We start from the raw sequence: 55,769 nt of genomic DNA on the forward strand, positions 1-55,769 counted from the left end.
GCCGCATTCCGTCTTATGCCTGTCGGGTCTGAACAGGCCCGCTCCGCTTTTCTATTGTCCAGCTGCACGGGCCAAACCCTCGGGGTCATAAGCCGGCCTGCTTTGCGGGTCAGGACCCGCGCCGCATTCCGTCTTATGCCTGTCGGGTCTGAACAGGCCCGCTCCGCTTTTCTATCAGTGCCTTTGAGTCAGCATCTTCTTCCGTGTATAGAACTCGATGCCGTCTTTGCCGTTGGCGTGGAGGTCGCCGTAGAAGGACTTCTTGTAGCCCGAGAACGGGAAGAAGGCCATCGGTGCCGGTACGCCGAGGTTGACGCCGAGCATGCCGGCATCGATGTCGTCGCGGAATTCGCGGATTGCCGATGCGCTGTCGGTGTACAGGCATGCACCGTTTGCAAAGTCCGAGGCGTTCGCGAATTCAATCGCTTCCGAGAGGGTGTCAACACGGACGACCGACAGGACCGGTGCAAAGATCTCGTCTTTCCAGATCTTCATTTCCTGTGTGACTTCGTCAAAGATCGTCGGGCCGACAAAGTAGCCGCCTTCGGAGCTCGACTTGTCGTTGCGGCCGTCGCGAACGAGTTTCGCGCCTTCTTCAACGCCTGATTCGATGTAGCCGATTGTGCGGTCCTTATGGGCCGGGCGGATGACCGGGCCTAGGAATACATCGTCTTCAAGACCGTTGCCGATCGTGATGTCGTCTGCCGCTTTTTTCAGCCGGTCGACGAGTTCGTCCGCCACGTCACCAACCGCAACGACGACTGCGGCAGCCATGCAGCGCTCGCCCGCGGATCCGAACGCTGCGCCCGTGATGTTCTTGACCGCATTGTCGAGGTCCGCATCCGGCATGACGATCGAGTGGTTTTTCGCGCCTGCCAGCGCCTGGACGCGCTTACCATGTGCCGTGCCCGTCTTGTAGACATATTCCGCCACCGGCTGGGAGCCGACGAAAGAAATGGCCGGAACGTCTTTATGCTCGAGAAGGCCGTTGACGACGTCATGTGCGCCATGGACGATGTTGAATACCCCGTCAGGAAGGCCTGCTTCTTTAAGAAGGTCTGCCAGGCGATTTGCCAGGAGCGGCGTGCGCTCGGACGGCTTCAGGACAAACGTGTTTCCTGCGACGATGGCGAGCGGGAACATCCATGCAGGTACCATCATCGGGAAGTTGAACGGCGTGATGCCGCCGATGACGCCGATCGGATAGCGGTACATGCCGGACTCGATGTTTTTCGAGATGTCCGGAAGCTGCTGGCCCATCATGAGTGACGGCGCGCCTGCGGCGAACTCGACGCATTCGATGCCGCGGAGCACTTCGCCGTGCGCTTCAGTGAAGCTTTTGCCGTTCTCGATCGTGACGAGACGCGCAAGCTCATCCCAGTTTTCGACGAGCAGCTGCTGGAATTTGAACATGACCCGTGCACGCTGTGGTACCGGTGTCTTTTTCCAGGTTTTGAATGCCTCTTTCGCCACGGCAACTGCTTTGTCGAGATCTTCCTTAGTGGAAATCGGGACTTCGGCGATGATTTCACCTGTTGCCGGATTTGGGACTTCTTCATATTTTTTTGTGGTCGATTTGACCCATTGTCCACCGATATAGTTTGAAAGCGTTTGCGTTTTTACAGCTGCTGTTTCCATTGATAACTCCTCCTCATGGTTAAATGGTCATCTTGACGGTCTGACTTGTTCACTTCATAATCTACTGTACAAACTATCAGAATGTTTGTCATTTTACAATGTGTCAAATAGAGAGGCTTTGGGATTTAACGAAAGGGTGGCTGAATGTGAAGAACATCGAGCTGACTGTCCGGGACATACTGGAACGGGAGTCTTTCCGGAAAGCCCAACTGGCCGCAGGTGCCTCCGGCCTTTCCCGGAAGATCCGCTGGTCGCATATTCTTGAAGTCCGTGAATTTGAATCTCTGATCAACGGCGGTGAACTGATCCTGACGACAGGCATCAGTATGGCACTGGACCTGGAGACGCAGCTTTCCTATATCCGGAAGCTTAATGAACTGGGGGCATCCGCACTGTGCATCGAACTGTCTGATCCTTCGAGACAGATTGCCCCGGATGTGCTGGAGCTCGCGGACAAGCTTGGCTTTCCGATCATCGTATTCAAAGAAGTGATCCGGTTCGTCGACATTACGCATGACCTCCATACAGCGTTGATCAACCGGCATCATAAGATGATTTCAGAACTGGACCGGCTGTCCGGGCGATTCATCGAACTGTCCCTTACATCTAATGGCATCCTGAAGATTCTCCAGGAGCTCCATTCCTACTTCCGGCGCGAGGCCATCTTCATTACAGACCGGCCGGCCCCTTACTTTTATCCGTCGGAGGCCAAAGAAAGCGAAGCCCTGCTGCGGGCCCGCCTCGATGCTGATGGCGGATTGGAGGACACCGGGCGCTATGTGGAAATTGCGGCCAGGCGGTATGCGAGCGTACCGGTACGGGGACCAGGCCAGATATGGGGGCGGCTCTTCCTCGGCATGGACGAGCCGCTCCGGGAGGATTTCTATTTTCTGATCCTGGACCGTGCAAGTCTTGCTATTTCCCAGGTGCTCCTCCGCAACCGGACGGTCGAAGAACGCAAACAGAACCTGGAGGATAAAGTAGTCCGTAACCTCATTACCGATCGCCATGTGGACCCCGATACAATCCGCTCCGTCCTTCCCGCGCACAGCAGGAACATGTATTACCGGGCGTTCAGCATCCGCCTTGAGCCGAATGCGCCGTTCCCGTCACAGGACCTGCTTGAAGAAGAACTCGTCCACCGGGCACTGTTCATCAGGAGCCTGTTCCAGCGGCACGGGTTCTTCCCCGCTATTACATCAGGTGAAAATGAGATGACCGTCATCGCATTTTTCATCTCGGAAGAGCAGCAAAGCCGCAGCGACGACCGGTTCCGGCCGCTGATTCGTGACTTTCGGAACATGCCGCCGCAGTTTGAAAATAGCCGATTCGGCATCAGCAAGACTTATCAGGACCTCTCCGACATCCGGCGGGCTTACCGCGAAACCGAGGATGTCATCCAGCTTCAGAAGGAAGGCATCGCGGAGTCGGTGTTCTATGGAGGGCTCGGAATCCACCGCCTGCTGCTGCTATTGAAACGGAGCGGCGAGCTGGAGACGTATGTCGACGATTATCTTGGAACGCTGATTGAACATGACGCCCGCCATGAATGCCGCCTGTTCGAGACACTCGTCGTTTATCTGGAATGCGGCGGCGCCAAGAAAGAAGCGGCGGAACGCCTGTTCATCGTCCGCCAGACGCTTTATCACCGGCTCGGAAAACTTGAGGGCCTGCTCGGCCCCGATTTTATGGAGCCCGCCAACAGGCTCGCATTGGAAGTTGCTGTGCAGGCGTACCGGATGCTGGAACGGAACGAACCTGAAGAACAGTTGCCGGTACTTTGAGTGCCGAGTCAATTAATTTTGTCCGCCCTGGTTATCCGGGCGGGTTTTTACATTCCGTCACCCATTCCGAACGAGCATTTAACGTCTTGTCTATTCCTTTGGCCTTTTCGGTTCACTATGATAAGAGAAAGTCAGTATCTTCAAGCAATTCATGAAAGCGCTTCCTAAATTGCAGTCAGTGAGAAAGGGGATTTTTTAATGACCTTAGAAAATCAGACAGACCCCGGTTCCTCCGGGCAACCAGGCATGAAGTCAGACTTGAAAACACGCCACATCACGATGATCTCGATTGCAGGAGTGATCGGGGCGGGCCTCTTTATCGGGAGCGGCGCGGTCATCAACTCCGTCGGTCCGGGCGCCATTCTTTCCTATGCATTTGCCGGACTGATCGTCGTCCTGGTCATGAGGATGCTTGGCGAGATGGCCGCCGCGTACCCGACGAGCGGCTCGTTCTCGACCTACGCCAATGAGGCCATCGGGCAGTGGGCAGGATTCACGATCGGCTGGCTGTACTGGTTTTTCTGGGTCGTCGTCATCGCCATCGAGGCACTTGCCGGCGCGGCCATCATCCAGTATTGGATCCCGGACTTCCCGATCTGGCTCATGAGCCTCATCCTGACGGTGGCGCTGACTGCGACGAACCTGTTCTCCGTCAAGGCATTCGGTGAATTTGAATACTGGTTCTCCCTCATCAAAGTCGTTGCCATCACGATTTTCCTCGTACTGGGAGTTGCCGTCCTGTTCGGATGGTACCCGGGCATCGAGGCTCCGGGCACGGTCAACCTGATCGGTGAAGGCGGGTTTATGCCGTCCGGATTCGGCGCCATCATGCTCGGAATCACGGTCGTCATCTTCTCGTTCATGGGCACCGAAATCGTCGCCATCGCAGCCGGTGAATCAGAGAATCCTGTACGCTCCGTTCGAACCGCGACCAACAGCGTCGTCTGGCGAATCCTCATCTTCTATATCGGTTCGATTGCAGTCGTCGTGACGCTCCTGCCGTGGAACTCAGCAAACATCCTGGTCAGCCCGTTCGTTGCCGTACTAGACCATATCGGCATTCCGGCAGCCGCCCAGATCATGAACTTTGTCGTTCTGACTGCCGTGCTCAGCTGCCTTAACTCAGCACTCTACGCCAACTCCCGGATGCTGTTCGGAATGGCCAAAAAGGGAGATGCTCCAAAGTACTTCCTGAAGCTCAGCAAAAAAGGCGTCCCGGTGCGCGCGATCCTTTTCAGCACCGTATTCTCTTATGTCGCGTGCATCATGAACTTCATCTCGCCGGATAAGGTCTTCCTATTCCTGATCAACTCGTCCGGAGCGGTCGCCCTTCTTGTCTACCTGATCATCAGCGTCTCGCAGCTGCGAATGCGGAAGCGGCTCGAGCAGGAGCGCGGCCACCTGCCGGTCAAGATGTGGCTGTTCCCTTACCTGACATACGCGACAATCATCGCTGTCGCAGGCATCTACCTGGCGATGTTCTTTATCCCGTCCATGCAGATCCAGGTCATCCTGACCACCCTCGTCGCGCTGGGTGTCGTCGGCATCTACTTCGTGTTTTACCGGAAGAAGCAGGAAGCTGCAGGGCTTGGACAGGCTCCGGTTCATGTACAGCGCTCTCCTGAATAAAAAATGAGAAGCGCCCCTTCCGAAAATCGGAAGGGGCGCTTCCTATTGAATCGAAAATATCTCCGGTTCAGTCATGCCCCGCCTTTGCCCGCAAGGCTGAAGTCATACGCTTCCCGTTTCATCACCAGACTGAAGACAACGAAGGCGATAAGTGACAAGACCACCGGAAGAACGACCGGGTGCATGCCAAACAAATTCCCATTTATGGAACTCCACTGATAGATTGCGATATAGCTGACCATCCCGGTGGCCATCGAAGCGATGGCGCCGTATTTGTTGGCGTACTTCCAGTAGAGACCGAGGACGATCGGCCAGATAAATGCCGCTTCCAGACCGCCGAATGCAAACAGGTTCAGGAAAATCAGCAGATCCGGCGGGTCAAGCGCCAAGATAAAGACAATGACGCCGAGAAGCGCGGTGACACCGAAACTGATGCGCTTGACTGTTTTAATGCCGGCTTCCGGCCTGATGTAATTCAGATAAACATCTTTCACGACGGTCGATGAGACCAGGATCAACAAGGAGTCGACCGTCGACATGATCGCAGCCATCGGTGCTGCAAGCACGATGCCCGCCAGCCAGGCCGGCAGGACGTCCATTGCAATCAGCGGGATGACTTTGTCGCCGACGTCGATGCCCGGCAGGATTGGTCTTGCAAATACACCGATCAGGTGCATGTTGAGCATAATCACCCCTGTGACGACGGTACCGATGATCAACGCACGGTGCATAGAGCGGGAATTCTTGTAGGACATCGACCTGACGGCGATTTGCGGCAGGCCGACGACACCGACGCCGACCAGGATCCAGAACGAAGACACATAGGCCATTCCGAGATTGCCGTCCGCGCCGAACGGCGTGACCAAGTTCGGATTTTCCGACACCAGGTCTGCAATGATGTTCGGAATCCCCCCGCCTGCGATGATGACCCCGATCAGGAGGATAAGTGTGCCGAGGACCATGACTGCGCCTTGGACCGCATCCGTGACAGCAACGGCCCGAAACCCGCCGATCGTCACATAGACAAGGACCGAAACGGCGAAAATGAAGAGTGCCGTATTATAGCTGACTCCCGTGAGTGATTCGACAAGGCGGGCACCACCGATCCACTGGGCAGCCATTGCCGAAAACAAAAAGATGATGATGGCAGCGGCCGACAAGATGACGACGGGCGCGCTGTTGTATCGTGCCTTCAGGAAGTCGACAAGCGTCAGTGCGTCATAACGACGGGCGAGGATCGCGAACTTCTTACCGAGCACCATGAGGACAAAATATCCCGTGACGACCTGTGTCATCGCGAGCAGGACCCATCCGAAGCCCATCGTGTAGGCGGTACCCGGACCGCCGAGAAAGCTCGAGGCGCTGCCGTATGTCGCAACCATGGTCATCGCCAGGACGAACCCTCCGAGACCTCGTCCGCCGAGAAAGTAATCTTGGAGAAAATCGGCGTCGGCTACCTTTGCCCCCTTACGGCCCGACCAGATACCGATGAAAAAGATGATGACCAGGAAAATGAGGAGCGGAATAATCACTGCCCAATTCATTGCGCACCCTCCTCTTCCTCAAACGGAACTTCTGTAAAAAAGAAACGGACCACGATCACGACGAGTACCGCTACGACCACGAACCCGAGCACACAACTGTAGAAAAACCAGTCCGGAAGTCCCCAGATGTAGGTGTATTCCTCGACTGGCCTGGAACCAAGGCCATAGGCGAATCCAAACCACCAGATGAAGTTGAACAGCGCCAGTCCGACGCCGATCCATGCCTCTCGGTGGGCCACCCTGAAGCGGGGATCGCCAGTTTCCTTCTTAACCATCACGTTTTCCCCCTTGTCATGGCCTCATTCAAGGTCCATGCATTGTTGCCCCCATTGTACAATGCCTGGACTGCCAAGGAAACAGTTGTTTTCGTCAAATCAATGCTGATTCAAGCAAAAAAATACAAAGTATGATATAATCGTATATGGACAACCTGTCCGGAGGGCCGGCAATTTCGCCGCTCCCGTACTCATGCTTGGGATTTGACCCGGGCTTTTTCTTTTTTGCCAAGAAATTTCAAAGGGGTGGATAAGGATGGCTTTTCCTGCAAAGCAGAAAGATCAGTCGCCGTTTGTCGCAGCACGTAAAGTGGGCGAGGTGATTTCTTTCGTCCGTAACGATCATGAGGTGATCGGGAAGATTGATAAAATTCTCGAGAACTCGGTCATCGTGCAGATTACGAAAGATGACGCCGAAGCGATCGGCGTGCCTTCCGACCGCACCGTCGTGTCGCACAAGAACTATCACGTCTTTGAATAAGCTTACAGAAAAACAGCGCACGGCCCCTGCTTTGGGACCGCGCGCTGTTTTTGTTTTGGCCTGCCCGGCTGACTGCAGCGGTTCCGCCCTTCCCCTATCATCTTTTTGTCTATTGACTGAATTAACATTTGTCTGTATATTGTGTCAAAGAGCTATCCCCGGGGTTCCTGCCGCCCGGTTCAACCGAATACGTTTTCTTATCAAGAGAAGTGGAGGGGCTGGCCCGAAGAAGCTTCAGCAACCCGCCGGAATCCGGCAAGGTGCTAATTCCAGCGGACCGATTTGTGTCCGGAAGATAAGGAAGGACAAAAAGCGCATCAAGCCCTTCCTGTTTTTGCAGGAAGGCTTTTTTGTTTTTCCGGATTCCCGATGAAAGGAATGACCATTCATGAAACTGCTTGACCGATTAAAGTCCGACATCCTGGTGGCCGACGGCGCCATGGGCACGCTGCTGTATTCCTACGGCATCGATTATTGCTATGAGGAACTGAACGTGACGCGTCCGGACGCGGTCTCGAAAATTCACCGTGACTATGTGGAGGCCGGAGCGGATGTGATCCAGACCAATACTTACGGGGCCGGCCTGTTCAAGCTTGGACGCTATGGGCTCGAGGGCCAGATGGAGGCGATCAACCGGGCGGCGATCCGCCTGGCGAAGGATGCCGCTCCGGACGGACGATATGTCCTCGGCACGATCGGCGGGGTGCGGGGTGTTCAGAATAATGGGCCGGAACTCGGGGAGATTGTGGAATCCGCGGTTCGCCAGGCGGCGGTTCTTTTGGAGGGCGATCCGGACGGCCTGCTGCTGGAAACGTATTACGACCTTGACGAGCTGGCGGCCGTTGTCCGGCGGTTGCGCAAGCTGACGGAGCTGCCGATTGTCGCGCAAGTGTCCCTTCAAGAACCGGAAAATCTTCAAAACGGCACCAGCCTGAATGACGCGTTCCGGTTGTTGGAGTCGGAAGGAGCCGATGTCGTGGGCGTCAACTGCCGGCTTGGCCCGTTTCATACGATCCGGGCATTCGAGCAGGCGGAACTGCCGGAACGCGCCTTTTTGTCGGCCGCTCCGAATGCAAGCCTGCCCGCGCTCCGGGAAGGCCGGTTCGTGTATTCGTCAGGCGCCGACTACTTCGGGCGTTCTGCTGTCCGGCTGCGAAATGAAGGGGTGCGGCTGATCGGCGGGTGCTGCGGGACGACGCCCGACCATATCCGGGAAGCGAAAAAACACCTGGAGGGGCTGGCCCCCGTGATGGAAAAAGACGTGGTGCCCCGAATGCCGCAGGAAATCCGGGAAGCCGATCCCCTTTCCCGTGAGCCGATCCATGTGCAGGCCCAAAAAAGGCGGACGGTCATCGTCGAACTGGACACTCCCCGCCACCTTGAGACGGACGCTTACTTTCATGCCGCCCAGACGCTGTATGAAGCGGGAATCGACGCGGTCACGCTGGCGGACAACTCCCTCGCCTCCCCGCGCATCAGCAATGTGGCGATGGGCTCGCTGCTCAAACACCGCCATGGTGTCCATCCGCTGATCCACATTACGTGCCGGGACCGGAATCTGATCGGCCTGCAGTCGCATCTGATGGGTCTGGATGCGCTCGGCATCGGCGATATCCTCGCCATCACCGGAGACCCGGCGAAAGTCGGCGACTTCCCGGGCGCGTCGAATGTGTACGACGTCTCCAGCATGGAGCTGATCCGCCTGATCAAGGGGTTGAACGAAGGCATGTCCTTTTCCGGCAAATCGCTCCGGAAAAAGACGAACTTCTCTGTCGCGGCTGCGTTCAACCCGAACGTCAAGGTGCTGTCCAAAGCGGTCCGCAGGCTAGAGAAGAAGATCGAAGCGGGCTCGGATTATTTTATCACACAGCCGGTCTATTCCAAGGAAACGGTCATCGAGATCCACGAAGAAACCAAACACCTCGGCGTCCCGATTTTCATCGGCATCATGCCGCTCACGCATATCCGGAACGCCGAGTTCCTCCACAACGAAGTGCCGGGCATCCAGCTGTCCGATGAAGTGCTGGAACGCATGCGGGCATGCGGTGAAGACCGCGCGGCAGGAGCGGCGGAAGGCGTTCAGATCGCCAAGGAGCTGATCGATACTGTGGCGGAGCTGTTCAACGGCATTTACCTGATCACACCGTTTCTCCGCTACGAAATGACGCTCGACCTTTTCCGCCACATCCAGCAGATCGACCGACGAAAGGAGTCCCAATCCTATGCCGACATCACGAATTAACGAACAGCTGAACGAGCGCATCCTCCTTCTGGACGGGGCGATGGGAACAATGCTGCAGGCCGAGGACCTGTCCCCTGAAGATTTCGGCGGGGAAGCCTACGATGGCTGCAACGAAAACCTCAATCTCACCCGTCCCGACGTAATCCGGAACATCCACGCCGCCTACTTGGAAGCAGGCGCCGATATCATCTCCACCAACACGTTTGGCGGCACTCCGCTTGTCCTGGATGAATTCGATCTCGGCGACAGAGCAGAAGAAATCAACCGGCAAGCGGCCATTCTCGCCAGGGAACAGGCCGATGCCTACTCGACGCCGGAATGGCCGAGGTTTGTCGCGGGAGCAATAGGGCCGACGACCAAAACGCTGTCCGTCACGGGCGGCACCACTTTTGAGGACTTGTCGGAGCACTTCTATGTTCAGGCCAAGGCGCTGATCGAGGGCGGTGCGGATCTGCTGCTCATGGAAACGAGCCAGGACATGCTGAACGTCAAAGCCGGCACGATCGGCATCCGCCGCGCCTTCGTTGAAACAGGGACCGAGCTGCCGATCATGATCTCCGGGACGATCGAGCCGATGGGCACGACGCTTGCCGGCCAGTCGATCGAGGCGTTTTACCTGTCGATCGAGCATATCCGGCCGCTGTCGGTCGGGCTGAACTGCGCAACCGGCCCCGAGTTCATGACCGACCATCTGCGTTCTCTGTCCGAGCTGGCGAATTCCTACGTCACCTGTTACCCGAACGCCGGGCTTCCGGACCATGAAGGACGTTACCATGAATCTCCTGAGTCCCTGTCACTGAAGCTGAAAGGTTTCGCAGAAAAAGGCTGGCTCAACATGGTCGGCGGCTGCTGCGGCACGATACCGGACCATATCCGCGCCCTACGCACGGCGGTCGATGGGCTCGAGCCCCGGAAGCGGCCGGAAGAAGCCCATGGCCACGCCGTATCCGGCATCGAGCCGCTCCTGTACGACGACTCGATGCGCCCGCTCCTGATCGGCGAGCGGACGAACGTCATCGGCTCGCGCAAATTCAAGCGGCTGATCGTCGAGGAAAAGTACGAGGAAGCCGCGGAAATCGCACGCGCCCAGGTTAAAGGCGGTGCGCACGTAATTGATATCTGCCTCGCAAACCCGGACCGCAACGAGCTGGCCGACATGAAGGCGTTCATGCAGGAAGTCGTGAAAAAAGTGAAGGTCCCGCTCGTGATCGACTCGACTGACGAAAATGTCATTGAGGAAGCGCTCAAGCATACGCAGGGCAAGGCGATCATCAATTCCATCAACCTTGAAGACGGCGAGGAACGGTTCGACGCGGTCATGCCCCTCGTGAAAAAGTACGGAGCGGCCGTCGTCGTCGGGACAATCGACGAAACCGGGATGGCGCTCACACGCGAGCGCAAGCTGGAAGTGGCCAAGCGCTCGTATGACCTGCTCACGATAAAGTGGGGTCTCGCCCCCGAAGATATCATCTTCGACCCGCTCGTCTTCCCTGTCGGCACCGGCGATGCGCAATACATCGGATCCGCCACCGAAACCGTTGAAGGCATCCGGCTGATCAAACAGGAAATGCCGCGCACGCTTACGACGCTCGGCGTCTCAAACGTCTCGTTCGGCCTTCCCCCAGTAGGCAGGGAAGTGCTGAACGCCGTCTATCTGTACCACTGCACACAGGCGGGCCTCGATTATGCCATTGTCAACACGGAAAAGCTTGAGCGTTTTGCTTCGATTTCAAGAGAAGAAATCACCATGGCGGAAGATCTCCTGTTCCGGACGACCGACGAGACGCTCGCCGAATTCACCGACTTTTACCGTGACAAAAAGAAGGAGAAAACAGAAGACGACATCCCGAAAACCGTGCCTGAGCGGCTGGCTTATTATGTGGTCGAGGGCACGAAGGAAGGCCTCATCCCGGACCTTGAAGCGGCACTGCAGCTTTACGATACCCCGCTTGATGTGATCAACGGCCCGCTCATGGACGGCATGGCCGAGGTCGGCCGGCTGTTCAACGACAACCAGCTGATTGTCGCGGAAGTGCTCCAAAGCGCCGAGGTGATGAAGGCGTCGGTGTCGTTCCTCGAACAGTTCATGGAGAAAAAAGAGGATGATTCCGGCAAAGGGAAAATCGTGCTCGCCACCGTCAAGGGCGACGTGCACGATATCGGCAAGAACCTCGTCGACATCATCCTGAGCAACAACGGCTTTAAAGTGGTGGATATTGGCATCAAGGTGACGCCCGCGACACTGATCGATGTGATCCGCAAAGAAAAGCCGGACATCGTTGGCCTGTCCGGGCTGCTCGTCAAATCCGCCCAGCAAATGGTGCTGACCGCCCAAGACTTCAAGTCGGCGGGGATCAACCTGCCGATCATGGTCGGCGGGGCGGCACTTACCCGCCGCTTCACAGAAACAAAAATCATGCCGGAATACGACGGGCCCGTCCTGTATGCCAAAGACGCGATGCAGGGGCTGGACCTTGCCAACCGCCTGCAGGGAGGCAGCCGCGAGAAGCTGCTGGAGGAAATCGAACAGCAGCTCGACAAGCGCCGTGAAACCGAAGCCTACCGGGAATCGCGCGGAACCGCGGTGGCCGTTGCAACCCGGCCGGTCCGGACCGTCCGCAGTGATGTCAGTGTGATGGCGCCGAAAGACTTGCGGCGCCGGATTATCCGGGACTACTCCGTTTCGCACCTCTACCCGTATGTCAACATGCGGACACTGATCGGCCACCACCTCGGACTCCGGGGCAACGTCAACAAAATGCTCGAAGAAGGCGAGCCGAGGGCCCATGAGCTACTGGAACTGGTCACCAGTTTTCTCCAGTCAGGCAACCTGCGCGCCTCCGGTCTGTATCAGTTTTTCCCCGCTCAGGCGGACGGGGATGATGTCGTCGTCTACGACCCGGAAGGCAGCGGACGGGAAATCGAGCGCTTTTCGTTCCCCCGGCAGGAAAAGGAACCGTTCCTGTGCCTCGCCGATTACCTGAAACCCGTGGACAGCGGCGAAATGGACTATATCGCGCTGATGCAGGTGACAGCGGGACATGGCGTCCGCGATTTCGCCGAGAAGCTGAAAGCCGACGGCAAATTCTTGGAGAGCCATGCCTTCCAGGCCACCGCGCTTGAACTCGCGGAAGGCTTTGCCGAACGGATCCACCAGGAGATCCGCGACCAGTGGGGCTTCCCGGACGCGACCGACTTCACGATGCAGGACCGGTTTGCCGCCCGCTACCGGGGTCAGCGTTTTTCGTTCGGCTATCCCGCATGCCCGAACCTGGAGGACCAGGCGAAGCTGTTCGGCCTCCTGAAGCCCGAAGACATCGGTGTCCATCTGACCGAGGAATTCATGATGGAACCGGAAGCCTCGGTCTCGGCAATCGTGTTTGCCCACCCGGACGCACGGTACTTTAACGTGTGAGTGAATGCCAAGCGGCGAATCGTCATTCTCAAACAGGGAATCGTCACTCTCGAGAGGCGAATCGTCATTCTCAAGTGATGAATCGTCATACTCACTGGCAGAATCGTCACTCTCAGCTCACTTATCCCGAAAAACCCAAAACACCCCTGCAGCCACTTTCGCTGCAGGGGTTCAACTATTCATCAAACGACGAGCCGTACATAGCCATAGACGATGGCAGCCAATACCAGCGAACCGATCAGGCAGGCGGCAAACGGCCTGAATCCCGCTTTCCGGAACGCATTAAAACTGACCCCCAGGCCGATGCCGGCCATCGCCATCGCCAGCAGCAGATAAGCAAGGTCGACGAGGCGCGCGGCGACCGTTTCCGGCACAATCCCTGTTGTGTGGACGGCGCTGACGGCGAGGAAGCCGAGGATAAACCAAGGTATCGGCAGTTCCCGGAACGTCAGGCGCCCTCCCTGTTGTCCTTCTTTCTTCATCTTCCGGGCGGCATAAATGCCGATGCCCGCCGCGACAAAGACAAGGAGGACGACGCGTGTCAGTTTGACGACAAGCGCAAAATCAAGCGCTTCGGCCCCTGCCGCGTCCCCGGCCGCGACGACGTTTGCAATCTCATGCAGCGAACCGCCGGCAAACAGGCCGTACTGCTTCTCGGTCAGTCCCATGACCGGGTGCAGAAGCGCATAGGCGAAAGTGAACAGCGTCCCCACGATTGAAATGATCGCTACGCTCACCGCGGTCTCTTCCGGCTTGGACTTGACCTGAGAAGAAACCGCGCCGATCGCAGCCGCTCCGCAGATACCCGTGCCCGCCGCGGTCAGGAACCCGATTGCCGGATCCGACTTCAGCAGTTTGGCCGCAGCCCAGACCGCTGCGATCCCGACGGCCACACTGATGGCCGCGAGCCCAAAAGCTGTCCAGCCGGCCTCCGCCAGGTCACCGAGATGCAGCCGCATCCCGAGCAGGATGATCCCCGCCCGGAGCAGTTTTTTCGAGGCAAACTTGAGTCCGCTCCCCCACTCATCCTTCACCGGCAAGAATGTATTCCAGAGCATGCCGAGCAGGATCGCAAACACGAGCGGCCCGATCAGCGATATATATGGAAGGCCGGCCGCGAGCTCTGCGAGCACCGCAAGCAGAAGCGTCAGGCCGATTCCGATCCAGAATCCTTTATTCATGAATGTTGCCCCTTTCCTTGCCTTCATTATAGACTTACGGTGTCAATCATTAAAATGAACCTTCATGATAGAATCAATCAGAAATTCTGATGGAAAGGAGGCAGGATATGCTTTTGGAGCAATTAAGGACATTCACCGAAGTGGCAGAGCGCAGGAACTTTACGAAAGCGGGTGAGGCGCTGAACCTCGCCCAGCCGACTGTCAGCCTGCACATCAGACAGCTGGAGGAGGAATTCGGCACGGCGCTTTTTATCCGGTCACGGAAGCAGTTCAGCATCACGCCGGCCGGGCAACTGCTTTACGAGCGCGCCAGGCAGCTGCTGACGCTTGCGGAGGAAACGAAGGAAGACATGATGCGGCAAAGCGGCGAGCTCACCGGCACGCTGACCATCGCTGCCAGCTACACGATCGGCGAATACGTGCTCCCCCGCCTGCTGGAAGATCTGCTCGCCGCCCATCCGAAGCTGGAAGTCATCATCTCCATCAGCAATACCGAGGAGGTCGAGGCCAAAGTGCGCGAGTTCCGATGCGATGTCGGCTGCATCGAAGGCACCGTCCGGCTTGACGGTCTCACCGCCGTCCCGTTCATGGAAGATGAGCTGATTGTGGTCTGCGGAACCGGCCATCCGCTTGCCGGAAAGGCCGACGTCACCCCTGAAGACCTCCAACAGGCGCGCTGGATCACCCGCGAGGAAGGATCCGGTACGAGGGAGCATACCGACCACCTGCTCCGCTCCCTCGGACATGTGAAACCCGGCCGCATGATCATCGGGTCGAACGGCGGCGTTATCCAGGCGGTCGTCGCAGGACTCGGCATCGCTGCGGTTTCCGTCCATGCAGCGCAGGACGGTCTTGAAACCGGCCGTCTCGTGCAGCTGGACGCCAATATCCCGCCGCAGAAGAGGACGTTTTCCGTTCTTCATGCACCGGCGATGCAGGGCCATGCCGCCGTATCCGCGTTCCTGGAGGCGGTCGGCAAGAAGAAATAAAACGGCACACCGGATGCACTTATGTTTTACTGTTTGTTTAATTTGGAGGTAGTTTTTGTAGACGGTGAGGTTTTTTCGCCTGCAGTACTTATTTGCGATTCGTCCTTAGGTATATGGGCCTGCGCTGTATGGAGTGCTTCAGCGAGGAGGTGGCCTGCTGTTTTGGGTGAGTATCCATTGCATTACGCAAGGTGTCAACTCTCCAAACACCTCCGGCACGTAATTCCCTTATTATCTCGAGGAACTTTGATTCCGAGAAGGGCTTTCATACCATTTGGCTTTAATACCATTTAATGAGACAAAACGTTATGTTAGAATTGTTGAACTCTACAAAAAGGAGAGGTTACATGAAAGTACTACTAATATTAAATATTGCTGTTTCTGTGATTTCCTTGCTTTTAAAGTTGTCAAACAATTTGTTTTCTATTCCAGTTGTTTTCTTTATCCTGCCTATTATCTTTGCTACATATAGCTTCCAATTAATAAAGAAGAACAAGAAGAAAGAAAGTTATATTTTTGTCGGGGTTACAACCGTCTTGACATTACTGGCTCTAAGTAGTTTTCAGTACTAATAAAAAAGTTCCGACATTAGTCGGCACTTTTCATAGGGAGTCTGTATGTACTTACCCCCTTGTCTAAGTCTAATTAATATGGGGTTACACTCCAGGAAACCGGGACATGCGTATAGTATGGACGTTGATAAGGGTTATCTCGGTGCAACTTATAGTCATATGTAATAACTACCTTAAAACCATTGTTTCCGGCGCCGTGGTTAATTGCTGCAGCAATTGCACTAGCAGCTCCCGCGTAAACGAAAACTTTTGCTAGCGTAGAGAAGATACTTTTTCTTTCTAGAATAGTGGAAACACCGCCAGCCCCAGCACCGTAAATACCTAAATCTGTATTTGTGATATAAATAGTTTCCCTATACTTCACGTTGTTATCGTAAATTGGTACAGGATACTGACCATAATTGGGTTGAACCTCAAATTTAGAAGCCGAGGCAACGCCGCTTCCTGAGACACAAACACCTGCAAACGCCACAACAATTACCATCAAAAGTTTTACCATATTCTTCATTCTATTCCTCATTTTGGTTTTATTATATCACAGAATAGAAACAAATTTAACCCTTTTCTTGATTTTTTGGATAATTCATTGACGTATGTAGTTGCTGTAAATTTGTTTCACATTTCTATGAGGCGAGAAAGGACTTTCCCATCTCACAAACTCGAGGAGAGCCAAAATTCCCATTTTTCAGCTGTCTCGAGTGTCACCGTATAGCTTGAAATATTTGTCGGGACGAACTACATAATGACGGGCTTGCTTACCCTCCATAGGGAGACATGCTAAAATGGTACTATTCCGAATTTACCCAACTCCAGAGGGGAGACCGTCAAAATGAAAGAGAAACTGATCGAGCGCCTCGTGCGCTACGCAAAGATTGATACACAGTCCAATGAAGAAAGCACTTCGACGCCGTCGACGGAGGGCCAGTGGGACCTGCTCCGCCTGCTCGAGAAGGAAATGGCGGAGATCGGCCTGACCGAGATCACGCTGGACGAAAACGGCTACCTGTTCGGTACGCTTCCGGCGAACACCGACAAGGAACTCCCGGTGATCGGCTTCCTCGCGCATGTCGATACGGCGACGGATTACACGGGCAAAAACGTCAATCCGCAGCGCATCGACAACTATGACGGATCCGACATCAAACTGAACGAAAATACTGTCATGGCCAGGTCCGTGTTCCCGCAGCTGGACAACTACAAAGGCCACACGCTGATCACGACGGACGGCACGACACTTCTTGGAGCCGACAACAAGGCGGGCATTGCAGAGATCATGACGGCGATGGAATATCTTGCGCAAAACCCGGATATCAGGCACGGCAAGCTCCGTGTTGCATTTTCCCCGGACGAGGAAATCGGCCGCGGGCCTCACAAGTTTGACGTCGAAGCGTTCGGTGCGGACTACGCCTACACGATGGACGGCGGCCCGCTCGGCGAGCTCCAGTATGAAAGCTTCAACGCAGCTGTGGCGAAAGTGACGTTCAACGGCACGAACATCCATCCCGGCTCCGCAAAGGACAAGATGGTCAACTCGATCCTGATTGCCCATGAGTTCCAGGCGGCGATGCCGGCGGATGAAATCCCGCAGAAAACCGATGATTATGAGGGCTTTATCCACCTCATGTACGTAGACGGTTCGGTCGAGAAGACCACTCTCTCCTACATCATCCGTGACCATAGCCGCGAGAAGTTCGAAGCGAAAAAGCAACTGCTTGAAGAAACAGCCGCCAAGCTGAACAGCCAGTACGGCGAAGGCACGGTCGAACTTGAGCTGAATGACCAGTACTACAACATGGCGGAAAAAATCGAGCCTGTCATGCATATCGTGGATATCGCATCCGACGCCTTCAAAAACCTCGGCATCGAACCGAACATCATCCCGGTCCGCGGCGGCACGGACGGCTCGCAGCTTTCTTACATGGGTCTGCCGACACCGAACATCTTCACGGGCGGCGAGAACTTCCACGGCAAGTATGAATTCATCTCCGCCGACAATATGGAAAAAGCGGCGAATGTCATTATCGAGATGGTGAAGCTTTACGAAGAACGCGCATAAGGGGGCCGTATCATGAAGGAGATTACGCTTGGCATTTTCGCTGCATTATTTTTTGCAGTGACGTTCGTCCTGAACCGCTCGATGGAGCTGGACGGCGGCAGCTGGATGTGGAGCGCCTCGCTCCGGTTCTTCTTCATGGTGCCGTTTCTTCTCCTGATTGTCGCATTGCGCAGGGGTCTGGGCACTTCTTTCTCTGAAATCAGGCGCATCCCGGGCCCGTTCATCCTCTGGAGCTTTTTTGCGTTCGTGCTGTTCTACGCGCCGCTCACGTTTGCGGCCGCATACAGCCCGGGCTGGCTGGTTGCGGGAACGTGGCAGCTGACCATCGTGGCGGGCGTGCTGCTCGCTCCGCTGTTTTTATACACGATTCACACGGCTGACGGTGAAAAAAGGGCTCGTCACCGGATTCCCGTCGTCTCCCTCGGTATCTCCTGCATCATCCTGCTTGGTGTCGTGCTGATCCAGATGCCGCATGCAGGAACGGTAGACGGTCGGACTGTTCTGCTCGGCATCCTCCCGATTGTCATCGCGGCGTTTGCCTATCCGCTCGGGAACCGGAAGATGATGGAGACACTCGGCGGGCGGCTTGACACGTTCCAGCGGGTGCTGGCGATGACGCTGGCCTCGCTTCCGTTCTGGCTCCTGCTTGCCGGCATTGCGGTTGCGACAGTCGGGTGGCCGTCCTGGGGACAGATGGTCCAGTCGTTCATCGTCGCGGTCTCGTCCGGAGTCATTGCGACCACACTGTTTTTCATGGCCACCGACCTTGCCCGGCACGATCAGGGGAGGCTCGCTGCAGTCGAAGCGACCCAGTCGCTCGAGATCGTCTTTGCCCTTGCCGGAGAGATGATCCTGCTGTCGCTTCCGCTCCCCGGCCCGGTCGCCCTCGGCGGCATCGCCGTCATCATCGCCGGCATGTCGCTGCACAGCTTTCAGACCCTGCTTGCGAAGCGAAAATCCATTGCTCAAGCTTCATAGAACAAACGTCAAAGGACCGCTCCGATCATTTCGGAGCGGTCCTTTCACATGGGGACTTATACCGTTTGAGAGGACTCTGTCTCCCCAAGCAGGGACAGCAGAACCGGCCGGTCTTCCGGGAAAGAGAGTTCCAGGGAGCCCAGCTCGTCTTTAGCCTTCCAGGCAATCTCATGGATCAGTTCGTCCGGGTCGCAAATCTCCATGCGGCCGCCGATAATCGTTACCTCAAAATACCGGACCTCAACCGCCCCGTCCGACTTCACGAATAGCGGCCGGACAACCATTCCCTCGTACCCGGTCTCTTCTTTCAGTTCACGGAGGCAGCATGCTTCAAACGTTTCTCCGGCTTCCTTCCCACCGGATGGCACAGCCCATTTCTTCTCCTCTTCAGGTGTTCCCTGAAGCACCATCAGAAGCCGTCCTGCTTCGTCCAGGCAGACCGCCGCTGCTCCCTGCCACATTACCGCTTTCCGCTCCTCTCCCACCATGTCTCGTCCGGATAGTCTTCCTGCCATTTCTCGAAAAGCGCTTCCTTGATCTCCTGATTGAAAAAAAGATCGTCCTCGATCAGCATCCGGTATCCCTCACTCGGGTCATTGCCGGAAATCCATTGATAGGGTTCTGCCGCCTGATTGATGAAATGAGAAGTTGTGGCATCCTCAGTTATGCGGGCCTGTGCTTCTTTGACCACGTCATACGCCTGTTCAGGATCAAACAACAGAGTCAGCTCGGCAAGCAGCGCATAGTCGAGGAACCTCATATCATACGGGCGGGATGCCCTTTTTTGCTCGAGGCTGTACATCAGTTCCTTCCATTCCCTGGCATGCAGTAAAAGGGTGTGCTGATAATCTTCCACCTCTTTGGCTGTCCGGCTGCCTTCCGCAGCTGACCAGGCAGCCAGCACCTGCCCGGCTCCTTCAAAGTCATCTTTGAACAGACGATCATGAAATTGCTTCACCTTTTCCTGCATTTGTTCTTCATCTTTCCTATAGGCATTCATGAGTGAACCGCTGAAATCAGCACTGCTCTTGCCGGTGAGCTTCTCCAGCCGGGCATAGAACTGGTCCTGCGATGAAGAATTCATGAGCAGCAAAACGGACTCCTTTCCATACTGCTCAATCAGATGCGCTACCGCAAAATAGCTCTGTGCATAAATGTCGCTGTGCTCGAGGGCGGCCAAGAAGTCTTGGCGAGTGCCGATTTCTCTGAGGTCACGTGAAATCTCCACTTCATTTGGGTCAGCAGGGGGGAGGGGGTGCTGGACATACATCGCCAGGCCTTCCTCAAACCATTGGGGGATTGTCCCGGGCGGAGTACCGTGAAGGGCCTGATACTGATGCGAACGATAATGGACATATTCGTGGAGCAAGACGGATTTCCAGTCGGAAATGCCGGAGCGCAGCGTGGCCGTAGACGTTTTCCAGTTATACACACCTACTGATTGATCAGCAACGCCTTCTCCCAAAAGGCGATCCGAGAAACGGACAGTCAGCCGCGCTTCCGGAGCTTCACCCAATAGTCCGGAGACCACCGGCTCCATCTCATGCAATGCAGCACTCACCTCATCAGCCAGTTCCCCCTCACCATCACGATATAGAATTGTGTACGGCCCCGACTCCTGTACCCTGCCGGTCCGCTCCGGCCATTGGATTGATCCGATTACTGCCAAAACCAATACTGCAGCACCAGCCAATATGGTCAAAACAAACAGAGACACGGATAACCATGCCTTTTTCATCTTATACAGTACGATTATTCCCGCCGAAAACAGTGCGAGACTGCTGATGACCGCTAGTAAAACCATGACTCCTCCATTATTTGCCTTTATGCTAATATTAGCATCACTTATGCTTGATCGCGACAAGATATTGAAAATTCCATCTAAATGTTTCAAACACAAAAAAACGCCCGCTCACTGTGAATGGTGGCGAACGTTTTCCTGATCATTTTTCCACTTCAAATTCATGCTTGGTCCCGTCGCTGAATCTCAGCTCCAGGGAAAAGTCGGTGAAGTCTTCCGGCAGGCTGAAGGTTGAGAGAATGTTCTGGATCTCTTCTTCCTGGTTGGAGGATGGCGTGATCTCCAGCTGTTCCACTAGAGGATAAAGGTCGTTAAAGGCCTGGATACCCTGTTTTTTGATGCCGTTCATGTCGTCCTCATAGCCGGCAACGACTGAGTTGTCCGGTTTGAGTTCAAGCTGGGCCTCGTACTCTTCATCATTGTCATATTCGACTTCCAGTTCAAACTCCGTATAGTCCAGTGCCTGCATCTTCTTCCTCATGTCGGCCTGGCCGCTGCCGTCAGAAGCCTGAGATTTAACCGGTGACTCGCTGTCCGTGCCGGTCGCCGATTCTTCTCCTGTGTCGCCATTCTCTGCTGCCGTGGTTTCAGCTGCCTCCGCTTCTTCCTCCGGCACCGCTTCCTCCGCTCCGTCCGAACCGCATGCCGCCAATGCAAGCGACCCCGCGATGACGATCGGGAATGCAAATTTCGCTCTCATCCTGATCCCTCCTTCGGTGTCTTGCTATACGCATTCCCGGTGAACGGGGCTGCTACACTTAGACTTTTGGAGGAAATCATTTCTTGCGCCACCCAAAACGGCCCTTCCCGGGGGTATATAGACCCCATTGAGGAAAAACCCTAACCCGAATAGGAACGTACGTTCTGTTTTGTGGTATAATAAGTGAGCAGCCTTGTCCGGACGGCATACCCCGGGGAGGGGGTGATGCCTTTGACCGTCGCCGAAGCGGCCGGATTGATCATTCAGGTGGCCGGCGCCATCGTCGGCCTGCTGACGCTTGTCGTGACACTGATCGTCGCCATCAGCAAAAAAGAATAGCCGTCCCCCTCGGCCAAGGTTGGGACGGCTCTCGTCGTATCCGCCTGCCCCGTTCGGGCACAGGCTGCACCGGGCCGGATGTTCGCGCATCCGGTCCTTTTCGTAGTTCCTCTTTCTCATGTCATTATACCTTATCGGACCGGCTGCCTCAAGAAAACTCCGGTTTCTGAAACGCGCGGTCAGTCGCGGTCATACGGCCCGAGGATCTCAAGCGCTTCTTCCGCGATCGATGTGTCGATCGCCTTGTCGAAGTCGATCTCCCCGGAAATTGCGCCGGCCGCTTTGTAGTGTTCGTACTGCTCCCGGATGTTGTCGATGAACATCTTGCCGTCCGGATCAAGGCCGGTCACCTGCACCTGCTCCCACATTTCCGGATCCTTCAGCGCGGTGTGCTTCACCATGATGTCGATGATTTCATCCTTGCCTTCATCCTTCTGGAACGCATCGTTGTAGTCGCGCAGGCCCTTCAGGTAGGCGAGCATGAAACGGAGCGAAATATCTTTCTCCTGCGTCATGAACTGCGGCGAGCCGAGCACCATCGCCACCTGGGTTTCCGGTGCGAACTCGGTTGCATCCCGGAAGCGTTCATGCATGCCCTGCAGGACGCCCTGGGCAATCAGCGGCTCGATGCTGAGCGCCATGTCGACCGTTCCGTTGTCGACCGCTCCGAGCATGCTGCCGAAGTCTGCGATCAGGACAAATTCCACTTCCTCCTCCGTAAAGCCGGCATGCTCGATCAGCTTGTCAAAGAAGTAGCTGTCGATTGAGTTGCGCGACGAGACGGCGATCTTCTTGCCCTTGATGTCGGCGTATTCCTCGATGCCGCTGTCCACGCCCCTGACGAATGTAAAGTACGACTTGCCCGGGACGTTATGGCCTTTGTCGGCGATAATCCGGACGTCGATGCCCTGTGCGATCGCGTTAAAGAACGAAGCGGTCGAAACGCCGCCTGCGATGTCCACCTCGCCCGCTGCGACCGCAGGCAGCATCTCGTCACTGTTGGCGAACTGGGCAAATTCCACGTCGATGTTGTAGTCCTCGAAATAGCCCTTTTCCTTCGCGATATAGAATCCGGCACCCGAAGCGGCACCGTCCTCCGCGATCGTGACCGTCACACGCTCTTTAAGCGGTGCCAGGTCCCCCGATGGATGCTCGCCTTCCGGAGGATCCGCGGTCTCCTTCGGCGGCGCGGGCTCTTTTTGTGTGCATCCGGCCAAAAGCAGAAGGGCTGCCGCAGCCGCGGCGAAGCCGGCCTTCAATTTATGTTTCCCCACACTGATCCCCCATCTCTCTGTCTTTTCCCGACAGGCCGGACTGCCGGCCTGTAATTGCCTTCGACCCATCAATGACCTTGTTCGCTTACGAAATCACCGAATCGGCGCAGGAAAAACCGGCATTCAGCCTCTCGACCGCTGCACTTCGTCCTGGAGGTGCTTCAGCACCCTGACGAACTGCTCCGCGATGTCCGGGTCAGCCCGGATCGCTTCCATCGTCCTCGGCCTCGGCGCCGCCACCCGGATCTCCTCGGAAATCCTTCCCGGCTGGGCGCTCATCAGGAGGATCCGGTCGGACAGGAGCAGAGCCTCGTCAATGCTGTGAGTGATGAACAGTACCGTCTTTCTCGTCTCCGCCCAGATCTGCAAAAGCTCTTCCTGGAGGATGAACTTATTCTGCTCATCAAGCGCGGCGAACGGTTCATCCATGAGGAGGATTTCCGGATCGTTTGCAAATGCCCGGGCAATCCCGACCCGCTGCTTCATGCCGCCGGACAGCTCCTTCGGGAAGCGGTCAGCGAATGCCATCAGCCCGGTCTTCTCCAGATAATAGTCGGTCCGTTCTTTCACGACCTTCTTCGGAAGCTTCCGCATCTCAAGGCCGAACGCGACATTGTCTCGGACCGTGAGCCATGGGATGACCCCCCGCTCCTGGAACACCATCGACTGTAGCGGCCTATCCTCCTTTTCCGTGGCGATCTCGTATCCGCCGGCGCTCGGCTGCTCGAGGTCCGCCAGTATCCGGAGAAGGGTCGTCTTGCCGCATCCGCTCGGGCCGACCAGGCAGACAAACTCCCCGTCTAGGATGTCGAGCGTCACATTGTCGAGCGCGGTGATGCTTTCACCCTTCTGGTAGAACACCTTCGTCAGATTGCGGATCCGGATCTTTACGTCATCCTTCATCCCGTCACCTCCATCTCAGGATTTTCCGCTGGAGCCCGCGCAGCAGGAGCGAGAACAGATAACCGAAGAATGAGATCAGGATAAGTCCGACATACATCTCCTGCAGGAGGAACGCCTTGTAGGAAGTCCAGATCAGGAATCCGATCCCCGATACCGATCCCATCATCTCCGCGGCGACGATCGTCAGAAGGGCAATCGCCTGGCCCATCTGGATTCCCTCCAGCATAACCGGGAGCGCGCCGGGGAAGGCGATTTTGAGAAAGTAGTCTTTGGAGTCGGCCCCGTAGTTTTTCGCGAGATCCATGTGGATCGGGTCGATGTTCATGACGCCGGCCGCCGTGTTGATGACAACCGGGAAAAACACGCTTCCCGCGATGGTCACAACCTTCGACAGGTCACCGATGCCGAACAGGATGATGATGATCGGCAAAAGCGCCAATGTCGGGATCGGCATGATCGCCATGACGATCGGCTGGACAAAGTGCCGGATCGGCGAATAGAGTCCCATGAGGAGGCCGATGATCACGCCGGGGATGACCCCGAGCAGGAAACCGCCGAATATCCGGTAGAGCGAGACTCCGATATGCGTGAGCAGTTCTCCGCTTGCCGCCAGGTTCCAGAACGTCTCGAGGATCGCCGTCGGCGGCGGGAAAAACCTCGGATCGAGGACCGCTGTCCGGGACAGCACTTCCCACAATAGCAGCATGAAGATCGGGGAGGAGACGGTGAGAAGCTGCTTCATCCGTTCCTTCATCTGCCGTTTTTTCCATTCGGCCCGTTCGACCGCGACCGGGTTATGGTCCGATGCCATACGCCTTCACCCCTTCCCGTACAGGATATGAGCCCGCCCGGACGGATGTCTGGGCACCAAAAAGCCCGCCTCGTTTGCCGGGGCGGGCAGTGGGGTGTCCGGCTGTGCATACAGGCGGACGGTGCGATCAGGTCCAGATCAGCCAGATCAGGAAGCCAGTGATGAAGAACGCGTCGGCAATCGCCAAAAACAGGCCGAGGTCCCGCTTCCGCTTCCTTTTCCATACCGACGTTTTCTGTCGCGGCATGCTGTTATGCAGGCTGACTGCGAAAAGGGCCGCCGACAGGGCCGTGACGGCCGGGCTGGCGGTCACGAGCGATGCCAGCATATAAAACAGCCACCTGCGGCTGAAATTGAGCGCAAGCGAAAGGGTCAGCAGCGGAAGGCTGTCCTGTTTGATGGCAAGGTCCTCACTCGGCGACAGTTCGGCAATTCCCCTCGCTTCTTCAGGCTGATCGTGAAGATAGCCGAGGTTGATCCAAAGGACCACCAGGCAATAAACCATGATCATGAACTCATCGAAGATACCGGCCATTTCACTCATCTCCGTCTCTCTCCAAGAAGATTTGCATCTCCCTGCGGATGAATGCTTAGGCGCGGCATGAACCGCGTCTGTCCCTATCATGGCCGCCGGGAGGGTCTCTTAGACTCTATACCCGGATTTTTCTTCCACTCATCCCTGGAACATGAGATAAGAGGCGATAAAATAGCCGATGACAATCAGGATGGCCGGCACCATGTAAGCGGCATGGGATGCGGTCTTTTTCCTCGCAATGGCCAGAAGCAGGACTGCGGATAGTGCCATGACGACCAAGGCGGTGATCCGGTGGGACGGGTCCGCAACCGAGAGGACCGCCCCATCGCGATAAAACAGATCGGCCAGGAAAATGATGAGCATGTTGAACATGTTGCTCCCGAGAATCGATCCGAGCGCCAGATTGACATTTTTCGCCCGAAGTGCAACAAAGACCGAGACGGCTTCCGGAAGCGACGTGGTCGCGGCAATCAGGAAACTGCCGACAAAGCTTGATCCGAGACCGGTGATCACTGCGATCCGGTCGCCCATAATTGACAGGACGGTACCGGCACCCATAATGACCAGCGCCGCAAGGGAGAAGCCGATCACGGCTCGGCGGACGGTGATGCCATCGTCTACGCCTTCATCGGAAGTGACAGCGGTGTCGGGCACCGGGACAGCAGGTGTCGGTGCTTCGTTTCTGGAAATGCGTCCGACGACCACCATTCCGATTGCGTACAGAATCACAAGCGCGATCGAGTCCAGTCCGACGCCGAACACTTCCCATTCCGGACGGAACTGAAGCGACAGATACGTCACCGCCATGAGGACCAGGCCGGTGCCTGCCGTGTACAGGTGGTTCCGGCCCGCCAGCTCCAGAAGATGGTGCCTGCGGTAGGCGAGGTCGAAGCAGGCGAAAATAAACAGGTTGAACATATTGGATCCGACTACGTTCCCGATCGCGATGTCGGGGTTGCCGATCAGAACTGCGGATACGCTTGTCGTCACTTCGGGAAGCGACGTCGCCCCCGCAAGAAGGAGCGTACCGACAAGTAGGCCGCCCATCGCCGTTTTTGTCGAGAGCACATCCGCGTAATTGGAAAGCTTGATCGCCGCGAAAACAGTTACGGCGGCGGCCAGGATAAACCAGACAAAAGCCATTTACATTTCCTTCCCTTCCTCACACACTGCCTTGCCTGAAATTCCAGAAAGCAGCGCATCCAGATTGCGTTCAAACCGGAGATTCGCCTCCGGCCTGCGTTTTTTTGGTCCCTTCATGCGGCCGCCCGCTTCACGCACTTTCTTCGAAACATACCTGCTCATCAACAGGCCGTCGATATTGTCTTCCGTATAGAGACGTCCATTCTGGTCGATCGGCCGTCCGCCTTTGGCGAGCACCATGGCGGCAAGGCCGTAGTCCTGCGTCACGACGATGTCCCCCGGACTCACCCGGTTCACGAGAAGGAAATCCACTGCATCGGCACCTTTGGAGACGATGACCGTCTCTGCGCCGTCCCGGTGCATTTCATGCGCGGTATCGCACAGCAAGGTGACCGGTATGTCATGCTTCCCCGCGGTGCGGATCGTTTCGTCCACAACCGGGCAGCCATCCGCGTCAACAAGAACCTTCATCGCCCGTCCTCCGTTTCCCCGCCGGCAAGCCCGGTAATCCGCCTGATGACGGATTCCGCGTCATCGGGCAGGCGAACCGTGAAAAGATGCTCCGCCTCATCTTCCGACGGAGCGGCAACCGGAAAAGCTGCCTTCTGCCGGTCAAGCAATTCATCAAAAGTAAGGCTCACCCGGAAGATTTTCGTGCTCCGGCCGCTTTCCCTGATGCGGATCCGCAGATGGTCTTCAGGAATATTGAAAAAGACGAGAACTGTCGTGAAACCGTGTTTCCTGTAATAATCCAGCCACTCCAGCCGCGCTTCCCGGCCCAGATTCGAGTTGGAGATAATGAGATGGAGGCCCGTTTGCCGGACCGCGTGCTCGACCAGCGTCTGTGTAAGGGCGTATTTGAGCGTGTTCGGCCCCTGGGCCGGGAGCAGTGGCGGATAATGCCGGTTCAAAAATTCCGCCTGCAGATCCTGGTCAATCACGACCGAGTCGGCAAGCGCTTCGGAAAGTTGGTTTGCAAATGTGGTCTTCCCGCTATGTGTCTTCCCAACCGTCATGATAGCCAATCGCATGCCGGACTCCCCCTTTCTGAATAGTTTCAAGATAGCACAATGAACCGCCGGACGCATTCCGGACCCCGTCGCATTGCGGTATAATGGCGATATGATGAATCTGACCCAGGAACAAAAGCGCCAACTGAATAGCTATAGCATCTACATCGGCGAACCTGCACATCCCCTGTTTACCCTGAAAACGCTGAAATCCGACCCGGAAAGCGCATTGCGGCTCGTTCGCGCTGTTAGCGGGGCAGAAAACCCGACCGTGGCGGCCTCTTACTTCAGCAGGCGTGCCGGCATGTGCACAGCCTTTCAACTATACACACTGATCGTTTATGAAGAGGTTTGGGAAGGGCCGAATGACGCCCTCCAATTCGGCGCTGTAGAGGAATTCGGCAAGCTTTCCGTCAGCATGTTCCTTAATGGCGGCGACTACACCATGGCAGAACAAGCGGATTACACAGAAATCATCCGGAAACTCCTGCAGGCTTATGTAAAAGAGGTCTCCGATGCGCTCCTGACGGTTTCGGCAGCTCCGTCCCTCACCCATTGGGAGAACATGTTCGGCTTCCTGCTCTACCACCTGCATGTGCTGTTGTCGGACCCGGGGACCTCGCCTGACGCAGAGGCCGTCATGAACATCCTGAAAGATGGCCGGACATGGGAGGGTCTTGCAAAGGAATCTCTTTTCGCCAGGTATCTCCGGGGATCGCATCCGTCACTTCTCCTCAACACAACCGTCCGCACGACGTGCTGCCATTCAAAAGACGTGCCGGGTCTCATGCAGTGCGGCTACTGTCCGCTGAAGAGATAACCCTTTTCCGCCAAAACAAAAACAAAGCTGCGGGGATCCAAATGATCCCTGCAGCTTTCCTTTTTATCCGAACAGCTTCGCGAAGAACCCCTTTTTCGGTTCCTCCGCCTGTTCGGCGATCATGCCTGCTTGCTTTTCACGGTCTTCCTCAATCTGAATCAATACTTCATCCAGCACTTTCTTCATGAGCTGGACTTCCTGCTTAAGCGACTGGTTTTCCTTGATGACGGCGTCTGCCTGTTCCTTGGAAATCGCCGGCTCTTCGGGGAGGTTCTTGTTCAGCTCACCGATCATCTCGCGGACTTCACGGATCTCCTTGATCTCTTCCTCTTGCTTAGCCGTGTTTTCAACGAGTGCCTGATGAATCCGGTCGTTTCCTTCCACCTGGCTTTTCGCCATTGTCATCAGCAGTTCTTTCAGCTGCTCGTTGGCCTGCTCCTGCTTCTCCAGTTTTTTCAGGAGATTGATGAACGTTTCCGGGGTTGCCGGAATGTTTTCCTGGCGCTCCACGACCAGGCCGCCGAACCGGTCCAGCAGGACGTCTTCCACTTCGCGGTAGTCGGTCCGCTTCATGCCCCTTTCGCGCTGGGCGTTGATGACTTCCTGGATGGTCTTGATCCGCTCGATCTGCTCCTCGTTGTACATGCGGCCGTGGACGAAGTCCTGTTCCACGTCTCCGATGAGTCCGCGGTCCTCCCAGTTGCGCAGGGTGTGCGACTCAATGTTGAATTCTTTTGTAACGTCTCCTATGTATTTAACCAAGGGTCCTGCTCCTTCCGGTTGATTGCTTATGTTAGGCGCTCTCCATCTCCCATTGTAGCACGGAACCAGGTTAATGTTAGGGGTGAATCACTCTAATGTTAGGATGACGGATGGTGAAGATGGGGCGAGTGCTTTCAGAACGGTGGTGAGTGCTTCGAACGGGAGACCCAGTGCTTCCGAATCTCCCTCGAGTGCTTCGAACCTCACCCCAGCCCTTCCTAAAAAAAGCCAAGGACAAACTTTCCTTCCTCTGCTCCGTCTCGCTCTACAAAAACACGGCAACGGATGCGCTCCGTTGCCGTTCTGGTTAATTTTTATTTATTCGACCGGGCCGTCCCACTCGCCCATTCCCGGTGCCACACGGATCAGGTTTTTACGTCCGAGTGTTCCGAGCGTGTCGCACGCCATGCCCGCACGGCCGCCGGAGCGGCACATGATGTAGACATCGCCCTCTGCAGGGATTTCATCGGCGCGCTGTTCAACCTGTCCGAGCGGAATGTTTTTCGCGCCCGGTGCGTGACCTGCTGCGAACTCATCCGGTTCGCGGACGTCGATCAGCGTGACCGGGCCTTTTTCTGAGATCTCCAGGTATTCTTCATTCGTAATGGTCTTCAACGGCGATTCCTCCTTGTCGGTTGTCTTTCCGCCTTTGCGGACATAGTGCTTCAATACATCGCCTTCTTCGACGAGTTCCATGTATTCGTGCCCTGTGTTTTTTGCCCACATGGGAATGTCCGCGATCGATCCGCGGTCGGTCACCACCACTTCCAGTATGTCTCCGGCCGACAGCTCTTCAATCGCTTTTTTCGTCCGGACGACCGGCATCGGGCACGCGAGCCCTTTTGCATCCAATGTCTTCGTCACGTTCTCCATTTTTGCATTCCCTCCAGAGCTTTCTATTAATCTTTTCCGTATTCCCTTCAATCAGAACGTTAGCGTGATGTCCGCGTCTTTCGCGTACCCGAGGAACGTCACCGCGCCGCCGACTTCCGTACCATCCGCGAAATCCTCTTTCTTGAGGCCCATGACGTCCATCGTCATCTGGCAAGCAATGAATTTGACGCCGAGTTCCTGCGCCATGCCGACGAGTTCTTCGATCGATGGGACGTTCGCATTCGCGAATCCTTCTGCGAAGTGCTCCTTGCCTTCCGGCATCGGAAGCTGCTTCATCCCTTCCTTGTGGATCAGGTTCAGACCTTCGAATGTGAAGAAGATCTCGACTTCCCCGTCCGTTGCCGCTGCCGCGGTTGCGATATTGAATACTTTGTAGGCGTCGAACATACCGCCGTTTGCTGCGATGATGGCTACTTTCATGTTTGAATTTCTCCTAATATACGGTTACCCGTTCGGGTATATTGACATTCAAAAAAATATTGGTTACAGCATTTGCATGAACAGGTCGCGCCAAATGTTGATGGCGGTCGCCGCAATAAGAATCGCAAGGATCCACTTAAGGACCTTCGTGTTCATTTTCTGGCCGGCCTTGGCCCCGATCGGTGCTGCAATGAGGCTCGCCACGATCATGATGACCGCTGGCCAAAGCAGGACCTGGCCGGTGAACACCTTGCCGGCGGTCGAGCCGATCGACGAAATGAACGTAATCGCAAGCGATGTCGCGATGGTCATCCTTGTCGGGATGTTCAGCACCGTCAGCATGATCGGCACGAGCAGGAAGGAACCGGCCGCGCCGACGATGCCGGCGCCGATGCCCACGATAAACGCGAGCACTGCCGCCAGCGGAATCGAAAACGAAACGTCTTCCGCCGGCATGTCCGGGACTTCCTTTTTCGGAATGAACATCATGACGGCGGCAATGGCTGCCAACACACCGTAGACAACGTTCACCGTCATTTCACTCAAGCCGGAGGATTCGAACCCTCCGATGAAACTGCCGGCCAGAATGGCCGCGCCCATAACCACAATGAGCCTTTTGTTCAGGTAGCCGCTGCTGCGGTATGCCCAGACCCCGCCGATTGTCGCGAAGATCACCTGTACCGCGCTGATGCCGGCGACTTCATGGGCCGTGAAGGCCGCGAAGCCGAGCATCGGCGGAATATAAAGGAGCATCGGGTATTTGATGATCGACCCGCCGATTCCGACCATGCCGGAGATGAATGAGCCGGCAAACCCGATCGCGAACAGGGTCAGGATCAGCGGCAGTGTGAGTTCCGCGCCGCTCACCCGCTATAGGCTCCCATGCCGCCCCGGACATTCACGACGTTCTCAAAGCCGTCTTTCTTGAGGATCCGCGCGGCTTGCGCGCTCCGCATGCCGCTCTGGCAGATCACGACGGTCTCTTTGGACTTATCGAGGGAATCCGTCTTGGACGGCAATGTGTTCAGCGGGATATTTTTAAATTCCTTGATGTGGCGGGCTTTGTATTCCGCAGGAGTCCGGACATCGACAAACTGTACCGACTTATCGCCGAGCTTGTCCTTCAACCCTGCCGCATCAATGGTCCGCACGCCCTTCGCCGGCATCATCCGCCAGGCGAAAAAGGCGACAATGATCAAAATGATCAGCCATTCCATGGTGATTCGCTTCCTTTCCTGTGCTTCACGCCGGCTCAGCTCGATTTGACGAGCAGGTCGATCGCTTCCTGGACTTTATCACTGGTTTCTTCTCCCGACTCGATGCTTTCACGCACGCAGGCTTCGAGATTGGTGCTGACGACCACGCCGACGGTCCGGTCGATGGCACTTTTGATCGCCCGGAGCTGCATGACGACATCCCGGCAGTCCCGGCCTTCCTCCATCATTTGGAGGACACCCTTCACTTGACCTTCCACTCGCCGCATCCGGTTTTTGACTTTCTGATCGTATTCCATCTTTTTTCTCCTTTCCGGACCGTCCAGCCCGGGCGGTCGGGTTTTACTTCACTGTATCATAACCTTTTCGTTCATACGCACCGAATCCTCCGGACATGTGGGAGACTTTATCAAAACCGCGTGCTTTCAGGATGCTGGACGCGATTGCGGATCGCGCGCCGCTCTGGCAGTGGACGAGCAGTTCCTTATCCTGTGGCAGTTCTTCATCCCAAAGATGGCCGAGGAAGTGGTGGGTCGCCTCGGACATCCGTCCGCCTTCCCATTCGGAATCGTTTCGGACATCGAGGACATACGTGTTCTCGTCTTTTTTCGCTTCCACAAACTCTTCGACGGTCAGGGTTTCATACGAATCCGTCTCCGCTGCGGAAACCGCGGTTTCCGGGCGGACAAATGCAAGGATCCGGTCAAAGTGGATCGATTCGAGTGCTTCACGGATTTCCTCTTCCCGGCCTTCTTCGGCAATGACGAGAAGATCCTGGTCGTATCCGATCAGCCAGCCCGCCCAGTTGGTGAACGATTTATTGAACGGGATATTGATGGAACCTTTGACGAGCGCTTTTTCGGCATCTTTTGCCGGGCGTGTATCCAGGACGAGTGTGCCGTCCTGTCCGCGGAGCCGGTTGAATTCCTGTGCGTCTTCAATTGTCCGGATAACTTCCCGGTCCAGGAGAGCAGGCCCTTCTTTGTTCACTTTCTTCATCATGGCAAAGTATTTCGGTGCTTCCGGCTGGCCGTCAAGCAGCTGCTTCACAAACTCATCCCGGTCGTTTTCCTTCATCGCCCAGTTAAACTGCTTTTCGTAGCCGACTGTCGTGAGAGGAACCGCTCCTAGCGACTTGCCGCATGCGGAACCTGCCCCGTGGCCCGGCCAGACGATCATATGGTCAGGAAGCTGTTTGAACTTCTGGACCGAGTCAAACATCTGGACGGCACCTTTTTCTGCGGTGTCCGCAAGGCCTGCCGCTTTTTCAAGCAAGTCCGGACGGCCGATGTCTCCGACAAAGACAAAGTCTCCCGTGAAGATGCCCATCGGTTCCGTCGCGCCGCCTCCGCGGTCCGTCAGCAGATACGAGACACTTTCCGGCGTGTGGCCCGGCGTGTGCATGACTTTGAAGTCGATGTTTCCGATCGAGAATGTATCCCCGTCCTTAAGAAGAACGTGATCAAGTCCGTCTGTGTATTGGTAGCTCCAGTCTTCTCCGCCTTCACCCGGCAGATAAAGTTTGGCGCCAAGGTCTTCGGCCAGCTGGCGGGCACCGGAAGTGAAGTCGGCATGGATATGGGTTTCCGCGGTAGCCGTGATGTTGAGGCCTTCTTTTTTGGCGCGCTCAATGATGGCCTCCGAATGGCGGGGCGGATCAATGACAATCGCTTCACCCGTGCGCTGGCAGCCTACAAGATAGGCATATTGAGCAAGACGTTCATCAAAAAATGATTGGAAAAACATATTCAGCTGCATCCCTTTCCCTTTTTATACCCTATTGGGTATTAAGAATATACCACCCGGGGTATATATTCGTCAACAGGCATGCTTGCCGGATATCGTCCAGCCCTTTTTCACTCTCTTACAGCCATACCCGTTCGAACAAAGACAAAAGCCCCCGCGGGATATCGGGGGCAAATTGCTCATCATTTCTCGCCGTCCACGAATTTTCCGTGATCCGGGACCGCTTTTTCTTTGAAGTGTTCCGCAAGATTGGCCAGTTCGTTCTGCAAGTACTCTCCTGTGACCGGAACGCCGTGTCCGGTGAGGGCTGCCTGCGGCTGCAGCTGGGCAAGTGTTTTTACCGACTGCTCGGACGATTCCCAGTCAGGGGTCAGGTAAACCGGCGGACCGGTGACCTCAAGCTCCTGGGTCATCACTTTGTATAGAGAGTCCTGCTTCACTGTGACGAATGCATCCCCTGCAATCAGTGAGCCATCCGATTCACGGAATAATGACACATGGCCCTCGGTGTGTCCCGGTGTATGAATCCACCTCCAGCCGTCCATAAACGGCACCGTGCCGTCGGAAGGCAGTTCATGTGCCTTCGCGCCGATATCGATTGCCTCATGCGGGAACATGCTGGACATTTTCGCTACCATGCCGCCCTCCACGGTCATATCCGGGTCCGGATAATCCTTTTTGCCCGTAATATACGGAATTTCGAGCGGATGGGCATAAACCGGTACGTCCCAATGCTCGAGCAGATCGATCAATCCGCCGATATGGTCGAAATGGGCATGCGTCAGGATGATCGCCTTTGGCGGATTATTGTCGCCAAAACGGGCGGCCGCAGCCTCCATAATCTTGCCTCCGGATTTTGGCATGCCTGCATCAATCAGCACCCATTCATTCCCGACGCCCGGCTTTCCGTAGAAAATGACATTCACAATTTGATTCGTATAACTGTACAGATCTTCCCCGACCGGGATGCCGTCTCCGCTGTTCACGGACGTCATCGGCTGAAAACGCTCGGTTGACGAACTTCTTTCCATATCCATCGGTGATCCCTCCTGTGATGAAATCACCTTATTCATTCCCCTTATGGAGCGAATTAATCTATCGGGAGCGGTAAGCGCGGAAGGATAACTTGGTGGATACGTAGAATGATACCGCCGCTGCTCCGTACAGTACCCCCATAAACAATGCCGCCGGCAGGTCTCCTCTGTGACTGATGAATACGGAGATGATCAGGCCAATGGAGGTAGCGACTGTCGGCACGAACGCCGGCGGAATTGGAAAAATGTTTTTGAGCAGCTGTGTAGCTATCAGCACCAACGGAACGGCAAGAAAGATATCCCAGATGTTCGTGGAGATTTCCGGAAACTCCGTCACGACAAAAATCTCCTCCCTTTTGGATTCCTTGTCATTATGCTCATGGCTGATATGCTGCATTCATTTAAGGGAAACAACAATAGCGCCGGCACTCCCGAAGGAAATCCCGGCGCCACAATGGCTAGGCGTCTTAAATTGATTCGGATCTGTCAGCGGAGTTATTCGCCCTCCTCCAGATTTTGTTCCATCTCCTCGAGCACGTCCGGGAATACGACCTCATCAAACGATTCTCCGGTTGCCTCATCTTTTAATTCAATCGTCACGCGATAATTCTCGGGATCCTTCCCATTGAAAAGCTGATAATACGACCCGGCAAGCCCGAGGCCGAACAGGGAAAAGCCGTCCAGCGAGTTCTCAAACTGCTCCTGATCCACCGTTACGGTGAACGTTTCAAATTCCTTGTCATAGGAGATCTCGCGGATAGATGGGAAATCCTCTCCACCTTCAAAATCTGCAATTGTCTTCTTGAGTTCTTCCGATAGCTCTTTCATCAGTTCTTTATGTTTTGCTTTTGACATCTTATAGGTGACCGATCCGTCGTCGTTGAGGGAAGCTTCTCCTATTCCCTCTTCTTTTGCCTGCTTGATGACTTGATCCATGTCTTCACCTTCGAAAAACGAGGCGGGGATGGTGATCTCTACATTAAGCAAGCCTTTGTCCACGACTACTGCTCCATCCTCATCCGTAGCAGATTCTTCTGCAGCAGGTCCCTCTTGATTCCCGTCTTTTACCTTTTCGTTAGCCGGTTGTTCCGCGCCGCAACCTGCAAGCAGCAGCATCGCCAGCATCAAAAGCCATTTTCTCATGTGGCAACCCCTCTCTAAGTTGTTTATAACCCTTCATAAATGTGTCACTTATTCACTCTATCATAAAATGACTGTACCAAAAGATCCCTGCAGAAGTCTGCAGGGATCCACAATATCGCTTTACTGGGCAGCCGGCAGCAGACGTGCGGAGGCCAGACGGTTCCGGACCATGACGCCGAGAACTGCCGCGGCCACCGCCTTGATGCAGTCTGTAATGATGAACGGAAGCATGCCTCCCGCAAAAGCGCCTGTCCAGGACAGGTTGCCCATGAACTTCAGCCATGCCGTGCCGATCACGAGAATCGCCAGTGCCCCGATAATATTTGCCGTAACAACCGCCGATGCACGGAATCCCCCTTTTTCCGAAATCCATCCGATGATAAATGCCACCGGTATATAACTCAGAATATAGCCGCCCGTCGGCCCAAGCAAAATGCCAAGGCCGGATTTCATCCCCGCGAACACCGGGACGCCGATTGCCCCGATCAGGACATATAGTGCAGCTGCGAGCGTACCATAGCGTTTGCCGAGTATTGTCGCGGCAAGTGCGAGCGCCAATGTCTGCGCCGTAAATGGCACCGGCGGAATCGGGATGATGATTTGTGCCCCGATTCCCATGATTGCCGCGAATAGTGCAGCCATGATCATCATTTTCAGTCGTTCGTTCCCCATCGATTTCTCCCCCGTCTGGTTAACTTGCTTCATCCTTAAATTGACTAAACTTATCATATATAATGAAAAGACCATCAGTCAACCTGAATCGGAGGAGGAGTTAACGATCATTATTCATGGGCATGAAATACAAGGCGCTGTCATCGACGGTGAGACCCGGTGCCGCCATTACCACAGCGAGTCCGACCGGATTGCGATCAAGTTTTTCTGCTGCGGAAAGTGGTTTCCCTGCCATGCCTGCCATGCGGAATCCGGCTGTGGCGGGCATGCGATCTGGCCGGAGGACCGTTTTTCCGAGAAAGCCGTCCTCTGCGGTGCCTGCGGACATGAGCTGACGGTGGCAGAATACCTGGACGGAGCCTCTAATTGCCCTTCCTGCGGTGTTGCCTTCAATCCGGGCTGCAAGCTCCACCACCATCTGTATTTTGAAGATTGACATGCAAAAGCCCGCGGATTTGGCGCGGGCTTTCATCTGCCTATTCCTCCGCCACGTCACTCGTCGCAGCTTTCCTGATCTTCGTTCTTTCTTCATAGAAGTTCTTTACGATCGTCTTGCCGACCGCGTATATCGGAACACCAAGGAGCACGCCGACGAACCCGGCAATGTTCCCTGCGGCGAGAATGACCGTGATGACAGTAAGCGGATGGATTTCAAGCGTTTTGCCCATGATGTTCGGTGTAATGAAGTTGCTCTCGACCTGCTGGGCGACAATCATGACGATGCTGACCCCAATCAGGAGCTTCGGATCTTGGATAAGCGCGATGAGAAGCGCCGGGATAACCGAAATCCACGGCCCGATAAACGGAATGAGATTCATGAAGAGACCGAAAATTGCCAAGATCAGCGCATACTCCAGGCCGATGATGAGATAGCCGATCAGCAGCATAATGCCGACACAGAGACTGACGAGCATCTGGCCCTGTACATAGTTCGAAATCGTCCTGTTGACATCTTCCAACGTCTTGATGACGAAGCCTTTCTTCTTCCCCGTGAAAAATTGGGAAACGAACGGGATGAAGCGCTCATGGTCCTTCAGCATGTAGATGAGGAAGAACGGTGCAAGGACAAGCATGAAGATGGTCTGGAAAAAGCCCGTGATAAAGTTGACCATCCCCCCGCCGAGGTTGACGGCGATTTCGTTCACCCGGCTTTGCGCGTTGTCGATCGCGTTTTCCATGAACTCCGGAAGTTCATCCCGCCGGTTCAGCCAGTAACTGACGTTCTCCTGGACATCTTCGGTAATCTGCGGAAGATTGTTCGTGAAGGAATTCACCTGTTTCGTGATCATCGGACCGATCATGGCGGAAAGGCCCCAGAACACGCCGACGAGCAGCACGAATACGCTGAGGATACTTGCCCATCTCGGAAAATTGCGCTTCTCGAGATAGCGCTGCACGGGCTCCGTCAGATAAAACAGGAGTCCGCCCACGAGAAGCGGGAGGAAGATTGTCCTCAGGATGATGCCGATCGGCGCAAACAGGCCTTTGATATCGATGAAGAAATGAATGATGAGCAGAGCAAGGAGAATACCGACTCCCGCCTGGAACCAGAGTTTCTTAGTCATAGGGACCCCTTTGCTGTATTGCATTCTACCAATCCTATTCCCAGTATAACCGATTCCATGCATAAACCGCATTTCCCCGCCCTGTTCTTAAGGAAAAATTCTGTCCGCAAACGTAAAAAAACCGCCCCTGTAATGAGGGCGGTCCGGATCAGGCGCCTGCCTGCAAGATGATGCGATTGCCGGACGGGTCCGCGGCTACGGTTTGACCGTCCTCTTCACTGACTTCTGCACCGATTGAACGGAGCTGTTCCGATACCTTCCGGACCGCTTCGCTGTCCGGGAAAACGAGTGTATAGGCTTTCAGGCCGGCGCTGTCTTTTTCCTGCGCCGGGACGCCCTCGCCGTTCCATACATTCAGGCCGAGGTGGTGGTGATAACGGGCCGTAGACATGAAAAGCGCGCCCGGGTAGTACGTGGCCACTTCGAATCCGAGCCCATCCCGATAGAAGCGCTCCGTTTCATCGAGGTTTGAGACATGGAGATGAACGTGTCCCATGACGGTTTCTGCAGGCAGGCCGTTCCATGTTCGTCCCGCTTCCTGAGCGGACCGGACAACCCCGTCCCCGTCGAGTGCGACAGTAGCCATCTCAACCTGACCGTCGTTCCAGTTCCATTCATCAGCCGGACGGTCCCGGTACACTTCGATGCCGTTGCCTTCCGGGTCGTTCAAATAAAGGGCCTCGCTCACGTAATGGTCGCTCGCACCCATGCGCACGCCTTTACGGATAAAGTGCAGGATGGCCGCGCCCAGGTCCTCACGGGACGGGAGAAGGATTGCGAAGTGATAAAGCCCTGCCCGATTCGGTCGCTTCGGGTGGAGCCCTTCACGGTTTTCCAGAACGAGCAGCGGTGTATTGCCGTCAGCGGTCAGTTCAATCCGGCTATCGGTCTCACTCAGCACACGAAAGCCGATGATGTCCGTATAGAAATTCTTCATGGCATTCAGATCAAGTACATTCAGGTAAACAGCCCCTGTATAAACGGCCGGGGCCTGGTGGAAAGATTTCATATTGGTGAATTCCCCTCTCAGTTACGATTTGTAACCATCTTAACGGATATCAAAGGTTATTTCAAGTAACCTAATTACTGTGAACAGATTAATTCCTGTGATACACTTATGATAAGGAGTGAACGCATATGGTACAGCCAGAACTATGTCCCCGTTTTGAACAGGCGGTCGGAATGCTGAGCAAGCGGTGGAACGCGCTGATCATTTTTTCCCTTCTCGGCGAATCACAGCGGTTCTGCACGATGACCGAGTCGATCGGCATCAGTAACCGTCTGCTGTCAGAGAGGCTGAAGGAGCTGGAAAAGGACGGCATCGTCACACGGAACGTCTATCCGGAAACCCCTGTCAGAATTGAATACAGTCTGACCGAAAAGGGCCGTGCGCTTGCACCGGTCATGGAAGAAATCCAAAAGTGGTCTCAAGAGTGGCTGCCCGCCCAGGAGGCCGACGAAGAAAACAAGAGCCTGCCGTCCGTTAAGTTTTAACTGACCCGGTGTGGCTTGATTGATCCAAAAACATGCAATGTCGGCTTTCTCCTAGTTCAGACCGGCTTTTCCCGGTGAAATCCCGGATTTCTGTGGGTGCGATATATTGTATACCCCTTTTATTGGTTCTCATGTATAATGAATGAAAGAAGCTTTCCGATTGGGGGACCGGAATATGCCACTACCAACTCAGCTACCCAAGCCGATTCGCATGACGGCAAAAGAAACCGCTTTTAATCAGATCCAGAACTGGATCATCGACGGGACGCTTCGTCCCGGAGAGAAATTAAACGACCTGGAAATCGCCAAGGCGCTTGGCGTCAGCCGGACACCGGTCCGGGAGTCGCTTCAGCTTCTTGAGACGCAGGGCTTTGTCAAGATGTATCCCGGCAAGGCGACTCAAGTAACGGAAATCGATCCGGATGCGATCAACGACCTGCTTCCGCCGCTCGCCGTCCTGCAGGCCCTTTCCGCAGAGCTTGCCATTCCTCATCTGACGGATGAAATCATCGGGCGGCTCACCGAAACAAACGAACGATTCGGGGATGCGATCCGGGAAGGCGACGAACTGTCTGCCATCCGCATTGACGAAGAGTTCCACCAGATTATCGTCGAAGCTGCCGACAACTCGTACATCACCAACATCGTCGGGAACCTCCAGGCACATGTACGGCGCCAGTTCTACCACGATGCCATCGTTTTGCGTGAGCAGTCCTTCAAGGAACACACTGACATCATCCGTGCCATGAAGGACGGCGATGCCGGGAAAGTAAACAGCATCATGACCAAAAACTGGCTCACGGCAATTGACGAGCTCCGCGCATTGCGCGGCCAGTGATAGAGATAACCAAAAGAAACCCGCGGTAAGCCTCATCGGCTTATCTGCGGGTTTCTGTTTTTTACTGTCTGTGAGAAAGTTGCTCTTCAGAAGCCGGTCCGGCCAGCCGGGCGAAAAGACCGGTAACCACCAGGACCACTATGACCGGCAAGAGCCAGCCCAGGCCGTCAGCATAAAGAGGCAAATTGGCCATGAGAAATTCATCAATCGGCGTAAGGAAGCCAAATTCTGTACCGAGCGATCCGCCCAGAGCCTTCAGGCCATCGATGATCCCAAAGATCAGTGCCATGGTCGTTGCCGCCACATAGACCATTTGCGCATGATGGAACAGCTTTGATGTAAACGTCAGCAGCAAAAGAGAAATTGCCAGCGGGTACAAGAACATCAGCATCGGTATTGAAAATGTAATGATATTCGATAATCCAAAATTCGCGACGATGAACGTAAAAACAGTGATCATCCATACAAACACTTTGTAGCTGACTTTAGGGAACAGCGAGTGGAAGTACTCGCCATTTGCCGAGATAAGCCCGATTGCCGTTGTCAGACAGGCCAGAATAATGACAACTGACATCAGGTACGTCCCAAACGCCCCAAAGTAATGCGTAGCGGCGTTGCTCAACACCGGACCGCCGGTTTCAAACATGCCAAACGGCTCGACGCTCGTTGCCCCGATATAAGCGCTTCCGAAATAGAGACCCGTCAAGAAAAGACTGGCAATAATGCCCGATACAAACGTGGCATTCGTGATCCCTTTTACAGATTTTACGCCCAGTCCTTTCAGTGCGTTGATGACGATAATGGCAAAAACAAGCGCCGCGATGGCATCCATCGTATTATAACCTTCCATAATTCCTTTCGTGAATGCATGGTCCGCATATGCAGGCACAGCGGGCTGGATCGCGCCCATAGGCTTGTAGAATGTCATCGAAATCAGAGCAATCAAAATGACAACAATGCCCGGAGCAAGGATCTTGCCAACCCGATCCACGATTTTAGCCGGGTTCAGCGAAAGCCAGAGTGCCAGAGAAAAGAAGGGGAGAGTAAACAGGAAGAGCGGCAGCCAACCGGCGTCGTGTCCGACAAACGGCGTGATGCCGATTTCGTAGGCGACTGTCCCGGTACGTGGCGTGCCGAAAAACGGACCGATCGTCAGATAGAGGAGGGACGTGAATAGTACGCCATAAAGCGGATGCACCCGGCTCGCCAGTTCCTGGAGATGATTGCTTCCGGAATAACCGATCGCAACAACTCCAAGGAAAGGGAGGCCGACGCCAGTGATGAGAAAACCGATCACCGCCGGCCACAGCTGATCTCCTGCCTGCTGGCCGAGTTGTGCCGGGAATATCAGGTTGCCCGCACCGAAAAACAGGGCGAACAGCATGGCGCCAACCGCGATATAGTTGGAGAAAGACATTTTTTCCTGCATGAGACGCAATCCTTTCTGTCTTAGCTGCATTTTCTGCTGGGATGTCAAAGAATACCGATTATTGTCGACTATTAAACCAATGTTTCTCATCCTACTGTATTTTCTGCAAAATGACAACAGACAAAGTCTGACTTTTAACAATGTCTGTCCAGTTCCGGTTTATCGTTCCGACACGCGGGAATATAACAGACAGACGCACCAGACAAGGAGGAAAAGAACATGAATCGAAATAAGATGATGATGACTGCCCTCGGATTGGGTGCCGCTTATCTCATGAGAAACAAGGAATCCCGTGACAAGCTAAAAGGCCAGTTCAATGACTTCGCAGGAAGCACAAAGAACTCTAACCGCAGCCAGGCAGCCACTGACAATAACAAAAAAGGCGGAATGCTGACCAACTTCTTTAGCTGATCGGCATCCGCCAACACCCCGGAGAGACTTCTTCGGGGATATTTTATTGAAAAGAAAACATCCGGCGGAAATAATCCGCCGGATGTCCATTTTTTGATTAAGATCAGGCTTCCGCCGTGTTGGCGGCAGTTCCCGTGGCGCGTGCGATAACGCCCGTCAGTACCATGACCGTGACGACCGGAATCAGCCAGCCCAGGCCATCCGTATAGAACGGCAGATGGGCGGTGTAGAAGTCCACAATCGGCTGGAGCCATGCAAACTCTGTTCCAAGTGTGCCGGCAAGCGCCTTCAGCCCGTCCACAATCCCGATAGCGAACGCGACTACAGTCGCCGACACATATACGAGTCGTGAATGATTGAACAGCTTAGAAGTGAATGCCAGCAGGAGCAGCGAAATCGCAAGCGGATAAATCAGCATCAGCACCGGAATCGAATAAGTGATGATGTTCGCCAGCCCAAAGTTCGAAACAACAAACGTGAAGACCGTAAATACGATAACGAATGTCTTATAGCTCACTTTCGGGAAAAGCGAATGGAAATATTCCGCGTTCGCAATCATCAGGCCGATTGCAGTCGTCAGGCAGGCCAGGGTGATGACGACCGCGAGCAGTGCCGTGCCGAATGCCCCGAAGAAATGCTCGGCCGAACTGCTGAGGACCGGACCGCCCGTATCAAACAAACCGTATTTCTCAACGCTGGTGGCACCGATATAGGCGATGCCGACATAAAGGATACCGAGAAGTGACGCGGCAACGACGCCTGCTTTAAATGTCGCGTTCAAAATTCCTTTTTTCGTCTTCATCCCCATCGCCTTGACTGCATTGATGACAATGATGGCAAACACAAGCGCTGCGATGGCATCCATCGTGTTGTAGCCTTCCGTGAAGCCTTTTGCAAATGCATTTCCTATATAACTTTCAGTAGCCGGCTGAATAGCCCCCATCGGTTTCACGATGGCTACAACAATCAGGACAGCCAGCAGAACAACGATGCCAGGTGCCAGGACTTTGCCGACCCGGTCGACAATTTTCGCCGGATTCAGTGACAGCCACAGCGTGATGCCGAAAAATACAGCCGTAAACAGCAGGAGCTGCATGGGCCCATTGCCCGCGTAGGGAGTAATGCCGACTTCAAATGCAACTGTTCCTGTACGGGGTGCCGCAAAGAACGGACCAATGGTCAAGTAAAGGACTGACGTGAAAATCACTGCGTATAACGGGTGAATTCTGCTTGCAAGATCTTGCAAGTTGCTGCTGCCGGAATATCCGATGGCGATGACACCAAGGAACGGCAGGCCCACTCCCGTAATCAGAAATCCGATGATCGCAGGCCAGAAGTTTTCACCAGCCAGCTGGCCTAATTGGGCAGGGAAAATCAGGTTACCTGCTCCGAAAAACAAGGCAAACAGCATGACGCCGACTGCTACGTATTTGGAAAAAGATAAACTTTCTCTCATGTTGAAAAACCCTTTCTCACTGATGTATTTAATATTCTGACGGTTTCTGTAGAGGTGATGTTTATTATCCTACTACTGAATCAGGAAGAATGCAATATATTAGTTAATTTTTTTATCAGAATCTTTCAATTTGTAGTCTATATCTATTAATACGACGAAAAAAGCGGCTCCCTGATCGGGAACCGCTCGTTGAACCGTATGAATTATTCTGCCACCGCAGCCTGCTCCTGCCTGCGTTCCGCTCGACGGACAAGCCAAATGCTCGCTTCATAGAGGACTGCCATCGGAATAAGAACCAGCAGCTGGCTGATAAAGTCCGGGGGCGTGATCAGGGCTGAAATGACCGCAAGGGAAACATAGGACCATTTGCGGACTTTTTTCATCGTATCCGCTGTCAGCAGACCGATTGATCCGAGGAACAGTGCCACAATCGGAAGCTCGAACAACAGGCCGACCGGCATCGTCGTCATGAGCAGAAAACGCATGTACTCCTGCGCCGACACCATGATATCGAAATTGGCCGCCCCGAATCCGAGGAGGAACTCGTAGCTGAGCGGGTGGATGATAAAGTACCCGAACGCGACGCCTCCAATAAAGAGAAGCAGCATCACCGGCGAATACAGTCCGATGAATCTCGACTCATTTTCGTTCAGGCCCGGCTTCACAAACTGCCAGATAAAGTGGCACAGGAACGGCAGAGAGAGTCCCAGAGCAATCGCCGCTGACATGGTCATGTAAAACTTCACGACCTCAAGCGGGCCGAGAATCACCAACTCATGGCCCTTTGTGACATACGGGAACCATAGGTTGATGGTCGAAAAGACCGCAATGAATACAACCAAGAAGACGACGGTACTTTTGACCAGCGACTTTCGCAGATCAGTGAGATGGGTGATGTAGTTTTCCCCATCCCCATCCTCAGCCCCGCCTTGTGGAGGCTTTTCTGGAGGCGGTGTGCCTGCGCCCTGCTCCTGAGCCGCCTGAACAAGCGTTTCAGCAGTTGCTTCCTCTTCTGCCGCCTCTCCGGACACCTTCCCCTGCTTCTCGATTTCCGCCTTTTTCTCTTCGGCTTTCTGTTTGTCGAGAGGGCTCAGTGTGGCATTGTAATCATTTCCGTACGGATCCATCTTGATCACTTCCTGTCTTTGAACGCTTCATGATCTTAGTGAAACGCCAAAAACGGCAGACCGGCCCAAAGCCGCCGGGCGGCCCCGGCCGGTCCTGCCGTTACGCTTCTTTACGTTCTTCCTTCAACTCATCTTTTCTCGGCTTGTGCTTGTCATCATCGTCTTCCATGATGTCTTTCGCCGACTTCTTGAACTCGGACAGCGTCTTGCCGACGGCCGAACCGACTTCAGGAAGCTTTCTCGGGCCAAATAGAATCAGGACAATGACAAGGATGATGATCAGCCCCGGAACACCGATGCTTGCGATACCACCCATGCGGATCGCCTCCTTTTATTAATAGAGTTCCACTGGGGAGGAAAGGGTAAACCTCTTTGACTTCCCCGCTTCGATTAACTTTCCCGCTCCGACGGGGCGGGCCTCGCTGCGCAGGAAGCCCTTATGCCTGTCGCCCCTTAGCGGCGCCTTCAGCACTTAGACTATCCGGCTCCAGGCGGCAGCTCCTCGGGTCATAAGCCGTTTCGCTCCGTGGGGCAGGCCCCCTGCGCAAATCGTCTTATGCCTGTCGGAGCTAGGCAGCCGCCTTGCGCACTTAAACCAGCGAGCCGCCTTCTTTGCTGTATTTGATGATGCCTTCCGCGCAGCGGTAGGCGAGTGCGCCGACTGTGCCGGTCGGGTTGTAGCCGCCGTTGTGAGGGAAGTTCCCCGCGCCGATGACAAACAGGTTGTCCATGTCCCAATGCTGCAGGTAGTTGTTGACGACGCTTGTTTCCGGGTCGGCCCCCATGATTGTGCCTCCGGTGTTGTGCGTGGTCTGGTAAGGGACGATATCGTAGTCTGTGATCGGGTTGCTTCCGACCGTCTGCTTTGCTCCCATCTTCTCCATGATCTCCACCGCTTTCTCCGTGATGAACTTATGGAGGGCACGGTCTTGGTCCGTAAAGTTGTAGGTGAGCTGCAGGAGTGGTACCCCGTAAGCGTCTTTATACTTCGGATCCAGTGTCAGGTAGTTGTCCCGGTGAGGCATAGAAGCCCCTTGGGTCCCGATGTTGAGGGTCCGTGTATAGTTTTCGATGGATGCCTTTTTGAATTCCGCTCCCCATGCCGGCGTATCCGGCGGAACCGGGTTGCTGGCGATCGGCCGGACGCCGGTCTGGGTGAGCGACATGCTGCCGCCGTGGATAAAGTCCAGATCGCTGTGGTCAAAGTTATCTCCGTTGAAGTCATCAATCGACATGCCGAGCGAGCCCGCTCCCATGAATGTGTTGAACTGCTCATCAAAGAAGCCCGTCGCTCCAGGAAGAATCTGATAGCAGTAGTTTTTGCCGAGCGTGCCGCGGCCTGTCTCCGGATCATACATCTCGCCGATGTCGGATACCATGAGGAGCTTGGCGTTGTTCATGACATAGCTTGTCAGAACGACCGTTTCCGCCGGTTGGATAAATTCTTCGCCGGACATCCAGTTGATGTAACGGACTCCCGTTGCCTTGCCGCCTTCATGAAGGATCTCGACGACATTCGAATGGAAGCGCACTTCAAAGTTACCGGTTTCCTTGGCGGTCGGGATGACAGTGATTTCAGGAGAAGTCTTCGCCCCGTATTCACAGCCGAACCGCTCACAGAAGCCGCAGTACATGCAGGCATTGATCGTCTGGCCGTCGGGGTTGGTGTAAGCTTCCGACAGGTTGGCAGACGGCAGCATGAACGGTGTATATCCCAGGTCACTCGTCGCCTTTTCAAACTTCTCCAGGATCGGAGTCTTCTTCATTGGCGGTGTCGGGTATGGGTTGGAGCGTTTTCCGGCAAACGGGTTTTTGTCATCGCCGGAAATCCCCGCCGTGTATTCGAATTTATCAAAGTACGGCTCCAGTTCGTCGTATGTAATTCCCCAGTCCTGGAGCTGATACTCCTTTCCAAGCTTGTTTGCGCCATACTTTTTCTCGGTCATTGTCTTGATCTCAAAATCATACGGAAGGAAACGCCATGTATGGCCGTTCCAGTGAGTGCCTGCTCCGCCGAGCCCTTCACCAAGAAGGAATGATCCCATCGTCCGCATCGGAAGCGCCCGCTGGTCGCGCCGGTTCCGGAAGGTGACCGTCTCCTTCGACAGGTCCTGCATGAGTTCATAACGGATGGCGTAGCGATATTCATCGTGGACACGCAAATAATCTTCCGTCCCCCGCTCGCGGCCCCTCTCGATGCTCACAACCTTCAGGCCCGCCTTTGCTGCCTCTGCAGCAATGATGCCGCCCGTCCAGCCTGCGCCGACTGTTACGACATCAACTTTGTCCAATGTAGTTGCCATTCATTACCCCTCCTAAATCAGTGATGTCCGCCAAGGGACTGAGGATCGATTTCCTGGAACTCTTCGCTGTCAATTTTGTCGATGTAGGCTGCCTGGTGGCCAGGGAAGTTCTTCATCTTCCATCCTTCCATGCCCCGGTTGCCGCCGTACATTGGATCGGAATAAGCCCCTTCCAAAACTGCAGAACGGAGGAGCCGGAAGAAGAAGCCTGCCGTGACGCCTTCCATTTCAACTTCGTCCTTCTGGAAAGCCGTGATGATTTCATCCATCTGCTCGCCTTCGAGATCGGTGAAGCTTTTATCGAACCGGCCCTGAGCTTCCTGCTCCAGCTTTCGGATGCCCTGAAGGAAGATCTCCTTGCGGCGGAGACGGGTCTGATAGCCCTGGGTCACCTCGCCGCCGTAGAATGGCCCCTGCATATACTCTTTTTCATTGTTGCCGTAAGCCCCGGCCAGTTGATGGTCGATAAAATAAGGCACGCCGAGACCGATCGCCCCAGGACCAAGGTCATCTTCAGGGAAAATCCGCTCAGTCGCTTCCGAAAGAACATTGAAGTCATGGTCGTTCGTGAAGAACATCCTGCCGCTCGGTGAGCCCGCCGACTGGTCAGCCCTGCCTCCGCTCCGCTCCCCTTCTTTGGTCGCGGAACCACCGTCCTTTGCGTTGTACCCAATCAGGCCGCCGATCACACCGCCGCCGACCAGGGCGCCTGTCGCCACGCCTGCCGTCTTGAGAAAATCGCGACGGGACACATCTTTCTTTTCATCCGCCATGCCTATTCCTCCTTTGTGGTTCTTCCAATACGGGAAATCTACAACGAAGCATACCTCCCGGTTATCCTTTTTATACGGTAATGCATGCTTCTCGCCCATATACTGGTCTTTCTTCCGTTTCCCTTGCCCCTATGAAGGTAAACCCCGCCATGCCAAAATTATGATAAAAGAACCTTGGAATCTTCGTTTTTCCGGAGCAGTTTGTAGCAATAATCTGCATTCTTCTAAAAAACTGATTGTTTCTGTGATGCAACACAACGTATAATAATGTAGGCTGTGTAGTCACAGCGGACTACAAAGGGGGTTATACATATGTTCCAGAACGCCTGGTCCCGGATGTGGGATTGGCATGATGAAGCCAAACGGCTTTTTACATTTTTTATCCGTCCAAACAAAGTGATGATGAATGCCGAAGGGTCGGGGACGCCTTTCGGGTACACGGAGAAGGACCCGGACAGCAAAAGGAATGAGCGCAGCTATACGACTGCCCAGCTGATTGGCCTCATTGCCGGACCGCTCCTCTTTTTTCTGATCCTGTTCCTCTTTAATCCGGAAGGACTGTCACCGGAAGCGCGCGCCATTCTGGCGGGAACCGTCTGGATGGCCGCCTGGTGGATCACCGAGGCGGTGCCGATTCCGGTCACGTCCCTTCTGCCGCTCGTCCTCTTTCCTCTTGCCGGCGGGCTGGACGTAAAGGCGACTGCATCTGCCTACGGAGACGAAAACATCTTCCTCTTCATGGGAGGCTTCATGATTGCGCTCGCGATGGAAAAGTGGAATCTTCACCGGCGCATTGCCCTCACGATCATCTCGGCGATCGGCACGAACGTGAACAGGATTGTGCTGGGCTTCATGGTCGCCACCGGATTCCTGTCAATGTGGATCTCCAATACGGCGACTGCAATGATGATGGTGCCGATCGGCCTTGCCATTACCTATCAGGTCGCCGATGCGCTTAAAAACGACCCTTCTGTGGATACCTCGCAGGAAAACTTCGGTTTCGGCAAGGCGCTTATGCTCGGAATCGCCTACTCCGCCTCTGTTGGCGGGATTGCGACGCTGATCGGCACCCCGCCAAACACGGCACTCGCCGCAGCCATGGAAAAAATGTACGGCATCGAGATTTCCTTTGGCCAGTGGATGCTTTTCGGAACTCCATTCGCCTGGCTGTTCATCCTCTTGATCTGGCTGTACCTTGTAAAGATCGCTTTTCCACAGAAAATCAAAGAATTGCCCGGCGGCCGTGAGATGATCCATGCCGAGAAAGAAAAGCTGGGCAGCGCCTCCACGGAGGAAAAGCTGGTGTTCACAATTTTCGTTCTTGCTGCATTTTCTTGGATCACGCGCTCGTTCTTCCTGCAGAACTTCCTGCCGGGCATCAGTGACGGAGTCATTGCCATGCTCTTTGCAATCGTCCTGTTCGTCATCCCAGCGGTTAACGTAAAGGGCGACCGCCTCCTTGACTGGGAGACGGCCGTCAAGCTGCCATGGGGCATCCTGCTCCTGTTCGGCGGCGGCCTCGCGATTGCGGCCGGCTTTGTCGGATCAGGGCTTTCTGAATGGATCGGCGGACAGCTGACGGCACTTGATGCGGTTCCGCTTATTGTCGTGATCATTGTCGTTACGGCGCTTGTCATCTTCCTGACTGAGATTACGTCCAATACCGCAACAGCCGCTATGATGTACCCGATCATGGGAGCACTTGCAGTCGCGCTTGGTGTCCATCCGTTCGCACTCATGGTCGCTGCCGGTGTTGCCGCTTCCTGTGCGTTCATGCTGCCGGTCGCGACGCCACCGAACGCGGTCGTGTTCGGTTCCGGTTATCTCAGGATCCCGGATATGGCGAAGGCCGGATTTGCCCTCAACATCATGGGCGTCGTCCTTGTACCGCTGTTTATCTGGTTCCTGCTGCCGGTCGTGTTCGGCATTGACCTGAACACATTGCCGGATTTCCTCAAATAAGATACAAGAAAAGCCATGCGTCCGTTCGGGTGCATGGCTTTTCTAATGCTTTCATAGAGTATTACGCGTGTGCCGCAAGCCGCTTTCTCGCGGAGACGGCAAATGCAAGGTAAATGACCGGGACGGTTGCAGTGGTCAGAATCAGGAGTTTCCAGCCACCCGCCGTCCAGAGCGGCGACAAAAGTGTGCTTCCCGCGGCGACTCCGACATAATAGGAAACAAGATACAGGCTCGAGGCGCTGCCCTTGTGATGGGCCGCATCGCGGCCGACGGTGGCTGCCGTAAGCGAATGGGCGGTAAAAAAGCCAAGGCAGATGACGCACAGGCCGACGACGATCATCGTGACATTGTCCGCAAGCGTGATCAGAATTCCTGCCGAAAGGATGAGTATGCCTGCCATCCGGACCGGCCGGATGCCGAGCCGGTCGGACAGCCAGCCGGCCAGCGGCGAGCCGATTACGCCGATGCCGTAGGCAAAGTATGTATAGGATATCGCCTCAAGCGACAGGCCAAAGGGATCTCCCTGCAGATGGAACGGCAAAAACGTCCAGACACCGGTGAAGCTCAACTGAAGGACGATTCCGAGGCCGAATGAGATCAGAAGGAGCGGGTTTTTCAGATGAAACAGGAATGCCTCCATGTCCTGCCTGACGGTCCCGTCCGCCGCCTCAAACCGTTTTGATTTCGGCAGGAGGAAAATGACCGCTACAGCGACCAGCGCCCCGGAAATGCCCAAGCCGTAAAACGCCGACTGCCAGGAATAATGCTCGGTCACATACCCTGTCAGCACACGTCCCACCATTCCGCCGAGGGCGTTTGTCGCGATGTAAAGCGAAGTCGCGAAGCTGACGCTTCTCCTGTCCACTTCCTCGTTAATATAAGCGATTGCGGCCGCGGGAACCCCTGCGAGCGTGAAGCCCTGCAGAAAACGGAGAAAGAGAATCAACCCGAACGTGTCAGTCAGCGGCATGATGAAAAATGGAATCACCGAAAGCGCGACCGACCATTTGATATAAAGCGTGCGCCCGTGCCGGTCGGACAAAAAACTGATGACGAGCAGGCCGAGGATCAGCCCGAGCGTCGTAAGAGAGACGGACAAACTGGACGAAGAAACCGACACGCCGAACTCCTCCGTGAACAGCGGCAGGAGCGGCTGCGTCGTATACATCGCCGCGAACACGAACAGCGAGGCAAACCCGAGTGCGCCGATAACCTTCCAGAATGCGGCATCTCTCATTGTATAAGGGGGTCGATTCGTCCTGTTCTCCATTTACAACACTTCCCATCCACTGATTCTCCCATTATAGCAAAGAGGCGGAAGGACGGAAGAAGGCGCAGCGGGTATGATATAGAAAACATCGGCTAAGGGAGGATCAGGATGAAGAGAATCGCATCTGCAGTTGTTCTCCTGCTAATCATGGCAGGCTGTTCGGACAAAGCGGTGGAAACGGTAGGTCCAATTGATGAAGGTGCTGATCAGGATCGGGGCGGACTGCAGGAAGAGATCACGGAAGTCGCGGCAGGGCTGCGCTCCCCCTGGTCGATCGACCGGCACGGAGAGACTTTCTATATTTCGGAGCGGGGCGGGACCGTTGCCGAGGTCGGAACGGACGGCACAGTGAGAAGGCTGGATACGGAGCTTTCCGCTCCGCTGTCCGGCGCGGCGGAGGCGGGTCTCATGGGCTTTGTGCTGAAACCCGGATTCGATGAAAATCGCGAGGCCTATGCTTACTACACGCTTGAGGGGCCGGCCGGGCCGGTGAACCGGATCGTCACGCTCAGGCGCGGCGATGCCGGATGGCACGAGACGGACATCCATCTGGACATGGTCATGTCGGGCCCGGTGCACCACGGCGGCAGGCTAGCCCTGTCCCCGGACGGTAGCCTTTTCGCGACAGTCGGTGACAGGTTCGAGCCCGGAACTGCGCAGGAGCCCGAGTCGCTGAACGGCAAAATCCTCAGGATGAACGCGGGCGGAGAATTCGAGGTGTACACGATCGGACACCGGAATCCCCAGGGGCTGGCATGGGACGAGGATGGTGTGATGTATGCGACCGAGCATGGCCAGTCTGCCAACGATGAACTGAACCGCATCGAACAAGGGCGAAACTACGGATGGCCGGTGATCGAGGGGACGGAACAACGGGAAGGCATGGAGCGGCCGATTGCGACATCCGGCAATGACGAAACCTGGGCACCGTCCGGCCTGGCCTATCATCGGGGACGGCTTTACGCAGGGGCACTCAGGGGCGAAGCAGTTCTCGTGTTCGATCCGGAGACCGGCAGCCTTCTCAGAAAAATCGGGGGCTTCGGCCGGATACGCGACGTGTTCTCGGACGGCGATTCGGTTTATTTCATCACCAACAATACGGACGGTCGGGGAACACCCCGGGCAGGAGACGACCGCCTCATGGAAATCAGACACCCGGGCAGCGGCTGAAGCCGCCTTGCCCGGGTGCCGTTTCGTTATTCGGATTGGAGAGTGACAGAGACGATCTCCGGTGTATTGAGGAGACGGAGCGGAATCTGGCTGTTGCCGAGCCCCCGGCTGATGACAAGCTGTGTGTTGCCCTGTTCGTGGATGCCTGAAGTCAGCTCCGGAAACCAGCCCTGCCCGGGCGAGTTAAGCCCGCCGACGAACGGGATGCGGACCTGGCCGCCGTGCGCATGTCCTGAAAACACGAGCGGAATGCCCATTTCGGCATATGTCCCGAACTGCTCCGGGCGGTGGGCCAGCAGGATGGTGAACATCCCTTCCGGCACATTCGCGGTCGCCCGCTCGATCGCACGGCGGGTGAACGCGTCCTCCCCTTCCATGCCGACGCCGGTAAGCGGATCATCGATGCCCGCGATCGCAATGCTGCCGTTTCCCGAACCGACCACCATTGCCTGATTGCGGAGCACGCGGACCCCTGCATTTAAAAGGGCGGATGTGATTTCTTCCACCTCATTGGTCGCGACTTCATGATTTCCGGTCACATAGAAAACTTCCGCCATTCCGGTAAGTGCAGGAATCATCGACATGCTGCGGTCCAGGTCATACCGATTGCTGTCGATAAAGTCCCCGGTCAGGAAAATATAATCCGGATTTTCCCGGCGGACGGTCTCGATCAGGTCCGCCTGTTCCCCGCCAAACTCCGCGTCATGGACATCCGAAACTTGGACAATCTTCACCCCGTCGAACGATTCTGGAATCCGGGAGTCCGACACGGAATAGTCGGTTACCGACAGTCGCCCGTTATCATAGAAGATATATGCTGCAGTCGCCACGATCAGCAACAGGAACAGGAGAAGTTTCTTCATAACAGTCTTCCTTTCTCCCTTGGAAAACGGGAGTTTCAAAGTGTTCTCATTGTACCGCATGAGAACTGATGACGGAAACGAAATCCGGTTATCGGAATTGTACGGTGAAGACCGGCAGAACATGACGCACGTCCGGCACGGCAGCAACACGTCAGTCCGCGGCCGCAGCACAAGAAGCCCCCGCACGTCGATGCGGGGGCAGTCCATTCAATCTTATGTTTTTGCCGTGCCGGTTTTGGCGGCCCGCTTCTGGTTGGCGGGCGAGAGCGCTTTTTCAATCCAGCTCATGACGATGTCCGCAACGACCGCCATGAGGGCGGTCGGGATGGCGCCGGCGAGGATAATTGCAGCGCCGTCGGTGATATTCGTGCCTCGGATGATGATGGACCCGAGGCCCCCGCCGCCTATAAAGGCGCCGATCGTCGCGACACCGATTGCGATGATGAGCGCTGTGCGGAGGCCGGCCATGATAACCGAGAGCGACAGCGGCAGTTCAACCATGAACAGCCGCTGGGCACCTGTCATCCCCATGGCGCGCCCTGCCTCCAGAATCGAACTGTCCACACTCCGGATGCCGGTGTAGGTGTTCCGGATGATCGGCAAAAGCGAGTAAAGGAACAAACTCATCACGACCGTGTTGGCGCCAAGCCCCATTGCGAGCATGAGGACTGCAAGCATGGCAAGCGCCGGGATGGTCTGAATCAGGTTGGCCGCCGTGAGCACCCAGCCGCTCAGCTTGCCGTAGCGGGCAATCAGGATGCCCGCCGGGATGCCGACAATGGCAGCAAACAGCACGCCGTAGGCCGACATGAGGAAATGGCGGAAGAATTGTTCCATGACGTAGGATCCGTTCAGCTGATAGTAAGTCCACAGTTCCTGGATGGTCTCCATTCCATCACTCTCCCTTGTCCCTGAAATAGTTGTGTTCTTCGAGGAACTCTTTTGCGACGATGGCCGGCTCTTTTTTATTGACGTCAGCCTCATAGTTCATCTGGGTCATCGTCTCCGCATCGATCTTGCCGGCCAGCCGCCGGAGCAGCTCATCCAGCTCCGGGTGTTTCTTGATCACATCTTTGCGTGTGACGGGCGACGTTTCATAAGGCGGGAAAAAGCGCTGATCGTCTTCAAGTGTCTTCAGGTTGAACGCCTTTAGCCGGCCGTCGGTGCTGTAGGCGAGAACGACGTCCATTTTTCCGCTTTTGACCGCCGTGTAGACAAGGCCGATCGACATCGGGAGCGCTTCTCCGAACTCGAAGCCATAAGCCTCAACAAAGCCCGGGTACCCATCGCCCTGGCGGTTCAGCCAGTTGTTGTCGACACCAAGCGTCAGGCTGTCGGCGACTTTCTCCAGGTCGGAGACCGTCTCAAGCCCTTCCTCCTCGGCGAGTTCAGCCGTCACGGTGAAGGCATATGTGTTCTGGAAACCGTACGAGTCATACCAGATCTGGTCAAAGCGCTCATCAAACGCTTTCTGGACAAATGCCATCGCTTCGTCAGGGTCTTTCATGGGCTCGACATCAAGAATCGCCGCCATGTCTGTTCCCGTGTAGCGCGCCGCGGTGATGTCGACCTGTCCCGAGGTAAGCGCCTGATGCTGGATGATCGAGGTGCCGAGGTTCTCGACCATCTCGACTTTCAGATCGGTTTCCTCTTCAATCAGGTGGCGGAGCATATGCCCGAGCACCTGTGTCTCGGTGTGGGTCAGGGTCGATATGCGGATCGTGCCGTCCGCGCCGCCTCCGAGCCCCGGAAGCGAGCATCCCGAAAGAAGGGCGGCTAGCATGACAATCAGACCGGCCCTGAGCAGACGGTTCTTCATCACGCTTCCCCCCTTTCCAGACGGATACCGATCGGCGTCGCCGTTTTCTCCAGCTTGCCGAGAAGCCAGTCGAGAAGGATGGCTAGAAGCGTGACAGGCACCGCTCCGCCAATAATCAGATCCGGACGGAACAGGTTCAGCCCATCAAAGATAAAGTCGCCGAGCCCGCCGCCCCCGATAAACGAGGCAAGGGTTGCCCAGCCGATCAGGTAAACCGCGGACATCCGGATTCCTGCCATGATCACCGGCACGGCAAGCGGGAGCTCGACACGTGTTGTGCGCTGGAAAGTGGTCATGCCCATGCCTCGGGAAGCCTCCAGCAGATTCGGATCCAGATTTTTAACGCCGATATATGTATTCCGGAGAATCGGCAGCATCGAGTAAAGAAACAGGGCCACAATTGCCGGTACTTTCCCGATGCCGAGGAGCGGAATAAAGAATGCGAGGATCGCAAGGCTCGGAAAAGTCTGGACGACACCGGCGATGCCCATGATGATTCCCGCGATTTTAGGCAGCCGGACAAGCAGGATGCCTAGGGGAACCGCAACAATCACGCCCAGTGCCAGTGCCGCAAAAGAAATGTACAGATGCTCCCACGTCTTTTCGGCAAGGAGCGCCCCGTATTCGGAAAAGAAACTTCGGATGCTGTCCATCAGGCTCCCTCCCCGTCAGTCATACCGGAAGACTCGTCTTCCGCATCTCCCCAGACGGAATCGTACAGGACATCAACGAGGCTTGTCCGGGTAAGGATGCCGGCCAGATGTTTCCGCTCATCCACGACCGGGACGTACTTCAGGCCACGGACAAGGATATTCCGCGTCGCATCGCGAAGAAGCGTATCTGCACGGACCGTCGGGACATCCGTCTCCATGATATCCGCAACTGCTGCATCCCAGCTTTTGTGATGCTCGATCATCTCGACCGTCACCCAGCCGCGAAATACGCCTGCCCCGTCTGTGACAAGCAGGGAATCGACCCGGCGCTTGCGCATGAGCTTGACAGCCTGGGAGAGAGTTTCTCCCATGCCGACCGACACGGGATTCGGGTTCATGATCTGGCCGACCGTCTGGAGTTGCTGCCTGGCCTGGGCAAGACGCTCTTTCCCGATAAAATCTTCAACAAATTCATCGGCCGGATGCCTGAGAATTTCATCGGGCGAACCGACTTGGACAATCTTTCCTGCCCGCATAATCACAATCTTATCTGCCAGTTTCAGTGCTTCGTCCATGTCATGAGTGACAAAGATGATTGTCTTGCCGAGGGACTGCTGAAGATTCTTGAATT

56 protein-coding genes and 1 riboswitch (1 of these 57 running past the window's edge) are annotated in these 55,769 nt (G+C 55.3%); of the genes, 16 read left to right on the forward strand and 40 right to left on the reverse strand.

The features are described from left to right. Positions 1 to 174 precede the first annotated feature (174 nt). The gene (locus KHA84_RS13150; RefSeq protein WP_213423977.1) at positions 175 to 1,638 is read right to left on the reverse strand and encodes a CoA-acylating methylmalonate-semialdehyde dehydrogenase; all 1,464 of its coding nucleotides are present in this window, start codon (positions 1,636 to 1,638) and stop codon (positions 175 to 177) included. Positions 1,639 to 1,784: 146 nt separating this feature from the next. Between KHA84_RS13150 and KHA84_RS13155 the strand changes: the two genes are divergently transcribed. Together KHA84_RS13155 and gabP are read left to right on the forward strand one after the other, a co-directional pair. Continuing rightward, positions 1,785 to 3,422: a PucR family transcriptional regulator gene (locus tag KHA84_RS13155; protein ID WP_213423978.1), complete on the forward strand. Its 1,638-nt coding sequence runs from the start codon at positions 1,785 to 1,787 to the stop codon at positions 3,420 to 3,422. A 198-nt stretch (positions 3,423 to 3,620) separates the two neighbouring features. After that, entirely contained in the window at positions 3,621 to 5,051 is a 1,431-nt protein-coding gene (gene gabP / locus KHA84_RS13160) for a GABA permease (protein ID WP_419465605.1), read from the forward strand. Between the two features lie 71 nt (positions 5,052 to 5,122). Here the strand turns inward: gabP and panF are convergent, their stop codons facing one another. After that, a complete protein-coding gene (gene panF, locus KHA84_RS13165; RefSeq protein ID WP_213423979.1) occupies positions 5,123 to 6,595 on the reverse strand; it encodes a sodium/pantothenate symporter in 1,473 nt (490 codons plus the stop codon). Beyond that, positions 6,592 to 6,870 carry a YhdT family protein gene (locus KHA84_RS13170; RefSeq protein ID WP_213423980.1) on the reverse strand — a complete coding sequence of 93 codons (279 nt, stop codon included), beginning with the start codon at positions 6,868 to 6,870 and terminating at the stop codon, positions 6,592 to 6,594. Before KHA84_RS13170 ends, panF begins: the two co-directional genes overlap by 4 nt. 256 nt (positions 6,871 to 7,126) lie before the next feature. Between KHA84_RS13170 and KHA84_RS13175 the strand changes: the two genes are divergently transcribed. From KHA84_RS13175 to metH, 3 genes are all read left to right on the forward strand, one after another. After that, positions 7,127 to 7,351 carry a DUF2187 family protein gene (locus KHA84_RS13175; RefSeq protein WP_092094101.1) on the forward strand — a complete coding sequence of 75 codons (225 nt, stop codon included), beginning with the start codon at positions 7,127 to 7,129 and terminating at the stop codon, positions 7,349 to 7,351. A gap of 194 nt (positions 7,352 to 7,545) precedes the next feature. After that, a riboswitch (SAM riboswitch) is annotated at positions 7,546 to 7,653 on the forward strand. A gap of 86 nt (positions 7,654 to 7,739) precedes the next feature. Then, positions 7,740 to 9,593 (forward strand): bifunctional homocysteine S-methyltransferase/methylenetetrahydrofolate reductase, encoded by a 1,854-nt coding sequence (locus tag KHA84_RS13180; RefSeq protein WP_213423981.1) that lies wholly within the window; start codon positions 7,740 to 7,742, stop codon positions 9,591 to 9,593. Next, entirely contained in the window at positions 9,574 to 13,008 is a 3,435-nt protein-coding gene (metH, locus tag KHA84_RS13185; protein ID WP_213423982.1) for a methionine synthase, read from the forward strand. Before KHA84_RS13180 ends, metH begins: the two co-directional genes overlap by 20 nt. A 182-nt stretch (positions 13,009 to 13,190) precedes the next feature. On the opposite strand, the gene KHA84_RS13190 is transcribed toward metH, so the two are convergent. Continuing rightward, positions 13,191 to 14,189 carry a YeiH family protein gene (locus KHA84_RS13190; RefSeq protein ID WP_236823282.1) on the reverse strand — a complete coding sequence of 333 codons (999 nt, stop codon included), beginning with the start codon at positions 14,187 to 14,189 and terminating at the stop codon, positions 13,191 to 13,193. A 107-nt stretch (positions 14,190 to 14,296) separates the two neighbouring features. Between KHA84_RS13190 and KHA84_RS13195 the strand changes: the two genes are divergently transcribed. After that, a complete protein-coding gene (locus KHA84_RS13195; protein WP_213423984.1) occupies positions 14,297 to 15,178 on the forward strand; it encodes a LysR family transcriptional regulator in 882 nt (293 codons plus the stop codon). Between the two features lie 645 nt (positions 15,179 to 15,823). Here KHA84_RS13195 and KHA84_RS13200 read toward each other — a convergent pair. Next, entirely contained in the window at positions 15,824 to 16,258 is a 435-nt protein-coding gene (locus tag KHA84_RS13200) for a hypothetical protein (RefSeq protein ID WP_213423985.1), read from the reverse strand. 321 nt (positions 16,259 to 16,579) lie between these two features. Here KHA84_RS13200 and pepT point away from each other — a divergent pair, with 321 nt between their 5' ends. Both pepT and KHA84_RS13210 read left to right on the forward strand, forming a co-directional pair. Next, complete coding sequence (pepT, locus tag KHA84_RS13205) at positions 16,580 to 17,806, forward strand: peptidase T (RefSeq protein ID WP_213423986.1); 1,227 nt, start codon at positions 16,580 to 16,582, stop codon at positions 17,804 to 17,806. Between the two features lie 12 nt (positions 17,807 to 17,818). Next, a complete protein-coding gene (locus KHA84_RS13210; RefSeq protein WP_213423987.1) occupies positions 17,819 to 18,784 on the forward strand; it encodes a DMT family transporter in 966 nt (321 codons plus the stop codon). Between the two features lie 56 nt (positions 18,785 to 18,840). Here the strand turns inward: KHA84_RS13210 and KHA84_RS13215 are convergent, their stop codons facing one another. The 3 genes from KHA84_RS13215 to KHA84_RS13225 form a co-directional block, all read right to left on the reverse strand. Continuing rightward, positions 18,841 to 19,245: an NUDIX hydrolase gene (locus KHA84_RS13215; RefSeq protein ID WP_213423988.1), complete on the reverse strand. Its 405-nt coding sequence runs from the start codon at positions 19,243 to 19,245 to the stop codon at positions 18,841 to 18,843. Then, a complete protein-coding gene (locus KHA84_RS13220) occupies positions 19,245 to 20,588 on the reverse strand; it encodes a peptidase MA family metallohydrolase (protein WP_213423989.1) in 1,344 nt (447 codons plus the stop codon). Before KHA84_RS13220 ends, KHA84_RS13215 begins: the two co-directional genes overlap by 1 nt. A 139-nt stretch (positions 20,589 to 20,727) precedes the next feature. Then, a complete protein-coding gene (locus KHA84_RS13225) occupies positions 20,728 to 21,285 on the reverse strand; it encodes a YusW family protein (RefSeq protein ID WP_213423990.1) in 558 nt (185 codons plus the stop codon). Between the two features lie 231 nt (positions 21,286 to 21,516). Between KHA84_RS13225 and KHA84_RS15435 the strand changes: the two genes are divergently transcribed. After that, a complete protein-coding gene (locus KHA84_RS15435; protein ID WP_221761803.1) occupies positions 21,517 to 21,624 on the forward strand; it encodes a putative holin-like toxin in 108 nt (35 codons plus the stop codon). 179 nt (positions 21,625 to 21,803) lie between these two features. On the opposite strand, the gene KHA84_RS13230 is transcribed toward KHA84_RS15435, so the two are convergent. From KHA84_RS13230 to KHA84_RS13260, 7 genes are all read right to left on the reverse strand, one after another. After that, positions 21,804 to 22,898 carry an ABC transporter substrate-binding protein gene (locus tag KHA84_RS13230; RefSeq protein WP_213423991.1) on the reverse strand — a complete coding sequence of 365 codons (1,095 nt, stop codon included), beginning with the start codon at positions 22,896 to 22,898 and terminating at the stop codon, positions 21,804 to 21,806. 123 nt (positions 22,899 to 23,021) lie between these two features. Continuing rightward, on the reverse strand, positions 23,022 to 23,801 hold the full coding sequence (locus tag KHA84_RS13235; protein ID WP_213423992.1) for an ABC transporter ATP-binding protein: 780 nt from the start codon (positions 23,799 to 23,801) through the stop codon (positions 23,022 to 23,024). Between the two features lie 4 nt (positions 23,802 to 23,805). Beyond that, positions 23,806 to 24,612, reverse strand: a complete 807-nt coding sequence (locus KHA84_RS13240) for an ABC transporter permease (protein WP_008299404.1) — start codon at positions 24,610 to 24,612, stop codon at positions 23,806 to 23,808. Positions 24,613 to 24,739: 127 nt separating this feature from the next. After that, positions 24,740 to 25,156, reverse strand: coding sequence for a hypothetical protein (locus tag KHA84_RS13245; RefSeq protein WP_035001931.1), 417 nt, complete (start codon positions 25,154 to 25,156; stop codon positions 24,740 to 24,742). Positions 25,157 to 25,285: 129 nt separating this feature from the next. Beyond that, on the reverse strand, positions 25,286 to 26,290 hold the full coding sequence (locus KHA84_RS13250; RefSeq protein WP_213423993.1) for a sodium:calcium antiporter: 1,005 nt from the start codon (positions 26,288 to 26,290) through the stop codon (positions 25,286 to 25,288). After that, the gene (locus tag KHA84_RS13255) at positions 26,291 to 26,761 is read right to left on the reverse strand and encodes a YaiI/YqxD family protein (RefSeq protein ID WP_213423994.1); all 471 of its coding nucleotides are present in this window, start codon (positions 26,759 to 26,761) and stop codon (positions 26,291 to 26,293) included. Continuing rightward, entirely contained in the window at positions 26,758 to 27,321 is a 564-nt protein-coding gene (locus KHA84_RS13260; RefSeq protein ID WP_236823283.1) for an ATP-binding protein, read from the reverse strand. Before KHA84_RS13260 ends, KHA84_RS13255 begins: the two co-directional genes overlap by 4 nt. A gap of 94 nt (positions 27,322 to 27,415) precedes the next feature. Here KHA84_RS13260 and KHA84_RS13265 point away from each other — a divergent pair, with 94 nt between their 5' ends. Beyond that, the gene (locus KHA84_RS13265; RefSeq protein ID WP_236823284.1) at positions 27,416 to 28,120 is read left to right on the forward strand and encodes a hypothetical protein; all 705 of its coding nucleotides are present in this window, start codon (positions 27,416 to 27,418) and stop codon (positions 28,118 to 28,120) included. A gap of 63 nt (positions 28,121 to 28,183) precedes the next feature. On the opposite strand, the gene KHA84_RS13270 is transcribed toward KHA84_RS13265, so the two are convergent. From KHA84_RS13270 to KHA84_RS13320, 11 genes are all read right to left on the reverse strand, one after another. Next, positions 28,184 to 28,882, reverse strand: coding sequence for a MerR family transcriptional regulator (locus KHA84_RS13270; protein WP_213423996.1), 699 nt, complete (start codon positions 28,880 to 28,882; stop codon positions 28,184 to 28,186). Between the two features lie 318 nt (positions 28,883 to 29,200). Beyond that, complete coding sequence (locus KHA84_RS13275; protein WP_213423997.1) at positions 29,201 to 29,755, reverse strand: sulfurtransferase TusA family protein; 555 nt, start codon at positions 29,753 to 29,755, stop codon at positions 29,201 to 29,203. A 51-nt stretch (positions 29,756 to 29,806) separates the two neighbouring features. After that, a complete protein-coding gene (locus KHA84_RS13280; RefSeq protein ID WP_213423998.1) occupies positions 29,807 to 30,196 on the reverse strand; it encodes a DsrE/DsrF/DrsH-like family protein in 390 nt (129 codons plus the stop codon). A 63-nt stretch (positions 30,197 to 30,259) separates the two neighbouring features. Beyond that, positions 30,260 to 31,063, reverse strand: a complete 804-nt coding sequence (locus KHA84_RS13285; RefSeq protein WP_213423999.1) for a sulfite exporter TauE/SafE family protein — start codon at positions 31,061 to 31,063, stop codon at positions 30,260 to 30,262. Next, complete coding sequence (locus KHA84_RS13290) at positions 31,060 to 31,413, reverse strand: rhodanese-like domain-containing protein (protein ID WP_213424000.1); 354 nt, start codon at positions 31,411 to 31,413, stop codon at positions 31,060 to 31,062. Before KHA84_RS13290 ends, KHA84_RS13285 begins: the two co-directional genes overlap by 4 nt. A 35-nt stretch (positions 31,414 to 31,448) precedes the next feature. After that, positions 31,449 to 31,709, reverse strand: coding sequence for a metal-sensitive transcriptional regulator (locus tag KHA84_RS13295; RefSeq protein ID WP_213424001.1), 261 nt, complete (start codon positions 31,707 to 31,709; stop codon positions 31,449 to 31,451). 43 nt (positions 31,710 to 31,752) lie between these two features. After that, the gene (locus tag KHA84_RS13300; protein WP_213424043.1) at positions 31,753 to 33,156 is read right to left on the reverse strand and encodes an MBL fold metallo-hydrolase; all 1,404 of its coding nucleotides are present in this window, start codon (positions 33,154 to 33,156) and stop codon (positions 31,753 to 31,755) included. Between the two features lie 182 nt (positions 33,157 to 33,338). After that, the gene (locus KHA84_RS13305; RefSeq protein WP_213424002.1) at positions 33,339 to 34,193 is read right to left on the reverse strand and encodes an MBL fold metallo-hydrolase; all 855 of its coding nucleotides are present in this window, start codon (positions 34,191 to 34,193) and stop codon (positions 33,339 to 33,341) included. A gap of 58 nt (positions 34,194 to 34,251) precedes the next feature. Beyond that, positions 34,252 to 34,527, reverse strand: a complete 276-nt coding sequence (locus tag KHA84_RS13310) for a hypothetical protein (protein ID WP_213424003.1) — start codon at positions 34,525 to 34,527, stop codon at positions 34,252 to 34,254. Between the two features lie 158 nt (positions 34,528 to 34,685). Next, complete coding sequence (locus tag KHA84_RS13315; protein WP_213424004.1) at positions 34,686 to 35,333, reverse strand: hypothetical protein; 648 nt, start codon at positions 35,331 to 35,333, stop codon at positions 34,686 to 34,688. Positions 35,334 to 35,453: 120 nt separating this feature from the next. Further along, a complete protein-coding gene (locus KHA84_RS13320; protein ID WP_213424005.1) occupies positions 35,454 to 36,005 on the reverse strand; it encodes a biotin transporter BioY in 552 nt (183 codons plus the stop codon). On the opposite strand from KHA84_RS13320, the gene KHA84_RS13325 reads away from it, so the two are divergent. Next, on the forward strand, positions 35,974 to 36,441 hold the full coding sequence (locus KHA84_RS13325; RefSeq protein WP_213424006.1) for a CHY zinc finger protein: 468 nt from the start codon (positions 35,974 to 35,976) through the stop codon (positions 36,439 to 36,441). The genes KHA84_RS13320 and KHA84_RS13325 overlap by 32 nt on opposite strands. Positions 36,442 to 36,481: 40 nt before the next feature. On the opposite strand, the gene KHA84_RS13330 is transcribed toward KHA84_RS13325, so the two are convergent. Together KHA84_RS13330 and KHA84_RS13335 are read right to left on the reverse strand one after the other, a co-directional pair. Further along, on the reverse strand, positions 36,482 to 37,570 hold the full coding sequence (locus tag KHA84_RS13330; protein WP_157294131.1) for an AI-2E family transporter: 1,089 nt from the start codon (positions 37,568 to 37,570) through the stop codon (positions 36,482 to 36,484). Between the two features lie 148 nt (positions 37,571 to 37,718). Then, on the reverse strand, positions 37,719 to 38,579 hold the full coding sequence (locus tag KHA84_RS13335) for a VOC family protein (protein WP_213424007.1): 861 nt from the start codon (positions 38,577 to 38,579) through the stop codon (positions 37,719 to 37,721). Positions 38,580 to 38,707: 128 nt separating this feature from the next. Here KHA84_RS13335 and KHA84_RS13340 point away from each other — a divergent pair, with 128 nt between their 5' ends. Together KHA84_RS13340 and KHA84_RS13345 are read left to right on the forward strand one after the other, a co-directional pair. Further along, complete coding sequence (locus KHA84_RS13340; RefSeq protein WP_213424008.1) at positions 38,708 to 39,064, forward strand: winged helix-turn-helix transcriptional regulator; 357 nt, start codon at positions 38,708 to 38,710, stop codon at positions 39,062 to 39,064. A gap of 175 nt (positions 39,065 to 39,239) precedes the next feature. Continuing rightward, positions 39,240 to 39,902, forward strand: coding sequence for a GntR family transcriptional regulator (locus tag KHA84_RS13345; RefSeq protein WP_213424009.1), 663 nt, complete (start codon positions 39,240 to 39,242; stop codon positions 39,900 to 39,902). Between the two features lie 61 nt (positions 39,903 to 39,963). Here the strand turns inward: KHA84_RS13345 and brnQ (KHA84_RS13350) are convergent, their stop codons facing one another. Continuing rightward, entirely contained in the window at positions 39,964 to 41,331 is a 1,368-nt protein-coding gene (brnQ, locus tag KHA84_RS13350; RefSeq protein ID WP_213424010.1) for a branched-chain amino acid transport system II carrier protein, read from the reverse strand. A 219-nt stretch (positions 41,332 to 41,550) separates the two neighbouring features. On the opposite strand from brnQ (KHA84_RS13350), the gene KHA84_RS13355 reads away from it, so the two are divergent. Next, complete coding sequence (locus KHA84_RS13355; protein ID WP_213424011.1) at positions 41,551 to 41,742, forward strand: hypothetical protein; 192 nt, start codon at positions 41,551 to 41,553, stop codon at positions 41,740 to 41,742. 103 nt (positions 41,743 to 41,845) lie between these two features. On the opposite strand, the gene brnQ (KHA84_RS13360) is transcribed toward KHA84_RS13355, so the two are convergent. The 5 genes from brnQ (KHA84_RS13360) to KHA84_RS13380 form a co-directional block, all read right to left on the reverse strand. After that, a complete protein-coding gene (gene brnQ, locus KHA84_RS13360; RefSeq protein ID WP_213424012.1) occupies positions 41,846 to 43,198 on the reverse strand; it encodes a branched-chain amino acid transport system II carrier protein in 1,353 nt (450 codons plus the stop codon). Between the two features lie 203 nt (positions 43,199 to 43,401). Further along, positions 43,402 to 44,325: a twin-arginine translocase subunit TatC gene (gene tatC / locus KHA84_RS13365; RefSeq protein ID WP_213424013.1), complete on the reverse strand. Its 924-nt coding sequence runs from the start codon at positions 44,323 to 44,325 to the stop codon at positions 43,402 to 43,404. A gap of 100 nt (positions 44,326 to 44,425) precedes the next feature. Beyond that, on the reverse strand, positions 44,426 to 44,641 hold the full coding sequence (gene tatA / locus KHA84_RS13370; RefSeq protein WP_213424014.1) for a twin-arginine translocase TatA/TatE family subunit: 216 nt from the start codon (positions 44,639 to 44,641) through the stop codon (positions 44,426 to 44,428). Positions 44,642 to 44,915: 274 nt separating this feature from the next. Continuing rightward, positions 44,916 to 46,628 carry a GMC family oxidoreductase gene (locus KHA84_RS13375; protein WP_213424015.1) on the reverse strand — a complete coding sequence of 571 codons (1,713 nt, stop codon included), beginning with the start codon at positions 46,626 to 46,628 and terminating at the stop codon, positions 44,916 to 44,918. Positions 46,629 to 46,645: 17 nt separating this feature from the next. Beyond that, positions 46,646 to 47,401, reverse strand: coding sequence for a gluconate 2-dehydrogenase subunit 3 family protein (locus tag KHA84_RS13380; protein WP_213424016.1), 756 nt, complete (start codon positions 47,399 to 47,401; stop codon positions 46,646 to 46,648). A 312-nt stretch (positions 47,402 to 47,713) separates the two neighbouring features. On the opposite strand from KHA84_RS13380, the gene KHA84_RS13385 reads away from it, so the two are divergent. Continuing rightward, entirely contained in the window at positions 47,714 to 49,363 is a 1,650-nt protein-coding gene (locus KHA84_RS13385) for an SLC13 family permease (RefSeq protein ID WP_213424017.1), read from the forward strand. A gap of 61 nt (positions 49,364 to 49,424) precedes the next feature. Here the strand turns inward: KHA84_RS13385 and KHA84_RS13390 are convergent, their stop codons facing one another. Continuing rightward, positions 49,425 to 50,633, reverse strand: a complete 1,209-nt coding sequence (locus KHA84_RS13390) for an MFS transporter (protein WP_213424018.1) — start codon at positions 50,631 to 50,633, stop codon at positions 49,425 to 49,427. Positions 50,634 to 50,741: 108 nt separating this feature from the next. Between KHA84_RS13390 and KHA84_RS13395 the strand changes: the two genes are divergently transcribed. Next, positions 50,742 to 51,803 carry a PQQ-dependent sugar dehydrogenase gene (locus KHA84_RS13395; protein WP_213424019.1) on the forward strand — a complete coding sequence of 354 codons (1,062 nt, stop codon included), beginning with the start codon at positions 50,742 to 50,744 and terminating at the stop codon, positions 51,801 to 51,803. A gap of 26 nt (positions 51,804 to 51,829) precedes the next feature. Here KHA84_RS13395 and KHA84_RS13400 read toward each other — a convergent pair whose 3' ends face one another. The 5 genes from KHA84_RS13400 to KHA84_RS13420 form a co-directional block, all read right to left on the reverse strand. Then, positions 51,830 to 52,666, reverse strand: a complete 837-nt coding sequence (locus KHA84_RS13400) for a metallophosphoesterase (protein WP_213424020.1) — start codon at positions 52,664 to 52,666, stop codon at positions 51,830 to 51,832. Positions 52,667 to 52,879: 213 nt separating this feature from the next. Further along, positions 52,880 to 53,557: an ABC transporter permease gene (locus KHA84_RS13405; RefSeq protein ID WP_213424021.1), complete on the reverse strand. Its 678-nt coding sequence runs from the start codon at positions 53,555 to 53,557 to the stop codon at positions 52,880 to 52,882. Positions 53,558 to 53,561: 4 nt separating this feature from the next. Beyond that, positions 53,562 to 54,485, reverse strand: coding sequence for an osmoprotectant ABC transporter substrate-binding protein (locus KHA84_RS13410; RefSeq protein ID WP_213424022.1), 924 nt, complete (start codon positions 54,483 to 54,485; stop codon positions 53,562 to 53,564). Then, entirely contained in the window at positions 54,485 to 55,138 is a 654-nt protein-coding gene (locus KHA84_RS13415; RefSeq protein WP_213424023.1) for an ABC transporter permease, read from the reverse strand. The genes KHA84_RS13410 and KHA84_RS13415 overlap by 1 nt, the downstream gene beginning before the upstream one ends. After that, positions 55,138 to 55,769: the 3' portion of a betaine/proline/choline family ABC transporter ATP-binding protein gene (locus tag KHA84_RS13420; RefSeq protein WP_213424024.1), read on the reverse strand. Its footprint extends 529 nt past the window's final position; the window shows 632 of its 1,161 coding nt (coding positions 530-1,161); its start codon lies off the right edge, out of view; it ends in the stop codon at positions 55,138 to 55,140. Before KHA84_RS13420 ends, KHA84_RS13415 begins: the two co-directional genes overlap by 1 nt.

This window comes from Bhargavaea massiliensis, from assembly GCF_018390575.1.
Classification (GTDB): Bacteria; Bacillota; Bacilli; order Bacillales_A; family Planococcaceae; genus Bhargavaea; species Bhargavaea massiliensis.

What these genes read in the sequence shown, in the direction of transcription:
- KHA84_RS13150 (WP_213423977.1), bottom strand. Translation starts at nt 1,638, where the DNA reads ATGGAAACAGCAGCTGTAAAAACGCAAACGCTTTCAAACTATATCGGT.
- gabP (WP_419465605.1), top strand. Translation starts at nt 3,621, where the DNA reads ATGACCTTAGAAAATCAGACAGACCCCGGTTCCTCCGGGCAACCAGGC.
- panF (WP_213423979.1), bottom strand. Translation starts at nt 6,595, where the DNA reads ATGAATTGGGCAGTGATTATTCCGCTCCTCATTTTCCTGGTCATCATC.
- KHA84_RS13170 (WP_213423980.1), bottom strand. Translation starts at nt 6,870, where the DNA reads ATGGTTAAGAAGGAAACTGGCGATCCCCGCTTCAGGGTGGCCCACCGA.
- KHA84_RS13175 (WP_092094101.1), top strand. Translation starts at nt 7,127, where the DNA reads ATGGCTTTTCCTGCAAAGCAGAAAGATCAGTCGCCGTTTGTCGCAGCA.
- KHA84_RS13180 (WP_213423981.1), top strand. Translation starts at nt 7,740, where the DNA reads ATGAAACTGCTTGACCGATTAAAGTCCGACATCCTGGTGGCCGACGGC.
- metH (WP_213423982.1), top strand. Translation starts at nt 9,574, where the DNA reads ATGCCGACATCACGAATTAACGAACAGCTGAACGAGCGCATCCTCCTT.
- KHA84_RS13190 (WP_236823282.1), bottom strand. Translation starts at nt 14,189, where the DNA reads ATGAATAAAGGATTCTGGATCGGAATCGGCCTGACGCTTCTGCTTGCG.
- KHA84_RS13195 (WP_213423984.1), top strand. Translation starts at nt 14,297, where the DNA reads ATGCTTTTGGAGCAATTAAGGACATTCACCGAAGTGGCAGAGCGCAGG.
- KHA84_RS13200 (WP_213423985.1), bottom strand. Translation starts at nt 16,258, where the DNA reads ATGAAGAATATGGTAAAACTTTTGATGGTAATTGTTGTGGCGTTTGCA.
- pepT (WP_213423986.1), top strand. Translation starts at nt 16,580, where the DNA reads ATGAAAGAGAAACTGATCGAGCGCCTCGTGCGCTACGCAAAGATTGAT.
- KHA84_RS13210 (WP_213423987.1), top strand. Translation starts at nt 17,819, where the DNA reads ATGAAGGAGATTACGCTTGGCATTTTCGCTGCATTATTTTTTGCAGTG.
- KHA84_RS13215 (WP_213423988.1), bottom strand. Translation starts at nt 19,245, where the DNA reads ATGTGGCAGGGAGCAGCGGCGGTCTGCCTGGACGAAGCAGGACGGCTT.
- KHA84_RS13220 (WP_213423989.1), bottom strand. Translation starts at nt 20,588, where the DNA reads ATGGTTTTACTAGCGGTCATCAGCAGTCTCGCACTGTTTTCGGCGGGA.
- KHA84_RS13225 (WP_213423990.1), bottom strand. Translation starts at nt 21,285, where the DNA reads ATGAGAGCGAAATTTGCATTCCCGATCGTCATCGCGGGGTCGCTTGCA.
- KHA84_RS13235 (WP_213423992.1), bottom strand. Translation starts at nt 23,801, where the DNA reads ATGAAGGATGACGTAAAGATCCGGATCCGCAATCTGACGAAGGTGTTC.
- KHA84_RS13240 (WP_008299404.1), bottom strand. Translation starts at nt 24,612, where the DNA reads ATGGCATCGGACCATAACCCGGTCGCGGTCGAACGGGCCGAATGGAAA.
- KHA84_RS13245 (WP_035001931.1), bottom strand. Translation starts at nt 25,156, where the DNA reads ATGAGTGAAATGGCCGGTATCTTCGATGAGTTCATGATCATGGTTTAT.
- KHA84_RS13250 (WP_213423993.1), bottom strand. Translation starts at nt 26,290, where the DNA reads ATGGCTTTTGTCTGGTTTATCCTGGCCGCCGCCGTAACTGTTTTCGCG.
- KHA84_RS13255 (WP_213423994.1), bottom strand. Translation starts at nt 26,761, where the DNA reads ATGAAGGTTCTTGTTGACGCGGATGGCTGCCCGGTTGTGGACGAAACG.
- KHA84_RS13260 (WP_236823283.1), bottom strand. Translation starts at nt 27,321, where the DNA reads ATGCGATTGGCTATCATGACGGTTGGGAAGACACATAGCGGGAAGACC.
- KHA84_RS13265 (WP_236823284.1), top strand. Translation starts at nt 27,416, where the DNA reads ATGAATCTGACCCAGGAACAAAAGCGCCAACTGAATAGCTATAGCATC.
- KHA84_RS13275 (WP_213423997.1), bottom strand. Translation starts at nt 29,755, where the DNA reads ATGGAGAACGTGACGAAGACATTGGATGCAAAAGGGCTCGCGTGCCCG.
- KHA84_RS13280 (WP_213423998.1), bottom strand. Translation starts at nt 30,196, where the DNA reads ATGAAAGTAGCCATCATCGCAGCAAACGGCGGTATGTTCGACGCCTAC.
- KHA84_RS13290 (WP_213424000.1), bottom strand. Translation starts at nt 31,413, where the DNA reads ATGGAATGGCTGATCATTTTGATCATTGTCGCCTTTTTCGCCTGGCGG.
- KHA84_RS13295 (WP_213424001.1), bottom strand. Translation starts at nt 31,709, where the DNA reads ATGGAATACGATCAGAAAGTCAAAAACCGGATGCGGCGAGTGGAAGGT.
- KHA84_RS13300 (WP_213424043.1), bottom strand. Translation starts at nt 33,156, where the DNA reads ATGTTTTTCCAATCATTTTTTGATGAACGTCTTGCTCAATATGCCTAT.
- KHA84_RS13305 (WP_213424002.1), bottom strand. Translation starts at nt 34,193, where the DNA reads ATGGATATGGAAAGAAGTTCGTCAACCGAGCGTTTTCAGCCGATGACG.
- KHA84_RS13315 (WP_213424004.1), bottom strand. Translation starts at nt 35,333, where the DNA reads ATGAGAAAATGGCTTTTGATGCTGGCGATGCTGCTGCTTGCAGGTTGC.
- KHA84_RS13325 (WP_213424006.1), top strand. Translation starts at nt 35,974, where the DNA reads ATGATCATCATTTTCAGTCGTTCGTTCCCCATCGATTTCTCCCCCGTC.
- KHA84_RS13320 (WP_213424005.1), bottom strand. Translation starts at nt 36,005, where the DNA reads ATGGGGAACGAACGACTGAAAATGATGATCATGGCTGCACTATTCGCG.
- KHA84_RS13330 (WP_157294131.1), bottom strand. Translation starts at nt 37,570, where the DNA reads ATGACTAAGAAACTCTGGTTCCAGGCGGGAGTCGGTATTCTCCTTGCT.
- KHA84_RS13335 (WP_213424007.1), bottom strand. Translation starts at nt 38,579, where the DNA reads ATGAAATCTTTCCACCAGGCCCCGGCCGTTTATACAGGGGCTGTTTAC.
- KHA84_RS13340 (WP_213424008.1), top strand. Translation starts at nt 38,708, where the DNA reads ATGGTACAGCCAGAACTATGTCCCCGTTTTGAACAGGCGGTCGGAATG.
- KHA84_RS13345 (WP_213424009.1), top strand. Translation starts at nt 39,240, where the DNA reads ATGCCACTACCAACTCAGCTACCCAAGCCGATTCGCATGACGGCAAAA.
- brnQ (WP_213424010.1), bottom strand. Translation starts at nt 41,331, where the DNA reads ATGCAGGAAAAAATGTCTTTCTCCAACTATATCGCGGTTGGCGCCATG.
- KHA84_RS13355 (WP_213424011.1), top strand. Translation starts at nt 41,551, where the DNA reads ATGAATCGAAATAAGATGATGATGACTGCCCTCGGATTGGGTGCCGCT.
- brnQ (WP_213424012.1), bottom strand. Translation starts at nt 43,198, where the DNA reads ATGAGAGAAAGTTTATCTTTTTCCAAATACGTAGCAGTCGGCGTCATG.
- tatC (WP_213424013.1), bottom strand. Translation starts at nt 44,325, where the DNA reads ATGGATCCGTACGGAAATGATTACAATGCCACACTGAGCCCTCTCGAC.
- tatA (WP_213424014.1), bottom strand. Translation starts at nt 44,641, where the DNA reads ATGGGTGGTATCGCAAGCATCGGTGTTCCGGGGCTGATCATCATCCTT.
- KHA84_RS13375 (WP_213424015.1), bottom strand. Translation starts at nt 46,628, where the DNA reads ATGGCAACTACATTGGACAAAGTTGATGTCGTAACAGTCGGCGCAGGC.
- KHA84_RS13380 (WP_213424016.1), bottom strand. Translation starts at nt 47,401, where the DNA reads ATGGCGGATGAAAAGAAAGATGTGTCCCGTCGCGATTTTCTCAAGACG.
- KHA84_RS13385 (WP_213424017.1), top strand. Translation starts at nt 47,714, where the DNA reads ATGTTCCAGAACGCCTGGTCCCGGATGTGGGATTGGCATGATGAAGCC.
- KHA84_RS13390 (WP_213424018.1), bottom strand. Translation starts at nt 50,633, where the DNA reads ATGGAGAACAGGACGAATCGACCCCCTTATACAATGAGAGATGCCGCA.
- KHA84_RS13395 (WP_213424019.1), top strand. Translation starts at nt 50,742, where the DNA reads ATGAAGAGAATCGCATCTGCAGTTGTTCTCCTGCTAATCATGGCAGGC.
- KHA84_RS13400 (WP_213424020.1), bottom strand. Translation starts at nt 52,666, where the DNA reads ATGAAGAAACTTCTCCTGTTCCTGTTGCTGATCGTGGCGACTGCAGCA.
- KHA84_RS13405 (WP_213424021.1), bottom strand. Translation starts at nt 53,557, where the DNA reads ATGGAGACCATCCAGGAACTGTGGACTTACTATCAGCTGAACGGATCC.
- KHA84_RS13410 (WP_213424022.1), bottom strand. Translation starts at nt 54,485, where the DNA reads ATGAAGAACCGTCTGCTCAGGGCCGGTCTGATTGTCATGCTAGCCGCC.
- KHA84_RS13415 (WP_213424023.1), bottom strand. Translation starts at nt 55,138, where the DNA reads ATGGACAGCATCCGAAGTTTCTTTTCCGAATACGGGGCGCTCCTTGCC.